At 72.0% G+C, this 54,399-nt stretch carries 60 protein-coding genes (2 of these 60 running past the window's edge); 25 read left to right on the top strand and 35 right to left on the bottom strand.

Annotated features, from left to right (window positions below):
* The 3 genes from ACTMTJ_RS02725 to ACTMTJ_RS02715 form a co-directional block, all read left to right on the top strand.
* Positions 1-990, top strand: partial view of an Hsp70 family protein gene (locus ACTMTJ_RS02725; RefSeq protein ID WP_441214389.1) — the 3' portion only. Its footprint begins 363 nt before the window's first position; the window shows 990 of its 1,353 coding nt (coding positions 364-1,353); its start codon lies beyond the left edge, outside the window; its stop codon occupies positions 988-990.
* A 154-nt stretch (positions 991-1,144) separates the two neighbouring features.
* Complete coding sequence (locus tag ACTMTJ_RS02720; RefSeq protein WP_441214495.1) at positions 1,145-1,960, top strand: NAD-dependent protein deacetylase; 816 nt, start codon at positions 1,145-1,147, stop codon at positions 1,958-1,960.
* A complete protein-coding gene (locus ACTMTJ_RS02715; RefSeq protein WP_441214388.1) occupies positions 1,950-2,864 on the top strand; it encodes an alpha/beta hydrolase family protein in 915 nt (304 codons plus the stop codon). Before ACTMTJ_RS02720 ends, ACTMTJ_RS02715 begins: the two co-directional genes overlap by 11 nt.
* Positions 2,865-2,991: 127 nt before the next feature.
* Here ACTMTJ_RS02715 and ACTMTJ_RS02710 read toward each other — a convergent pair whose 3' ends face one another.
* The 3 genes from ACTMTJ_RS02710 to ACTMTJ_RS02700 form a co-directional block, all read right to left on the bottom strand.
* Positions 2,992-3,945, bottom strand: a complete 954-nt coding sequence (locus tag ACTMTJ_RS02710) for a zinc-binding dehydrogenase (RefSeq protein ID WP_441214387.1) — start codon at positions 3,943-3,945, stop codon at positions 2,992-2,994.
* An 11-nt stretch (positions 3,946-3,956) separates the two neighbouring features.
* Complete coding sequence (locus tag ACTMTJ_RS02705) at positions 3,957-5,144, bottom strand: NAD(P)-dependent malic enzyme (RefSeq protein WP_441214386.1); 1,188 nt, start codon at positions 5,142-5,144, stop codon at positions 3,957-3,959.
* A gap of 110 nt (positions 5,145-5,254) precedes the next feature.
* The gene (locus ACTMTJ_RS02700) at positions 5,255-5,566 is read right to left on the bottom strand and encodes a S24/S26 family peptidase (RefSeq protein ID WP_441214385.1); all 312 of its coding nucleotides are present in this window, start codon (positions 5,564-5,566) and stop codon (positions 5,255-5,257) included.
* A gap of 84 nt (positions 5,567-5,650) precedes the next feature.
* On the opposite strand from ACTMTJ_RS02700, the gene sodN reads away from it, so the two are divergent.
* Genes sodN through ACTMTJ_RS02685 form a run of 3 tightly spaced genes read left to right on the top strand, consistent with a single transcriptional unit; the run spans position 5,651 to position 6,994 of the window.
* A complete protein-coding gene (sodN, locus tag ACTMTJ_RS02695; protein WP_441214384.1) occupies positions 5,651-6,055 on the top strand; it encodes a superoxide dismutase, Ni in 405 nt (134 codons plus the stop codon).
* Entirely contained in the window at positions 6,052-6,564 is a 513-nt protein-coding gene (locus ACTMTJ_RS02690) for an N-acetyltransferase family protein (RefSeq protein ID WP_441214383.1), read from the top strand. The genes sodN and ACTMTJ_RS02690 overlap by 4 nt, the downstream gene beginning before the upstream one ends.
* A 22-nt stretch (positions 6,565-6,586) precedes the next feature.
* Positions 6,587-6,994: an ATP-binding protein gene (locus ACTMTJ_RS02685; protein WP_441214382.1), complete on the top strand. Its 408-nt coding sequence runs from the start codon at positions 6,587-6,589 to the stop codon at positions 6,992-6,994.
* 57 nt (positions 6,995-7,051) lie between these two features.
* Here ACTMTJ_RS02685 and ACTMTJ_RS02680 read toward each other — a convergent pair whose 3' ends face one another.
* Both ACTMTJ_RS02680 and ACTMTJ_RS02675 read right to left on the bottom strand, forming a co-directional pair.
* A complete protein-coding gene (locus tag ACTMTJ_RS02680; RefSeq protein ID WP_441214381.1) occupies positions 7,052-7,756 on the bottom strand; it encodes a FadR/GntR family transcriptional regulator in 705 nt (234 codons plus the stop codon).
* 83 nt (positions 7,757-7,839) lie between these two features.
* Positions 7,840-8,268, bottom strand: coding sequence for a hypothetical protein (locus tag ACTMTJ_RS02675; RefSeq protein ID WP_441214380.1), 429 nt, complete (start codon positions 8,266-8,268; stop codon positions 7,840-7,842).
* Here ACTMTJ_RS02675 and ACTMTJ_RS02670 point away from each other — a divergent pair.
* Together ACTMTJ_RS02670 and ACTMTJ_RS02665 are read left to right on the top strand one after the other, a co-directional pair.
* Positions 8,267-9,190, top strand: coding sequence for a diacylglycerol/lipid kinase family protein (locus ACTMTJ_RS02670; RefSeq protein WP_441214379.1), 924 nt, complete (start codon positions 8,267-8,269; stop codon positions 9,188-9,190). The two genes, ACTMTJ_RS02675 and ACTMTJ_RS02670, sit on opposite strands and share 2 nt — an antisense overlap.
* Positions 9,191-9,602: 412 nt before the next feature.
* Positions 9,603-9,857, top strand: coding sequence for a WhiB family transcriptional regulator (locus ACTMTJ_RS02665; protein WP_173041450.1), 255 nt, complete (start codon positions 9,603-9,605; stop codon positions 9,855-9,857).
* Positions 9,858-10,177: 320 nt separating this feature from the next.
* On the opposite strand, the gene ACTMTJ_RS02660 is transcribed toward ACTMTJ_RS02665, so the two are convergent.
* The 4 genes from ACTMTJ_RS02660 to ACTMTJ_RS02645 are packed head-to-tail and all read right to left on the bottom strand — an operon-like array spanning position 10,178 to position 13,507.
* Entirely contained in the window at positions 10,178-10,942 is a 765-nt protein-coding gene (locus tag ACTMTJ_RS02660; protein ID WP_441214378.1) for a sirohydrochlorin chelatase, read from the bottom strand.
* Positions 10,924-11,661 (bottom strand): phosphoadenylyl-sulfate reductase, encoded by a 738-nt coding sequence (locus tag ACTMTJ_RS02655; protein WP_441214377.1) that lies wholly within the window; start codon positions 11,659-11,661, stop codon positions 10,924-10,926. Before ACTMTJ_RS02655 ends, ACTMTJ_RS02660 begins: the two co-directional genes overlap by 19 nt.
* Entirely contained in the window at positions 11,658-11,819 is a 162-nt protein-coding gene (locus ACTMTJ_RS02650) for a hypothetical protein (protein WP_441214376.1), read from the bottom strand. The genes ACTMTJ_RS02655 and ACTMTJ_RS02650 overlap by 4 nt, the downstream gene beginning before the upstream one ends.
* Positions 11,816-13,507 (bottom strand): nitrite/sulfite reductase, encoded by a 1,692-nt coding sequence (locus ACTMTJ_RS02645; RefSeq protein ID WP_441214375.1) that lies wholly within the window; start codon positions 13,505-13,507, stop codon positions 11,816-11,818. The genes ACTMTJ_RS02650 and ACTMTJ_RS02645 overlap by 4 nt, the downstream gene beginning before the upstream one ends.
* Before the next feature lie 428 nt (positions 13,508-13,935).
* On the opposite strand from ACTMTJ_RS02645, the gene ACTMTJ_RS02640 reads away from it, so the two are divergent.
* Positions 13,936-14,712, top strand: a complete 777-nt coding sequence (locus ACTMTJ_RS02640) for a hypothetical protein (RefSeq protein WP_441214374.1) — start codon at positions 13,936-13,938, stop codon at positions 14,710-14,712.
* Positions 14,713-14,716: 4 nt separating this feature from the next.
* Here the strand turns inward: ACTMTJ_RS02640 and ACTMTJ_RS02635 are convergent, their stop codons facing one another.
* The 3 genes from ACTMTJ_RS02635 to ACTMTJ_RS02625 all read right to left on the bottom strand — a co-directional run bounded on the left by ACTMTJ_RS02635 (position 14,717) and on the right by ACTMTJ_RS02625 (position 19,138).
* Positions 14,717-16,222, bottom strand: a complete 1,506-nt coding sequence (locus tag ACTMTJ_RS02635) for a histidine kinase N-terminal domain-containing protein (RefSeq protein WP_441214373.1) — start codon at positions 16,220-16,222, stop codon at positions 14,717-14,719.
* A 133-nt stretch (positions 16,223-16,355) separates the two neighbouring features.
* Positions 16,356-17,360 (bottom strand): SIS domain-containing protein, encoded by a 1,005-nt coding sequence (locus ACTMTJ_RS02630; RefSeq protein WP_441214494.1) that lies wholly within the window; start codon positions 17,358-17,360, stop codon positions 16,356-16,358.
* Positions 17,361-17,527: 167 nt separating this feature from the next.
* On the bottom strand, positions 17,528-19,138 hold the full coding sequence (locus ACTMTJ_RS02625) for an MDR family MFS transporter (RefSeq protein WP_441214372.1): 1,611 nt from the start codon (positions 19,136-19,138) through the stop codon (positions 17,528-17,530).
* A 91-nt stretch (positions 19,139-19,229) separates the two neighbouring features.
* Between ACTMTJ_RS02625 and ACTMTJ_RS02620 the strand changes: the two genes are divergently transcribed.
* A complete protein-coding gene (locus ACTMTJ_RS02620) occupies positions 19,230-19,811 on the top strand; it encodes a TetR/AcrR family transcriptional regulator (RefSeq protein WP_441214371.1) in 582 nt (193 codons plus the stop codon).
* A 23-nt stretch (positions 19,812-19,834) separates the two neighbouring features.
* Here the strand turns inward: ACTMTJ_RS02620 and ACTMTJ_RS02615 are convergent, their stop codons facing one another.
* Together ACTMTJ_RS02615 and ACTMTJ_RS02610 are read right to left on the bottom strand one after the other, a co-directional pair.
* Entirely contained in the window at positions 19,835-20,326 is a 492-nt protein-coding gene (locus tag ACTMTJ_RS02615; protein ID WP_441214370.1) for a GNAT family N-acetyltransferase, read from the bottom strand.
* Positions 20,323-20,538 carry a biotin/lipoyl-binding carrier protein gene (locus ACTMTJ_RS02610; RefSeq protein WP_441214369.1) on the bottom strand — a complete coding sequence of 72 codons (216 nt, stop codon included), beginning with the start codon at positions 20,536-20,538 and terminating at the stop codon, positions 20,323-20,325. The genes ACTMTJ_RS02615 and ACTMTJ_RS02610 overlap by 4 nt, the downstream gene beginning before the upstream one ends.
* Before the next feature lie 94 nt (positions 20,539-20,632).
* Here ACTMTJ_RS02610 and ACTMTJ_RS02605 point away from each other — a divergent pair, with 94 nt between their 5' ends.
* Entirely contained in the window at positions 20,633-20,707 is a 75-nt protein-coding gene (locus ACTMTJ_RS02605) for a 50S ribosomal protein bL37 (RefSeq protein WP_369814844.1), read from the top strand.
* Positions 20,708-20,715: 8 nt separating this feature from the next.
* Here ACTMTJ_RS02605 and ACTMTJ_RS02600 read toward each other — a convergent pair whose 3' ends face one another.
* From ACTMTJ_RS02600 to ACTMTJ_RS02575, 6 genes are all read right to left on the bottom strand, one after another.
* The gene (locus ACTMTJ_RS02600; RefSeq protein ID WP_441214368.1) at positions 20,716-22,134 is read right to left on the bottom strand and encodes a hypothetical protein; all 1,419 of its coding nucleotides are present in this window, start codon (positions 22,132-22,134) and stop codon (positions 20,716-20,718) included.
* Between the two features lie 30 nt (positions 22,135-22,164).
* A complete protein-coding gene (gene rsrA, locus ACTMTJ_RS02595) occupies positions 22,165-22,449 on the bottom strand; it encodes a mycothiol system anti-sigma-R factor (protein WP_441214367.1) in 285 nt (94 codons plus the stop codon).
* A 6-nt stretch (positions 22,450-22,455) separates the two neighbouring features.
* Entirely contained in the window at positions 22,456-23,244 is a 789-nt protein-coding gene (locus ACTMTJ_RS02590; protein ID WP_441214366.1) for a sigma-70 family RNA polymerase sigma factor, read from the bottom strand.
* An 89-nt stretch (positions 23,245-23,333) separates the two neighbouring features.
* A complete protein-coding gene (locus tag ACTMTJ_RS02585) occupies positions 23,334-23,948 on the bottom strand; it encodes an alpha/beta hydrolase family protein (protein ID WP_441214365.1) in 615 nt (204 codons plus the stop codon).
* Between the two features lie 37 nt (positions 23,949-23,985).
* On the bottom strand, positions 23,986-24,384 hold the full coding sequence (locus ACTMTJ_RS02580) for a WhiB family transcriptional regulator (protein WP_441214364.1): 399 nt from the start codon (positions 24,382-24,384) through the stop codon (positions 23,986-23,988).
* 270 nt (positions 24,385-24,654) lie between these two features.
* Complete coding sequence (locus tag ACTMTJ_RS02575) at positions 24,655-25,368, bottom strand: SOS response-associated peptidase (protein WP_441214363.1); 714 nt, start codon at positions 25,366-25,368, stop codon at positions 24,655-24,657.
* Positions 25,369-25,549: 181 nt separating this feature from the next.
* Between ACTMTJ_RS02575 and aroA the strand changes: the two genes are divergently transcribed.
* Entirely contained in the window at positions 25,550-26,839 is a 1,290-nt protein-coding gene (aroA, locus tag ACTMTJ_RS02570) for a 3-phosphoshikimate 1-carboxyvinyltransferase (RefSeq protein WP_441214362.1), read from the top strand.
* Positions 26,812-27,891, top strand: a complete 1,080-nt coding sequence (rsgA, locus tag ACTMTJ_RS02565) for a ribosome small subunit-dependent GTPase A (protein WP_441214361.1) — start codon at positions 26,812-26,814, stop codon at positions 27,889-27,891. Before aroA ends, rsgA begins: the two co-directional genes overlap by 28 nt.
* 351 nt (positions 27,892-28,242) lie before the next feature.
* Here the strand turns inward: rsgA and ACTMTJ_RS02560 are convergent, their stop codons facing one another.
* Positions 28,243-28,779 (bottom strand): DUF2087 domain-containing protein, encoded by a 537-nt coding sequence (locus ACTMTJ_RS02560; RefSeq protein ID WP_441214360.1) that lies wholly within the window; start codon positions 28,777-28,779, stop codon positions 28,243-28,245.
* A gap of 51 nt (positions 28,780-28,830) precedes the next feature.
* On the opposite strand from ACTMTJ_RS02560, the gene hisN reads away from it, so the two are divergent.
* From hisN to ACTMTJ_RS02545, 3 genes are all read left to right on the top strand, one after another.
* Positions 28,831-29,643, top strand: a complete 813-nt coding sequence (gene hisN / locus ACTMTJ_RS02555; RefSeq protein WP_441214359.1) for a histidinol-phosphatase — start codon at positions 28,831-28,833, stop codon at positions 29,641-29,643.
* A gap of 94 nt (positions 29,644-29,737) precedes the next feature.
* Positions 29,738-30,607, top strand: coding sequence for a hypothetical protein (locus ACTMTJ_RS02550; RefSeq protein WP_441214493.1), 870 nt, complete (start codon positions 29,738-29,740; stop codon positions 30,605-30,607).
* A 139-nt stretch (positions 30,608-30,746) separates the two neighbouring features.
* Complete coding sequence (locus tag ACTMTJ_RS02545; protein WP_441214358.1) at positions 30,747-31,139, top strand: ATP-binding protein; 393 nt, start codon at positions 30,747-30,749, stop codon at positions 31,137-31,139.
* Between the two features lie 3 nt (positions 31,140-31,142).
* Here the strand turns inward: ACTMTJ_RS02545 and ACTMTJ_RS02540 are convergent, their stop codons facing one another.
* From ACTMTJ_RS02540 to ACTMTJ_RS02520, 5 genes are all read right to left on the bottom strand, one after another.
* On the bottom strand, positions 31,143-32,447 hold the full coding sequence (locus ACTMTJ_RS02540) for a WD40/YVTN/BNR-like repeat-containing protein (RefSeq protein ID WP_441214357.1): 1,305 nt from the start codon (positions 32,445-32,447) through the stop codon (positions 31,143-31,145).
* Positions 32,440-32,961, bottom strand: a complete 522-nt coding sequence (locus tag ACTMTJ_RS02535; RefSeq protein ID WP_441214356.1) for an RNA polymerase sigma factor — start codon at positions 32,959-32,961, stop codon at positions 32,440-32,442. Before ACTMTJ_RS02535 ends, ACTMTJ_RS02540 begins: the two co-directional genes overlap by 8 nt.
* Positions 32,962-33,031: 70 nt before the next feature.
* On the bottom strand, positions 33,032-33,673 hold the full coding sequence (locus ACTMTJ_RS02530; protein ID WP_441214492.1) for a response regulator: 642 nt from the start codon (positions 33,671-33,673) through the stop codon (positions 33,032-33,034).
* Between the two features lie 11 nt (positions 33,674-33,684).
* Positions 33,685-34,809: a MacS family sensor histidine kinase gene (macS, locus tag ACTMTJ_RS02525; protein WP_441214355.1), complete on the bottom strand. Its 1,125-nt coding sequence runs from the start codon at positions 34,807-34,809 to the stop codon at positions 33,685-33,687.
* The gene (locus ACTMTJ_RS02520) at positions 34,802-35,971 is read right to left on the bottom strand and encodes a PP2C family protein-serine/threonine phosphatase (protein ID WP_441214354.1); all 1,170 of its coding nucleotides are present in this window, start codon (positions 35,969-35,971) and stop codon (positions 34,802-34,804) included. Before ACTMTJ_RS02520 ends, macS begins: the two co-directional genes overlap by 8 nt.
* Positions 35,972-36,009: 38 nt before the next feature.
* On the opposite strand from ACTMTJ_RS02520, the gene ACTMTJ_RS02515 reads away from it, so the two are divergent.
* Complete coding sequence (locus ACTMTJ_RS02515) at positions 36,010-36,435, top strand: ATP-binding protein (RefSeq protein ID WP_441214353.1); 426 nt, start codon at positions 36,010-36,012, stop codon at positions 36,433-36,435.
* A gap of 857 nt (positions 36,436-37,292) precedes the next feature.
* Here ACTMTJ_RS02515 and ACTMTJ_RS02510 read toward each other — a convergent pair.
* Positions 37,293-38,231, bottom strand: a complete 939-nt coding sequence (locus ACTMTJ_RS02510) for a ribose-phosphate diphosphokinase (protein ID WP_441214352.1) — start codon at positions 38,229-38,231, stop codon at positions 37,293-37,295.
* Positions 38,232-38,359: 128 nt separating this feature from the next.
* Here ACTMTJ_RS02510 and ACTMTJ_RS02505 point away from each other — a divergent pair, with 128 nt between their 5' ends.
* Positions 38,360-39,565: a ricin-type beta-trefoil lectin domain protein gene (locus ACTMTJ_RS02505; protein ID WP_441214351.1), complete on the top strand. Its 1,206-nt coding sequence runs from the start codon at positions 38,360-38,362 to the stop codon at positions 39,563-39,565.
* Between the two features lie 82 nt (positions 39,566-39,647).
* Here ACTMTJ_RS02505 and ACTMTJ_RS02500 read toward each other — a convergent pair whose 3' ends face one another.
* A complete protein-coding gene (locus tag ACTMTJ_RS02500) occupies positions 39,648-40,493 on the bottom strand; it encodes a phosphoribosylaminoimidazolesuccinocarboxamide synthase (RefSeq protein ID WP_441214491.1) in 846 nt (281 codons plus the stop codon).
* Between the two features lie 31 nt (positions 40,494-40,524).
* On the opposite strand from ACTMTJ_RS02500, the gene ACTMTJ_RS02495 reads away from it, so the two are divergent.
* Complete coding sequence (locus tag ACTMTJ_RS02495) at positions 40,525-41,292, top strand: polyprenol monophosphomannose synthase (RefSeq protein WP_441214350.1); 768 nt, start codon at positions 40,525-40,527, stop codon at positions 41,290-41,292.
* A 408-nt stretch (positions 41,293-41,700) separates the two neighbouring features.
* Here the strand turns inward: ACTMTJ_RS02495 and ACTMTJ_RS02490 are convergent, their stop codons facing one another.
* The 4 genes from ACTMTJ_RS02490 to ACTMTJ_RS02475 form a co-directional block, all read right to left on the bottom strand.
* Entirely contained in the window at positions 41,701-41,943 is a 243-nt protein-coding gene (locus tag ACTMTJ_RS02490) for a hypothetical protein (RefSeq protein ID WP_441214349.1), read from the bottom strand.
* 77 nt (positions 41,944-42,020) lie between these two features.
* Positions 42,021-45,278 (bottom strand): S8 family serine peptidase, encoded by a 3,258-nt coding sequence (locus ACTMTJ_RS02485; RefSeq protein WP_441214348.1) that lies wholly within the window; start codon positions 45,276-45,278, stop codon positions 42,021-42,023.
* Between the two features lie 136 nt (positions 45,279-45,414).
* The gene (locus tag ACTMTJ_RS02480; RefSeq protein WP_441214490.1) at positions 45,415-46,044 is read right to left on the bottom strand and encodes a pyridoxamine 5'-phosphate oxidase family protein; all 630 of its coding nucleotides are present in this window, start codon (positions 46,042-46,044) and stop codon (positions 45,415-45,417) included.
* Positions 46,045-46,049: 5 nt separating this feature from the next.
* Positions 46,050-46,388: a GNAT family N-acetyltransferase gene (locus ACTMTJ_RS02475; RefSeq protein WP_441214347.1), complete on the bottom strand. Its 339-nt coding sequence runs from the start codon at positions 46,386-46,388 to the stop codon at positions 46,050-46,052.
* 67 nt (positions 46,389-46,455) lie between these two features.
* Here ACTMTJ_RS02475 and ACTMTJ_RS02470 point away from each other — a divergent pair, with 67 nt between their 5' ends.
* Entirely contained in the window at positions 46,456-46,884 is a 429-nt protein-coding gene (locus ACTMTJ_RS02470; RefSeq protein WP_441214346.1) for a hypothetical protein, read from the top strand.
* Entirely contained in the window at positions 46,881-48,278 is a 1,398-nt protein-coding gene (mptB, locus tag ACTMTJ_RS02465; protein WP_441214345.1) for a polyprenol phosphomannose-dependent alpha 1,6 mannosyltransferase MptB, read from the top strand. The genes ACTMTJ_RS02470 and mptB overlap by 4 nt, the downstream gene beginning before the upstream one ends.
* Here mptB and ACTMTJ_RS02460 read toward each other — a convergent pair.
* Complete coding sequence (locus ACTMTJ_RS02460) at positions 48,275-49,459, bottom strand: sensor histidine kinase (protein ID WP_441214344.1); 1,185 nt, start codon at positions 49,457-49,459, stop codon at positions 48,275-48,277. The genes mptB and ACTMTJ_RS02460 overlap by 4 nt on opposite strands.
* A 13-nt stretch (positions 49,460-49,472) precedes the next feature.
* Positions 49,473-50,129, bottom strand: a complete 657-nt coding sequence (locus ACTMTJ_RS02455; protein ID WP_441214343.1) for a response regulator transcription factor — start codon at positions 50,127-50,129, stop codon at positions 49,473-49,475.
* Positions 50,130-50,267: 138 nt separating this feature from the next.
* On the opposite strand from ACTMTJ_RS02455, the gene ACTMTJ_RS02450 reads away from it, so the two are divergent.
* Genes ACTMTJ_RS02450 through ACTMTJ_RS02435 form a run of 4 tightly spaced genes read left to right on the top strand, consistent with a single transcriptional unit; the run spans position 50,268 to position 53,763 of the window.
* Positions 50,268-50,831: a hypothetical protein gene (locus tag ACTMTJ_RS02450; protein ID WP_441214342.1), complete on the top strand. Its 564-nt coding sequence runs from the start codon at positions 50,268-50,270 to the stop codon at positions 50,829-50,831.
* On the top strand, positions 50,828-51,904 hold the full coding sequence (locus ACTMTJ_RS02445; protein ID WP_441214341.1) for an efflux RND transporter periplasmic adaptor subunit: 1,077 nt from the start codon (positions 50,828-50,830) through the stop codon (positions 51,902-51,904). The genes ACTMTJ_RS02450 and ACTMTJ_RS02445 overlap by 4 nt, the downstream gene beginning before the upstream one ends.
* Positions 51,901-52,560, top strand: a complete 660-nt coding sequence (locus ACTMTJ_RS02440) for an ABC transporter ATP-binding protein (RefSeq protein WP_441214340.1) — start codon at positions 51,901-51,903, stop codon at positions 52,558-52,560. The genes ACTMTJ_RS02445 and ACTMTJ_RS02440 overlap by 4 nt, the downstream gene beginning before the upstream one ends.
* Positions 52,561-53,763: an ABC transporter permease gene (locus tag ACTMTJ_RS02435; protein WP_441214339.1), complete on the top strand. Its 1,203-nt coding sequence runs from the start codon at positions 52,561-52,563 to the stop codon at positions 53,761-53,763.
* 344 nt (positions 53,764-54,107) lie between these two features.
* Here ACTMTJ_RS02435 and ACTMTJ_RS02430 read toward each other — a convergent pair whose 3' ends face one another.
* Positions 54,108-54,399: the final stretch of an ATP-binding protein gene (locus ACTMTJ_RS02430; RefSeq protein WP_441214338.1), read on the bottom strand. 455 nt of this gene lie beyond the right edge of the window; the window shows 292 of its 747 coding nt (coding positions 456-747); the start codon falls outside the window, past its right edge; its stop codon occupies positions 54,108-54,110.

Raw genomic sequence — 54,399 nt, 5'->3', positions numbered from 1 at the left:
CCGGCCAACTGGGCGGCCAGCCGCAAGGGGGTGCTGGCCGAGGCCGCCGCACGCGCCGGCGTGCCGGCGGTCACGCTGATCGCCGAGCCGGTCGCGGCGGCGGGGTACTTCACCCGGGACCTCGGGCACACGGTGCCTTCCGGCGGCGCGCTGGTGGTGTACGACTTCGGCGGCGGCACGTTCGACACCACCGTGCTGCGGCGCGCCGGTGACGACTGGGAGATCCTCGCCACCGACGGCCTCACCGACCTGGGCGGCCTGGATCTCGACGCCGCGATCGTCGAGCACCTGTCGCGAACAGTCGGCGCGAGCGACCCCGACCGCTGGCGCCGCCTGGTGCGTCCGGCGGACGACCTGGCGCGGCGGCGGCACCTCATGTTCTGGGCCGACGCCCGATCCGCGAAGGAGCAGCTGTCGCGCAGCTCGTCGGCCGCCATCCACGTCCCGCTGTTCGACGTCGACACCCACCTGACGCGGGAAGAGTTCGAGCGGATGGCCCGGCCCTACGTCGAGCGGACCGTCGACCTGACCATGGCGGCGCTGCAACGGGCCGGGGTACGCCCGCACGAGGTGGGCGGGGTCTTCCCAGTCGGCGGGTCCAGCCGGATCCCGCTGGCCGGCACGCTGCTACACCAGCGGGTCGGTGTGTCACCCACGCTGGTCGAGGATCCGGAGCTGGTCGTCGCGCTGGGCAGCCTGCCCGCCGCGGCGCCGGTCCGCCCGGTGCCCCCCGTGTCCGCCCCGGCCGGGGGCGGTCCCGAGACACCACAGCCGATCCGGCCCACGTCACCGGCCGCCGCGCCCGCGCCGCCCAGCTTCTCCGCGTCACCGCCGTTGCCCGGCCACCCACCGCTGTTTCCGCCGACCCGGGCGGTGCCTGCTTCCTCCCCGCGGCGCCGAAGGCCGGTCGCCGCGACCGTGCTCATCCTCGCGCTCCTGGCCTGCGTCCTGCTGCTCGGGCAGGTGGTCGCCGAACAGTTCGGCCGTTGAAATGGCGGACAGCCAGCGCGCCGACATTTGACAACGAGCGGATAACCGCCGCGAACACGACCGAGATCCCGTTCACCCTCAGCGTGCCGGCCTCGCCGTCCGGCGGCTGAGGCACCATGGATGGGTGATCGACGGGACCGAGCGGCTGGCGGAGATGGTTGCGGAGGGTGGTGTCGCCGTCCTCACCGGGGCGGGCATCTCCACCGACTCCGGCATTCCGGACTACCGCGGGCCGGACGGCGTGCAGACGCGGCACGCGCCGATGACCTACCAGATGTTCACCCGCGACCCGGTCGCGCGCCGGCGCTACTGGGCGCGTAGCCACCTGGGCTGGCGGACGATCGCCCGCGCCGAGCCCAACTCCGGGCACCACGCGGTCGCCGACCTCCACGCGGGTGGGCTGCTCCGCGGCGTGATCACACAAAACGTCGACGGCCTGCACCAGTCCGGCGGGTGCGCCGAGGTGATCGAGCTGCACGGCAACCTCGACCGGGTGGTCTGCCTCGACTGCGGAGACGGCACCGCCCGAGACGACCTCGATCGCCGGCTGCGCCTGGTCAACCCGGAGTTTCACGCCCAGGTGATCGCCGTCAACCCGGACGGAGACGTCGACCTGCCGGACGGCGCGGTGGAGCGGTTTCGCCTGGTGGGCTGCCGGGCCTGCGGGCGCGGCACGCTCAAACCCGACGTGGTCTTCTTCGGCGAGACCGTGCCCCGGCCGCGGGTCGACGCGAGCTTCGCGCTGGTGGAGAGCGCCCGGCTGCTGCTGGTGCTCGGGTCGTCGTTGACCGTGATGTCCGGGCGGCGGTTCGTGCTGCGAGCGGCGAAGCTGGGCATCCCCGTGGCGATCGTCAACCGCGGGGCGACCCGCGGCGACCCGTACGCGGCGCTCACGCTCGACGCGCCGCTCGGCGCGGTGCTGCCCGACCTGGTGCGGCTGGTGGGCGCGGGAGGCGTCGTTGCGCGCTAGCGTCGCCGCCGCCTCCGTCCTGCTGCTCGCCGGCTGCTCGGTGTCCCTGCCCACGCCGGTCAGCACCACCGCGGCGCCCACGCCGAAGGCCACTTCCGCGCCCGCTCCCGAGCAGACCGGCCGGGCGCCCGCACAGACCTTCGACGTCGACACCCGCCAACTGCGGCTCAGCCGGGGCGCCGACCGACCGCTGCCGGTGACGATCTGGTACCCGGACGCCGGCGCCGGCCGCTTTCCGGTCATCCTCTTCAGCCACGGGCTGACCGGCCGCCCCGCCGACTACGCGCCGCTGCTGGAGCACTGGGCGTCGGCGGGGTTCGTGGTCGCCGCGCCCGCGTACCCGCACACGAGCCGCGGCGTGGCGCGCGTCGACGCCCTCGACGTGATCAACCAGCCGGCCGACGCCACGTACGTGCTCACCGAGGTCCTCAAGCTCGACCGGCGCTCCGGCGACGCCCTGCGCGGGCGCCTCGCTACCGACCGCCTCGCCGCGGCCGGCCACTCCGCGGGTGGCATCACCACCATTGGCCTCTTCAGCGTGGCCCGCGACGAGCGGCTCGACGCCGGCGTAGTGCTCTCCGGCAGCGGGCTCGGCATGGGGCTGGGCTTCACCGGCCCGCCGGCGCCGCTGCTGTTCGTGCACGGCCAGCGCGACTCGGTCGTCTCGTACGCCTCCGGCAAGGCCGCCTACGACAGCGTGCCGTGGCCCAAGGCGCTCCTCACCCTGCCCGACGGCGACCACGGCCAGTCGTTGCTGCGCGAGGGCAACCGGGCGTTCGACGTGGTGGCCGACTCGACGCTCGACTTCTGGCGCTGGTCGCTATACGGCGACGCGGACGCCAAGCGCCGCCTGCCCGAGGACGCGACGTCGGCCGGCCTCGGTCGCCTCGACGACCAGCTCTAGGTTGGGCTTGTCGCGCGGGCCTGGCAGCGGGGGTCGGGGGTTTCGGCGAGCCCTGGCGAGCCGCCGACCGCCGCGGTCTCCGGCGGGAGCGGCGGTCCGCCGCTGACGCGGACCCGGGAAACATCTTCTATCGGGTGTGGTCGACGACGACCTTGCCGAAGACGTCGCCGGAGTGCAGGCGGGCGAACGCACCCTCCACATCGGAGAACGGGAAGACGCCGTCGATCACCGGGCGGATGCCGCGCTCCTGGCAGAGGGCGAGCAGGCCGGCCAGCTCCTCCGGCGTGCCCATCGAGGTGCCGATGATCTCCAGCTGCATCGCGAAGAGGCGGCGGAGGTTGACCTTCGGCTCGTGACCGGAGGTCGCGCCGGAGACCACGATGCGGGCGCCCGGCGCGGCCGACTTGAGCGAGTGGTCGAACGTCGCCGCGCCTACCGTCTCGATCACCACGTCGACCCGCTCGGGCAGGCGGGCACCCGGCTCCAGCGCGGTCGCGCCGAGCTCGGCGATCCGCTCGCGCTTTTCGGCGTCGCGGCTCGTGGCGTACACCCGCTTGCCGAGCGCGGCGGCCAGTACCACTGCGGCGGTCGCCACGCCACCACCGGCGCCCTGCACGAGCACGGCCTCACCCTCGTCGACCCGCCCGCGGGTGGTGAGCATGCGGTACGCGGTGAGCCACGCGGTCGGCAGGCACGCGGCGTCCGCGAAGGACACGCCCGCCGGCTTGGGCACGAGGTTGGCGCGGGGGACGGCGACCCGCTCGGCGAGCGTGCCGGGATGGCGCTCGGAGAGGATCGAGTAGCCGCGCGGGTCGCCCGGGTCGGCAACCACCGGGTACACGACCACCTCGGCACCGGACGGGTCGACGCCGGCGGCGTCGCAGCCGAGGATCATCGGCAGCTGCTGGGCGGAGAGCCCGACGCCGCGCAATGACCAGAGGTCGTGGTGGTTGAGCGAGCTGGCCCTGACCTCGACCGTCACCCAATCCGGGCCGGGCGGCGCCGGCTCGGGCCGCTCGCCCACCTCCAGCGCGGCGAGCGGGTTGTCGTCGTCGAATCCAGAGGCGTACGCAGCGCGCATACGGCCAGACGTTACCGCCTGGCCACGCCGTCGCGGCGCGCCGCCTCGGTCACCGCGGCCGCTACCGCGGGCGCCACCCGCGGGTCGAGCGGCGAGGGCACGATCGCGTCGGCGCGGAGGGCGTCGGCAACCACGCCGGCGATCGCGTCCGCGGCGGCCACCTTCATGCCGTCGGTGACCGTCGTCGCCCGCGCGTCAAGGGCGCCGCGGAAGACGCCGGGGAACGCGAGCACGTTGTTGATCTGGTTGGGGAAGTCGCTGCGGCCGGTCGCGACCAGCGCCGCGTGCCGGGAGGCGACGTCGGGGTGCACCTCGGGCGTCGGGTTGGCGAGCGCGAAGACGATCGCCTCCGGCGCCATGCCGGCCACCGCCTCCTCCGGGATCTGGCCACCGGAGACGCCGATCAGCACGTCGGCACCGGCGAGCGCGTCGGCGATGCCACCGGACAGTCCGTTTCCGTTTGTCATGGCGGCCAGCTCCGCCTTCACCGGGGTGAGGTCGCTCCGTCCGCCGTGGATGATGCCGCGCGAGTCGACGACGACCACCTCGGCGGCGTCGACGCCACCGGCGATCAGCATCTTGGTGACCGCGACACCGGCCGCGCCCGCACCGCTCACGACCACCCGCAGGTCGTCCATCTTGCGGTCGAGCAACGTGATCGCGTTGCGCAGGGCGGCGAGCACGACGATCGCCGTGCCGTGCTGGTCGTCGTGGAAGACCGGGATCGGCAGCGCCTCGTCGAGCCGCCGCTCGATCTCGAAGCACCGGGGCGCGGAGATGTCCTCCAGGTTGATCCCGCCGAACGACGGCGCCAGCGCGGTGACCACGGAGATGATCTGGTCGACGTCTTGCGTGTCGAGGCAGATCGGCACCGCGTCGACGCCGCCGAACTGCTTGAACAGCACCGCCTTGCCCTCCATGACCGGCATCGCGGCCGCCGGCCCGATGTTGCCCAGGCCCAGCACGGCGGTCCCGTCGGTCACGACCGCCACCGTGTGGCCGGTCCAGGTGTAGTCGGCGGCCAGGTCCGGCTCCGCCGCGATCGCCTCGCACACCCGGGCCACTCCTGGGGTGTACGCCAGCGAGAGGTCTTCGCGGCTGGTCAGCGGCACGGTGGCGGTGACGGCCATCTTGCCGCCGTGATGGAGCTCGAAAACGGGATCGCTCGCGAACCTGCGATCCAAAGAGGACGAAGACATGCGGTGACTCCCCAACGTTGTTACCTCGCCCGCCCTGGGCGGCGAACGCTTCGGCCCGCCGGCTGTGCACGCGACGGTGAGTGCACGAGGGGCGGTGCGCGGTGCGGGGGTCACCCGGTCCGAAACTTGAGCATAAACCCCGGACGGGGCCAGTAGCGCAGCACCACCCGACCCAGTACGTCTGCTACCCCGTAAGCCCGGGAATCATCCGTGACCAGCTCGTTGTCTCCGTGTACCCACCAACCGCCGTCCTGTGCGCGGACCGCGCGTTTGACGACGAGCAGGTCGGGGCGGGTCCGGAACCTCGCCACCACGACGTCACCCGGCCGCACCGCGCGGCCGCCGCGGCGCACGATCAGCGCGTCGCCGTCGCGCAACGTCGGCACCATCGACGGGCCACGCACGAGAACGGCGAACGGCATGTGTGTTTCACCTCTCGCACATGGGGCAGTCGGACGAGGAGTAGGGTCTTTCCCGGATCATCGCAAACGTCATGGAGGGTCCTTATGCGACTTTCGCGCATCCTTGCTCCGCGCACGGTGGTAAGCGCCCACTGCGATCTGCCGTGTGGCGTCTACGATCCGGCGCAGGCACGGATCGAGGCCGAGTCGGTGAAAGCAATCGCCGAAAAGTACCAGGCGAACACCGACGCCGAATTCCGCACGCGGGCTCTGATCATCAAGGAGCAACGCGCCGAGCTGGTCAAGCACCACCTGTGGGTGCTGTGGACCGACTACTTCAAGCCGCCGCACTTCGAGAAGTACCCGCACCTGCACCAGCTCTTCAACGAGGCCACCAAGCTCGCGGGCGCCGCCGGCGCCAAGGGTTCGGCCGACCCGGCCAAGGCCGACGAGCTGCTGAGCAAGATCGAGGAGATCTCCAAGATCTTCTGGGAGACCAAGCAGGCGTGACGCCCGCTCCCTCCGAGGCCACGATACGGCCGGCACGCCGCGAGGACGTGCCGGCCGTCGTCGCCATGGTCCACGAGCTGGCCGAGTTCGAGCGGGCGCCCGAGCAGTGCCACCTCACCGAGCCCCAGCTCCACGCCGCCCTTTTCGCGGCCCAGCCGGCACTCTTCGGCCACGTCGCGGTCGATGCCGGCGGCGAGATCATCGGGTACGCGCTGTGGTTCCTCAACTTCTCCACCTGGGAAGGCGTGCACGGTATCCACCTGGAGGACCTCTACGTCCGCCCGGCGGCCCGCGGCACCGGGGCCGGCCGGCTACTGCTCACCACCCTCGCGCGGATCTGCGTAGACCGGGGGTACCAGCGCCTCGACTGGTGGGTGCTGCACTGGAACCCGGCCCGCGACTTCTACGGCGCGCTCGGCGCGGCGGCGATGGACGAGTGGATCCCGTACCGGCTCTCCGGGGAAGCGCTCCACAAACTGGCCATGCGGGAGCCCGCCGAACGGCCCTGAGCCGGTAGAGTCGCTGGGCGGGGTGAGTCAGCTGACAGTGCATGTGGAGCCGGTGATCGAAGACGACGTCGTGTTGCTCACCGTGCCGGCCGACGTCGGCTACCTGGGGGTGCTGCGCACGGCGACGGCCGGCCTGGCCGCGCGCCTGCACTTCGCGCTCGACGAGATCGAAGACCTGCGGATCGCGGTCGACGAGGCGTGCGCGATGCTCCTGGCGGTCGCCAGCCGTGGGGCCGAGCTCGAGTGCCGTTTCTCGGTCACCGACGACGCGCTGAGCGTGGAGGTGGCGGTCAACACCGTGCGGGGCGCGCGGCTGCCGGCCGAGTCCTCGTTCGCGTGGAAGGTGCTCACCGCGCTGACCACCGCCGCGTCCGCCACGGTGGAAGGCGACCGGGCCTCGATCCGCCTGCTGACCCGCCGGTCGCCGTAGCGATCCGCCGGGTCGCCCTAGCGGTTTGCCGGTCGCCGTGGCGGTTGGGCGGTGGCCCTAGCGGCTGGGGGCCAGCGCTCCCCGGATAAACGTGATGTGCTCGCGGGCGACCTTCGCCGCGCCGTCGGTGTCCCGCGCCTTGACGCAGCGCAGCAGCTCGCGGTGGTCGGCATCGACCTGGTGCCAGAAGCCGGCCGGTGCCGTCGCGGCCACCTCCCGCTCGTTCGACACCTGGTAGAGCGGCCGGCAGAGCAGCTCGAAGAGCGGGTTGCCGGTGGCGGCGACAAGCGCGGCGTGAAACGCCCGGTGGCCGGCCAGCATCGCCGGCACGTCGGCCACCTCCGGGTCGAAGAGCGCCGCCTCCAGGTGGGCCACGTGCTCCTCGCTGCGCCGCCGGGCCGCCTGCGCCGCGGCCGGCACCTCCAGCGACTCGCGTACCTCCAGCAGGTCACAGAGGCCGGCGGTAGACGTGCTGAGCAGCAGGTTGAGCCCGGTGGAGAGCGTGTCGGAGAGGTTTTCCGGGCTCGGGTGGGCGACGAAGCTGCCCCCGGTCACGCCCCGGGTGGTCACGATGAGGTGCTGGCTGGCAAGCAGGCGGAGGGCTTCGCGCACGGTGCTGCGGCTCACCCCGGAACGGGCGCACAGCTGCGGCTCGGTCGGCAGCCGCTCGCCCGGCTGGAGCCGCCCCGACGTGATCTCCGCACGGAGATCCTCCGCGAGCGTCTGGTACGCCGGCGGCCGCACTGCCCCCTCTATGCCCACTGAGCCTCCTGGTTCGCTCGGCGACTCACTTTAGGGGTGGGGAGGCGCAAACGGTGGCGAAGCCATCCGTTCGGGTGTCGTGTTCAGCCCAGACCGAGCGCTTTGGTACTCGATGGGGTGACCAGGAGCGTGCCCACCGCCACGGCGATCACGATGATCGGGACGCCGGCCCACGCGAGCCCGCCCTGGATCATGAAGTAGCCGATCGGCAGCAGCATCAGCTGGAGCACGATGGCCGGCCCGCGCGCGCCCGCGCGGCGGTTGCCGAGCGCCCGTGCCAGCAGGAAGAGCGCCGCGGCGCCGGCGGCCGCGAACAGGGTCACCATCAGGGCTACGACCATGTCGTTCGCCGTGCCGGTCAGGTCCTCGTACACCAGATAGGCGGCGACGAGCGCGACCGCGGCCGCCTCGCCGACCAGCAGCCACACCGCCCAGCGCAGCGTGCCGGGGAGCGCCGGGGAGTCCTGGATCACGCGCACACGATACTCGCCAGCGAGTACAGTGCCGCCCATGCGGGCGTTACTGGTCGTCAACCCCAAGGCGACCACCACGAGCGAGCGCGCGCGGGACGTGCTGGTGCGGGCGCTCCGCAGCGAGTTCGACCTGACGGTGGCGCTCACGCGGCGGCGCGGCCATGCCACCACGCTCGCCCAGGAGGCGGCCGCCGGCGGCGTCGACGTGCTCTTCACGCTCGGCGGCGACGGCACGGTCAACGAGGCGGTCAACGGCCTGATGGCCGGCGCGCCGGCGGAGACCCGCCCCGCGCTGGCGGTGGTGCCCGGTGGCTCGACGAACGTGTTCGCCCGCGCGCTCGGGCTCCCCAAGGGCTGGGCCGAGGGCGCGAGCGTGATCCTGGAGGCGCTGCACGCCGGCCGGGTGCGGACGATCGGGCTGGGTCGCGCCGACGACCGATACTTCACGTTCTGCGCGGGGCTGGGGCTGGACGCCTCGGTGGTGCGGCGGGTCGAGCAGGCTCGGCTGCGCGGGCGCACCTCCACTCCCGCCCTTTATATGCGATCCGCGGTCACCCAATACTTCACGGCTATGGACCGGCGGCATCCGGCGATCACATTGGAGCAGCCGGGCGAGACGGCCGAGGGCGAGCTATCGACCGTCATCATCCAAAACACCGCGCCCTGGACGTTCCTCGGCGACCGGGCGATCAACCCCAACCCCGACTCGTCCTTCGACCTCGGTCTCGACGTGCTCGCCCTGCGCCGACTGCGCGTGCCTAGCACAACACGGACCGTGACTCAGCTCCTGTCCCGGCATCGCGAGCCGCACGGGTCGCAGGTGGTGCGGCTGCACGACGTCGCGGAGTTTTCCCTGGTCTCGGACCGTCCGCAGGCGTTCCAGCTGGATGGCGACTATCTCGGCGAGCGGGAAAAAGTCCGCTTCACGAGCGTTCCCAGCGCACTGCGCGTAATCTGCTGAGGGGCACCACGCGCGTCGCGGCGGGCACATCCACCCCAGGGAGTACGCCGGAAATGTCGGCAATGCGGCGCGGACTGTACTACATTGACTGGTGACTGTCGCACACCGGGTGCTGACCCAGGGTCAAAATCCGGACAAAGGGGTTGTGGGCTTGCTCACCCGCTCAGATTTTTTCCGAGCGTCCCCCTTGACATCGCGGGAGTTCGTGAAAGTATTCACAAGCGAAACGAGTTACCGGGAAGTTGCGCGGGCATGCCCGCCGTGTGGCAAGTTCACGCAGCCAGACCGGTCCCAAAGCCTGCTAACGCGCTGCCGATCGGATGAGTGCGCAAAGTCGCGATCGACACCGCGGACGCAAATAGAGTTCCACCGCATTAATTGCCACCGATCCAGAACGAGGAGTGTTGCCGCCATGGACTGGCGCCACCATGCTGTCTGCCGCGACGAGGACCCGGAGCTGTTCTTCCCGATTGGGACGTCCGGCCCGGCACTCCTGCAAGTCGAGCAGGCGAAGGCCGTCTGCCGGCGCTGCTCCGTGACCGACGAGTGCCTCCAGTGGGCCCTCGACTCCGGTCAGGACGCCGGCGTCTGGGGCGGGATGAGCGAAGAGGAGCGGCGCGCCGTCAAGCGTCGCGGCGGCCTGCGGGTCCGCGCTCACTCCGCCTGACAAAAACACAGCACCACACACAGCATCAAACGCCCCGGGCTCCAGGCCATCCGGGGCGTTTTGCTGTCCCCGGGATCACCTTTTCCTCGCGCGCCGTACGTTTCGCGCCGCACGCGGCCGGCCCTCGACGCCGCAGTCCCCCCGGCACCCGCCCAGGACGCCCCCCGGTCGCCCCGGACCGTGCCCTGAGACGCTCCGGGCCGGCCACGCTGTGCGCGGGACGCCCCCGACCATCCCGCGCGCGAGAAAGACGCCCAGAGGCGCGGTCAGGGCGTCCCTCTGGGGATTAGGAGCCCACCGGTCGCGCCCTGATACAGGGCTCAGGCGGCAGCCGCGACGCCGGCGGGCAGATCCGCCGCGTCGGCCCGCGCGAGCACCAGCCGAGCGAGCTCGAACGCGCCCTCCAAGGGCTGCGCCGCCGCCACCGCACCGGCGTCGAGAGCGGACGTGACGACGGTGTCGTAGAGCAGCCCCGGCGCCAGGAAGTAGGCCGCCACGCCGATCCGCTCGGCACCGGCCGCGCGCAGCTCCGCCACCGCTTCGGCGCCGGTGGGGGACGCGGCCGAGGCGTACGCGACCGTCGCCGGCACGCCCAGCGACTCGCCGAGCGCGCTCGCGGCCCGCACCACGGTCTGCCGCGCGGCGGCGTCGCGGGTGCCGGCCGCGGCCAGCACCACGGCGTCGAAGCCGGAGCCCGCGGCGGCGAGCCGGCGCCGCAACCCGGCCAGCAGCGAGTCGTCGACCGGGTCACCGGCGGACGGGCCCAGCACGTCGGCCACCGCGACCGGGACGCGCAGGCCGGCGGCGCGGGCGGCGCGCAGCACCTCGGGCACGTCGACCCGCCCGTGGAACGCCGCGGTGAGCAGCAGCGGTACCAGCGTCACCCGGTGGTGGCCGGCCGCCTCGAGCCCGCTCAGCACCTGCCCCGGGCGGGGCAGCGTGTGGTCGAGGTACGAGGCGCGCACGTCGACACCCGGGCGGGCCGCCGCGACCGCGCGGACGAGGGCACGGGTCGCCCGCGCCGCCCGCGGATCGCGGCTGCCGTGCACCACCAGGAGGATCGGCGTCACGTGTGCAGGCCGCACTCGGTCTTTTCGAACATCGCCCACCGGCCGGCCCGCGGGTCTTCGCCGGCCTTGGTGCGCCGGGTGCACGGCCAGCAGCCGATCGAGGTGAACCCCTTCTTGAAGAGCTCGTTGACCGGCACGTTCCACCGGGAGATGTAGGCCTCGACATCGGCCTGGCTCCACGCCGCGATGGGGTTGACCTTGACCTTGCCGCGCTTGGCGTCGAACGCCACCACCGGCGTGTTGGCCCGGGTGGGTGACTCGTCGCGGCGCAGCCCGGCGGCCCACGCGTCGTAGTCGGCGAGCGCCCGCTCCAGCGGCTCGACCTTGCGGAGGAAGCAGCAGTCGTCGGGGCTCTTGTTGAACAGGCGCGGCCCGTACTCACCGTCTTGCTGGCCGACGGTCAGCCGCGGACGGATCGAGCGCACGTTGACCGGCATCGTGGCGGCCACGGTGTCGCGCACCTTGAGCGTCTCGGGGAAGTGCAGGCCGGTGTCGAGGAAGATCACGTCGACGCCGGGCGCCACCCGGGACACCACGTGGGCCAGCACCGCGTCGGCCATCGAGCTCGTCACGCAGAACCGGTCGCCGAACGTCTCGGCCGCCCACCGGGCGATCTCCTCGGCCGGCGCGCCTTCGAGCGCGACCGCGGCGTCCTCCGCGAGGGAACGCAGCTCGGCCGAGCGGTCGCGGGCCGGGCTGAGAAGGCCCAAGCCCACCGCGTTTACCGGGCTCACCGTGCCACCGCCTTTCGCACCAATCCGATGAACTTGACGGAGAAGGCGCGCGCACAGCCGCGGCACTCCCACGTGCCGTGCCCCTCCTCGGACGGGCGCAGGTCTTCTTCTCCGCAGTACGGGCAGTAAAGGGGTGCGGCGCGAGACTCAGAACTCATCGGAGTGCCTCCTCTTCGACCCTCATGACCCAGCTGGCGAACGCCTCGCCGTCGGTGCGGCTGTCCAGGTAGCGACGGGCCAGGCGTTCCACGTACTCGGGGAGCTCGTCCGCGGTGGTCTTGAGACCGCGGAGCTTGCGCCCGAACCCGGCCTTCTGGCCCTCGGCCATGCCGAGACCACCGCCGAGGTGGACCTGGTAGCCCTCCACCTGCTGCCCGTCCGGACCCATCACGATCTGGCCCTTGAGGCCGATGTCGGCGGTCTGGGTGCGAGCGCAGGCGTTGGGGCAGCCATTGATGTGGATGGAGATGTCGACGTCCATCTCGCCCAGGCGCTCTTCGAGGCGGGCGACGAGCTCCTCGCCGCGCCGCTTGGTCTCGACGATCGCCAGCTTGCAGAACTCGATGCCGGTGCATGCCATCGTGCCGCGCCGCCAGGTCGACGGCTGGGCCTCGAGACCGATCGCCCGCAACGCGGCCACCAGCGAGTCGACCCGACCTTGCGCGACGTCGAGCACTAGCAGCTTCTGGTACGGCGTGAGCCGCACCCGCCCGCTCCCGTGCGCCTCGACGGTGTCGGCGAGCTGGGCGAGCTGGGTGCCGGACGTGCGACCCACCACCGGCGCGGCGCCGACGTAGAAGCGGCCGTCGGCCTGCCGGTGCACGCCGATGTGGTCGATCGGCTTTTCGGGGAGCTGCGGCGCCGGCCCGTCGAGCAGCGTGCGGCCGAGGTACTCCTTCTCCAGCACCTCGCGGAACCGCTCCACGCCCCAGTCGGCGACCAGGAACTTGAGCCGGGCGCGGTGGCGCAGCCGGCGGTAGCCGTAGTCGCGGAAGATGCTCACCACGCCGGCCCACACCTCCGGCACCTCGTCGATCGGCACCCACACGCCGAGGCGCTGGGCGAGCATCGGGTTGGTCGAGAGGCCGCCGCCGACCCACAGGTCGAAGCCCGGACCGTACTCCGGGTGGTCAACGCCGAGGAAGGAGATGTCGTTTACCTCGTAGGGCATGTCGGCCAGCCACGAGATCGACGACTTGAACTTGCGCGGGAGGTTGGAAAACTCCTTGGCGCCCACGAAGCGTTCCACGATCGCGTCGATCGCGGGAGTGGCGTCGAGCTTTTCGTCGGCCGAGATGCCCGCGACCGGGCTGCCCAGCACCACCCGCGGGCAGTCGCCGCACGCCTCGGTGGTCTGTAGCCCCACCGCCTCCAGGCGGCGCCAGATCTCCGGCATGTCTTCGACCCGGATCCAGTGGAGCTGGATGTTTTGCCGGTCGGTGATGTCGGCGGTGTCGCGCGCGAACTCCTGGGAGATCGTGGCGATCGTGCGCAGCTGGTCGAGGTCGAGCGCACCGCCGTCGACGCGCACGCGCAACATGAAGTACTCGTCGTCGAGCTCGTGCGGCTCGAGGATGGCGGTGCGGCCGCCGTCGATCCCGGGCTTGCGCTGCGTGTAGAGCCCCCACCAGCGAAAGCGCCCGCGCAGGTCCTGCGGGTCGATCGAGCCGAAGCCGCGGTGCGCGTAGATGTTTTCGATCCGGGCGCGGACGTTGAGCGGGTTGTCGTCCTTCTTGGTCCGCTCGTTGGGGTTGAGCGGCTCGCGGTGACCCAGCGCCCACTGCCCTTCGCCGCGCGCCTTGCGCGGGCGTGCGGCCGGCCGGCCTTCCGAGCTTGTGACCGCCATCCTGGGCGTCCTCCGTGTGCGTTTCGTTAGGAAGGACGCGCGAGGCTACGGCGCTGATCTTGAGGGCCGGCGCTCTCTACGCGCCCGGGAACAGATCAGATCGGGCGACGTCAGTGAGCCCGACACATGGCGCTGCGCACGCGGCCGTAGTCAACGTGGCGCCGGGAGGTCAATCCCAGCGACACGGCACGGCGCTCAGCAACGGTCACGAGGGTTAGCTTCTCACAGCCACCCCGGCCCGCCAACCAGCGGCCCAGATGGCGGGAGTGTGCTTTGTAACACCTAAGCAACAAGCAGCCGCCAGCATCGAATGCACAAGAGTCCATGCGCCGGCCCGTTGTAGCATCCGCGCGCATTCGACCATCTCACGGGGAGATACCGTGCTATTTACGACAAAAGCTGCCAAACTCGTCATTGCCTCGCTGGCGGTGATCGCGCTCGGCGCGTGCGGCTCCACCCCCACCACGCCTGACGCGCCGCAGCAGCAGAACGTCCTCGCCCTGCTCGTCAGTGACGCGAAGGGTTCGCTTCAGAAGGTGGTGGACAGCGCCACCAAGGCCGAGTCCGTAAAGCTGAGGATGGACGGCGAGGCCGACGGCAAGGCCTTCAGCGGCCAGGGGGTGCTGCGATACGGCAAGGACCCCAAGGCCGAGATCACCATGCAGATCGCGGGAAAGTCCACGACGATCCGGATGATCGGCCCGATCTTCTACATCGCCATCCCCGAGGCCGAGCGGGCGGAGATGCAGGGCAAGAGCTGGATGAAGATGGACCTGACGGCGGCCGCCGGAGGGTCGGGTTCGGAGTTCACGAAGCAGTTCGACGAGATGGACCCGGTGCGGCAGGTCAAGACCCTGCTCGCCGCCGACACGGTAACCGTGGTCGGTGAGGAGACGATCGACGGTGTGAAGACCGTCCACTACACCGTCACCAACCCGGTCGCCGCGTACCTCGGCCAGCTCGACCCCGCGAAGAAGGCGGCCGCCGAGAAGGAGATCGCCAAGGCTGGCGTCAAGGACGTCAAGACCGACGTCTGGGTGGACGAGAAGTACCAGCCGCGCCGCATGCACGTGGTGATGGGCACGGTCAGCGACACGACGGTCGACTACGTCGAGTACGGCACGTCGGCGACCGTCGAGGCGCCGCCGGCGGCTGAGGTGATCGACTTCGATGAGATGCTCGAAGGTCTGAAGACCGGAGGCTGATGCCTCAGCGCTTGGTCAGGGGGAGCACGAGCACCGCCTCGGTGCCTCCCTCTGACCGGGCGCGCAGCTCGATCGTGCCGTTGAGCTCGCCGGTGACCAGCGCGCGCACGATCTGGAGGCCCAGCCGCCCGCCCTGCTCGGCGTCGAACTCCTCCGGCAGCCCCGTGCCGTTGTCGACGACGGTGACGTGCAGCTCCTTGCGGTGGCGGTGGGCGGAGACCACCACCTCGCCGACCGCGCCCACGCCGTCGATCTCCGGGAAGCCGTGCTCGACCGCGTTGATCAGCAGCTCGTTGAGCACCATCACCAGCGAGGTGGCCATCTCGGCGGGCAGCACGCCGAACGTGCCCATGCGGCGCATCGAGACCTTCGACTCGGTCGTGCCCACCTCGGCGGCGGCCGCGGCCACCCGGTCGACGATGCCGTCGAACTCCACCGCTTCGTCGCTCGACATCGACAGCGTCTCGTGTACCAGCGCGATCGAGGCCACCCGGCGCACCGATTCCTCCAGCGCCGCCTTGGCGGAAGGCGTCTCGACCCGGCGGGCCTGGAGGCGCAGCAGGGCGGCGACGGTCTGGAGGTTGTTCTTCACGCGGTGGTGGATCTCGCGAATCGTGGCGTCCTTGGTCACCAGGGCCCGGTCGCGGCGGCGCACCTCGGTGACGTCGCGCACCAGCACCAGCGCACCGATCGGCACGCCGGCCGGCATGAGCGGGAGCGCGCGGGTCAGCACCGTGGCACCCCGCGCCTCGATCTCTTTACGCGACGGCGCCTCGCCACCGAGCGCGGCGAGCATGCGGGCGGAGGCGTCGGTGCCCTCCAGCGGGTCGTCGGCCAGGCGCGCGGCGAGCGCGGCGAGGTCTTCGCCGACGAGATGGGAGGCGAAGCCCAGCCGGCGGAAGGCGGACTGTGCGTTGGGGCTCGCGTAGGTCACCTTGCCGCTCGCGTCCAACCGGATCAGCCCGTCACCCACCCGCGGCGCGGAGGTCGTCTCGATGCGGTGGCTGATCGGCGGAAACGTGCCGTCGGCCATCATCTGCGCGAGGTCGTCGGCGGTCGTCAGATAGTTGAGCTCGAGCTGGCTGGGCGTGCGCGCGGTCGAGAGGTTGGTGTCGCGCCCCACGACCCCGATCACGCCGCCCGGCTCCCCCTCGGCGTCGCGCAGCCGCACCGGGATCGCCTCGTGGCGGGCGGGCGTGTCCCCATACCAAACCGGGTCGCCCTCGCGCCAGATCCGCCCCTGCCGGTACGCGATCGTCAGGTGCGCCACCTCCGGACCGCCGACCGTGCGTCCCACCTGGTCGTCCTGGTAGGCCGTGGGGGCGGTGGTCGGCCGCACCTGCGCCACGCACAGAAACGACTCGTGCCCGTTGACCGGCACCCACAGCAGCAGGTCGGCGAAGGAGAGGTCGGAGAGCAGCTGCCAGTCGCCGGCGAGCCGGTGCAGGTGGTCGATGTCAGCCTCGCTCAGCGAGGTGTGCTCTTCGACCAGATCGCGCAGCGTAGACACATCAGCACTCTAGAGCTTTCCGGCTGGGGGTGGCATCCACGAGCGCGGCCACGAAATCCCGATCCGAAAGACCGAGATCCGAGCTACCGCGACGCAGGAATCCAGAGCCAGGCCACCTCAACTCCGAAACGCTCTAGAGCGTGGAGGTCACCTTCTTGAGGCCGCGCGGTGCGTCCGGGTCTTCACCGCGGGCGAGCGCGAGGGCCAGCGCCAGCCGCTGGAGGGGCAGGATGTCGAGCAGCGGGGCGAGCCGCTCGTCGACGTCGGGCACCGCGAGCTCGCCGTTGGCGCCCACGGTGAGCACGTCGGCCTTGCGCTCGCGCAGCCGGGCCAGCACGTCGCCCATCGCGGTGCCGCCCGGCCCGGAGCCCACGACGGCCAGCACCGGCACGTCGGGATCGGTCATCGCCAGCGGCCCGTGCAGCAGGTCGGCGCCGGAGAAGGCGAGCGCCGGCAGGTATGACGTCTCCATCAGCTTGAGGGCCGCCTCGCGGGCGGTCGCATACGCGTACCCCCGGCCGGTCGTGACGAGGCGCGCCGCGAACCTGTAGCGGCCCGCGACGGTCTCCGGCGTGGGGTCGGCCAATACGCGCGCCGCGAGGTCGGGCAGGGCCGCCAGATCCGCGGGTGGCCGGCCGCCGCCCGCGCGCACGCTCTCCACCAGCAGGAGCAGGGCCAAAAGCTCGGCGGTGTACGTCTTCGTGGCCGCCACCGCGCGCTCGTGCCCCGCCGCCACGTCGACGGAGAGCTCGGCGGCCGCGGCGAGCGGCGAGTCGGGGTTGTTGGTGATCGCAAGCGTGAGGGCGCCGGACTCGCGGGCCACCCGCACCACCTCGGTCAGGTCGGGCGAGCCGCCGCTCTGGCTGACGCCGATGACCAGCGCCTGCGACAGGTCGGGCCGGGCGCCGTAGACGGTCACCGCGCTCGGCGACGCCAGCCCCGCGGGGAGGCCGAGGCGGATCTCCGCCAGGTAGGCCCCGTAGAGCGCCGCGTGGTCGGAGGTGCCGCGTGCGGTGAGCACGATGTGGCGCGGCCGGCGCTCGGCGATGACCGCGGCGGCGCGGGCGATGGGCTCGGCGTGGGCCGGCTCCAGCAGGCGCGCGTAGACCTCCGGCTGCTCCGCGATGTCAGCGGCCATGCCCGCTCCCGCTGTGCTCACCATGACCTCCTGGATGCCCAATCCGGGCGTGCGCAAAGCTGCTCGTTCGGTGCTCATTCTTGCACGGTTGGAGGCTCAAACACAACGCATCGCGCAATGGACGAAGGGCGCCCACCATCCGGTGGGCGCCCTTCTCGGGGAGGGCTCTACGGCACCGCGGGCGCGTCGGCCAGGGCGCGCTCGGCCTTCTCCTCGGGCGTGGCCGCGGGCGCCTCGGGGGCGCCGCGCAGCGGGATCTCCTTCACGAACCAGGCCAGCACCGGCACCAGCACCGCGACCGCCACGGCCCACCAGAACACGCCGGCGATCGAGTCGGCGAGGCTCGTCAGCAGGCCGTTGCGGGCCGCCGCCGGCAGGCCGGCGAGCACGGCCGGGTCGAAGCTGCCCGCACCGCCTCCACCGTCGCTGAACTGCGCGGCGGCCTGTGCCCCCAGCTTGTCGGTGAGCTCGTGCTGGAAGCGGGTGGCGAAGACCGCGCCGAAGAGTGACACGCCGAACGAGCCACCGATCGAGCGGAAGAACGTCGCGGCACCGCTGGCGGCGCCCAGGTCGCGCTGCTCGACGCTGTTCTGCGCGATCAGCATCGTCGTCTGCATCAGGAAGCCCATGCCGGCGCCGAGCACCACCAGGTAGGCACCGAGCTCGACCCGGCTGGTCTGCGCGTCCAGCATCGTCAGCAGCAGCATGCCGATGGCCATGAGCACGCCGCCGACGATCGGGTAGACGCGGTAACGGCCGGTGCGGGTGATCGTGCGGCCGCTCAGGATCGAGACGGTCAGCATGCCGAACATCAGCGGGAGCAGGAGCAGGCCGCTGCCGGTGGCGGAAGCCCCCTGCACGTACTGCTGGAAGATCGGCAGGAAGTTGATCGCGCCGAACATCGCGAAGCCGAGCAGGAAACCGACCGCCGAGATGAGCGCGAAGTTGCGGTTTTTGAACAGGCCCAGCGAGATGATCGGCTCGGCCGCGCGCCGCTCGACGAGAGCGAACAGCGCCAGTGCCACCGCCGCCAGCCCGACCAGGCCGAAGATCTGCGGCGAGTCCCACTCGTACTCGTTGCCACCCCACGTGGTGATCAGCACGAGCGCGGTGATGCCCACGGACAGCAGGCCGGCACCCACCCAGTCGATCTTGTGCTCGGTCCGGTACTTCGGCAGATGCATCTGGGTGATCAGTACGAGCAGCGCGAGACCGCCCAGCGGCAGGTTGATGTAGAACGCCCACCGCCACGACAGGTTGTCCGCGATGAACCCGCCGAGCAGCGGCCCGGCCACCATCGCGATCGCCATGACGCCGGCCATCATGCCCTGGTAGCGACCCCGCTCACGGGGTGGCACAAGGTCGCCGATGATCGCCATCACACCGACGATCAGGCCGCCCGCGCCCAGACCCTGCACGGCCCGGAAGCCGATCAGCTCGAACATCCCGTCTTCGGGCCCGCCGAGCATGCTCGATCCGGCCATGCCGGAGAGCGCGGAGCCGATCAGGAAGATCACGATCGACGTGAGGAAGACCGTCTTCCGCCCGTACAGGTCGCCGAGCTTGCCCCAGATCGGGGTGGAGACGGTGGTGCCCAGCACGTACGCCGTGACCACCCAGGTGAAGTGGTCGAGCCCGTCGAACTCGCGCACGATGATCGGCAGCGACGTGCTGACGATCATGTTGTCGAGCATCGCGAGCATCATCGCGATCATGAGACCGACCAACACGACTCGGATCTTGGGCTGAGTGACTGAAGGTTGATCTGTGACGGTCATGTCACCCTCCCCCTGGTAGATTCCTTACTTGCCGTACGGTAAGCTGCCAACTAACCGGTCGTCAAGTAAGTTCGCTGGGTAAGGTGATGAAGTGAGCGAGAGCACAGGCGATACGCGGTCGCGCATCCAGGCCGTGGCGCTGGAGCTGTTCACCGAGGAGGGATACGAGAAGACCTCGCTCCGGGAGATCGCCGAGCGCCTCGGTGTCACGAAGGCGGCGCTCTACTACCACTTCAAGAGCAAAGACGAGATCGCCAACAGCTTCATCGAGGACCGCATGGAGGCGATGAATCGGCTGATCGAGTGGGCCGAGACGCAGCCGCCGACCGTCGAGTCACGCCAGGCGATCATCCAGCGGTACACGGAGGAGCTCTTCGGCGGCAACCAGCACCGGGTCATGCGCTTCTTCGAGCAGAACCAGACCGCGATGAAGCAGTTTTCGGCCGGCAAGGACATGCGGGCGCGGATGATGCAGCTCGTCGACCTGCTGGTGCGGCCGGAGACCTCGCACGAGGCGCAGGTGCGGGCCGCGCTGTCGCTCTTCTCCGTGCACAGCACGTGGTTCGCGATCCGCGACCCCGAGGTCACCGAGGAGGAGCGCAAGGCGATCGGTCTGAAGATCGCCAACGAGCTGCTCGACAGTATCGGTGCGGAGGCACCCGCGAGCGCCTAGTGCGATGGCCTTCGGCCGCCGCACTAGAGCGCGAGTCGCAGGCCCAGCAGCTGGACGCCCGGCATCGGCGACCAGTCGAGCTCCGGCTCGCGCACGAAGCCCAGCCGCGCGTACAGCCGCTGGGCCGGAGCGGCGAAGTCACGCGTGCAGATCACCACGGCCGCGCAGCCGAGCTCGCCGGCCCGGCGCACGCAGGCCCTGGCCAGCGCCTCACCCACGCCGCGCCCCTGCGCGACCGGGTCGACCGCCAGCATCCGGAACTCGGCCTCGCCGGGGCCGGACAGCTCCGCGTAGGGCGAGCCGGGCAGCACGAACGTCACCGCGCCCAGCACCACCTCGTCGGCGTCGACAGCCACGTAGACCTCGCCGGCATCGACCCGGGAGGCCACGTCGGCGAGCGTCGCCGCGTACGGGATCTCGCCCTTGAGCTGCCCGTCCGCCTCGTACGCCGCGATGCTGACCCGCGCGATCGCCTCGTGGTCGTCGGCGCGGGCCGCGCGCACCCGCACCGTCATTCGATCACCGCGATGAGGTCGCCCTCCTGGACGACGTCACCCTCGTTGACCGCGAGCGTCTGCACTGTGCCGTCGCTCTCCGCGAGCACCGGGATCTCCATCTTCATGGACTCCAGGATGACCAGGGTGTCGCCCTCGGCAACCGCGTCACCGGCGGACGCGACGACCTTCCAGACGTTCGCCACCATCTCGGCGCGGATCTCCTCGGCCATCGTCGGCCCTCCCTCGTGAGCGGAGTGTGGGTGCGTCGGTATCAAATCATGCCCAGCTAGGATCTGCGTGTTCCTAGACGTCCTGGAGGCCCGCATGGCTAAGAAGTCACGCAAGAAGAAGGCACGCAAGAAGAGCGCGGCCAACCACGGCAAGCGCCCCAACTCCTGAGCTCGGGCCTACGGCGCCCCTGAGGTCGTCTTCTCGGCGGCTTCGGGGGCGCTTCGCTCTTGTGGCGCGGGGGCACGGGCCCGGTCGCGCCAGGTGACCACCAGCACGTCGACCGCGGCCACCACCGCGACGAGCACGGCCAGGCGCAGGCCGATCGCTTCCTGGATGCCGAAGCGCCAGTACTCCCCCGCGCCGAACCAGATGCCGGCCAGCAGGCTCACGCCCGAGCCGACCGCGACCACCGTGGCGGCGAGCGCGAGGTCGGGCCGCCGCCGCGCGACGAAGACGACGGCCGCGGCCGAGAGCACCAGCGCGGCGCCGAGCGCCTTCAGCACCCAGCTCCGCGGCGGGAAGACCAGCTTTTCCACCGCCATCGGCACCACGCGCTCGGTCTTCGCGTAGTCGGAGCCGGCCACCGAGAGGCGCACCACCTCGCGCATCTGCCGCGCGAACACGCCCGGCTCGGCCAGCGCGTACCGCTGCCACACGTCGGCCGCGTTGCGCTCGCCCCAAGCCTTGAACTCGGGGCACTGCTCGTACGCCGCGGCGAACTTGGCGGTCTCCCACGCCGGCCCGGCGGCGATCTCTTCCATCCCCGGACACGACGGCATGCCGAACTCCCGCTGGAAGATCGCCTTGACCTCGGGGTTGGGCAGCACGTGCAGCCGCAGCCGGAAGAGCATCAGCCCCTCTTCGTGCCGCACCTCGGGCGTAGCGCTCCAGCCGGCGTAGGTGCGGTCGACGACCGGTGTGATCGCCGTGCACCAGATCGTCGCGAGCACCAGCACCGCGCCCGCGACGAGGGCGTGCCGGCGCTTCGGCGGCCGCCGCCACGCCACCACGGCCAGCGCGAGGATCAGGAAGACCACGAAGACCCGGATGTCGGTCCGGGTGAACGTCCACCAGACCGCCACCGCGGTCGCCCCCACCAGATACCAGACCACACTGGTACGGGCCCAGAGCAGCAGCAGCGCCAGCGTGAGGACGCCGAGCGAGATGGACAGCGACTCGGACAGCATCGCGAAGTCCCAGTTGGCCACCTGGGGCAGCAGCCCGACCACGAGCACGGCGGCAACCGCCACGACGCGGGCCACGAGCGTGCGCAGGCAGGCCCAGAGCGCCCAGGCCAGCAGCGCCCACGCCACCGTGCCCACGGTCCACTGGGCGACCGCGCGGGCCTGGTCGTTCGGGAAGATCGCGTAGAAGACCGGCACGCCCCACAGGCGCGGGGCGTGTCCGGTCAGCGAGACGAGCGAGCCCCGGTCGAAGGCGGGGTCACCACGGTGCGCGTACGAGAACGTGTCGAACGAGGTGAAGACGTCGCCCCGCACGCAGATGAACACCCGGGCGGCGACGAACACCGCCAGCAGGCCGGTCAGCACCGCCTCGGGCAGTCGCACCGAGCGGCGCAACCGGTCTGTGAGCACGGGAGGACTCCAGTGGAACGAGGATCCGAATCAGTCGGGCAGATACTCCCGGGAGTCGGCCTCGAACACAAGCTCACTGAGCCGGACGCGCAGGCGGTCGCGTAGCTCGGTGGGTGCCCGCTCGTCGCCGCAGCAGCGCGCGACCAGGGCCTTCACCTCCTGCTCGATGCCGTACTCCCGGAGGCACGGCGAGCACTCGTCGAGGTGGGTGCGGATCAGGTCGCGCCGCTCGTCGGAGCACTCCAGGTCGAGGTAGAGGTAGACCTCGGCGAGCACGTCACGACAGTCGGTTTCGTGTGGTTCACCGCAACTCACGGTCTGTCACACCTCCTGGCCAGCTGCTGCGGTGTCGGGCGACGGGCTGCGGTTGAAGCCCCGCTCGGCAGCGTAGCGCTCCAGCAGCTTGCGCAGGTTACGCCGGCCACGGTGCAGCCGGGACATCACGGTGCCGATGGGAGTGCCCATGATGTCGGCGATCTCCTTGTAGGAGAAGCCCTCGACGTCGGCGAGGTAGACCGCGAGCCGGAACTCCTCCGGCAGCTGCTGTAGAGCGTCCTTGACGTCGCTGTCCGGCAGGCGCTCGAGCGCCTCGGTCTCCGCCGACTTCAGCCCGCTCGACGTGTGAGACTCCGCCTCGGCGAGCTGCCAGTCGGTGATCTCCTCGGTCGGCGCCTGGATCGGCTGGCGCTGCCGCCGCCGGTACGAGTTGATGTACGTGTTGGTGAGAATGCGGTAGAGCCAGGCCTTGAGGTTGGTGCCCTCTTCGAACTGGTGGAAGGCGGCGAACGCCTTCAGGAAGGTCTCCTGCACCAGGTCTTCGGCGTCGGCTGGGTTGCGCGTCATGCGCAGTCCCGCGGCATACAACTGGTCGACGAACGGCAACGCGTCGCGCTCGAAGCGCGCCCGCCGCTCGTCGGTCCTCTCCGGTCGGGTCAACCGAACGTCCCCCCTCGACTGTCCCGCCGAGGATACGCGGAACGCCTGGTCGGCGCCTGAGGAAGGCTCGCCTGTCACCGGGTTTGCCGCGAGCCACTCGGGCCCGCCCAGGAGCTGACGCACGCGCTCGACCTCGGGGTTCACCCGATCAGAGGGTCGCGTACTGGTTTGCACCGATTCTGCCCCTTCCGCAGTTTGTGCTTCCGGGTGCTAGAACACGCCCCCGCCGGGGTGCATTCCCCTCCGTCGCAGGCCAGAGGAGGTCAGCGGGCGAGTCCTCGCTCACGGAGCCACCCGACCGCGATGCCCGCCGTACCCTTCGGGTCGCGGCGCAGGTCGTGTCCCTCACCCGGGCGTACCTCGATCAGGGTGTCCGGGCCGCCGGCGGGGATGCCGAACGGGTCACGGTCGCCGTTGAGCACGAGGGTGGGCACACCGGCGGGCAGCTCGTCCTGGCGGGAGCGCTCCGGCCGGCCCGGCGGGTGGAGCGGAAACGCCAGGCAGACGATCGCGACGGCGCCGAGGTCGGCGGCGGTGCGGCAGGCGACCCGGGCCCCGCTGGACCGGCCACCCACCACCAGCCGTGCCTTCGGATGGTCGGCGAGCAGCTCGCGCACGACGGCTGTCCACGCCTCGTCGAGCTGGTGCGCGGGCGCCGGCGCCCGGCGGCCGGCCACCCGGTAGGGCTGGGTGACGCGGGCGACGGTCACCCCCGCGGCGCACGCGGCATCACGCAGCGCCACGAGGTCAGGTGCGTTGACCCCACCTCCGGCACCGTGGCCGAGCACGAGCAGGCTCTTACGGCGACCGGACGCGGGCGTCAGGTCGACAAGGGCCGGCCCGCGGGGCGTGACGATCTCACGGCTGGTGTCAGACACCCGCCCATCGTCGCCCACCGGACGCACCCGGGCCGGCTCAGTGCGTGTCTACCGGCACCAAGGTCAGGAGCTGGTCGCGGACCGGTGGGCCCGCGCTCTCCAACGCCTCGGTGTCCGGCTGCACCTGGCCACGCCAGGCGACGAGCATCGCCCGCCGCTCGCGGGGCGTCGTGGCGCCCCAGACGCCGTGGCAGTCGCCGACCTCCAGCGCCCAGGCCAGGCAGGCACCCTGCACGTCGCATGTGCGGCACAGGGCCACCGCGGCGTCCGCCGGCTCACTGGGAGCCGGGAAGAACGTCTCGGGGTCAACGCTCTGGCACACGCCTCTCGTGCGCCACGCATCGTCCAGCTGACGCTCACTCACTGCCCGAAGCAGCCGCGGGTCGCGCCGTGCAGCGGCAACCTCGTGCGGGCGTGGCATCCGCGCCCGTGTCATCCACCCACCTCCCCCGTGGGACCGGCGAAGTAATGGCGTTGCCGTCCGCCCAGTGCGAATCGACACCTCTGCCGGCGTTGTGTTCTATCGCATTCGCGGCTTGCAATTCAAGGGGTTGCATAGATCCTGGCCGAAAGGCCAATCGACTATTCACCGCCAATGGCAGTATTCGATACACAGCGTGATGGGAGCGCTCCCGTGCGCGATCGCTCGGTTCTTTTCTGCTCACACTGCGTCAGAAGAGCGGTAACCAATCAGAAACACGGACGATCAAAATAGCGTCAACTCAACCGGTTCTTCGGGCGGCCCGCCGAGTGTGCCGCCGGGTGCCCTGGCGACCAGATGCGGGCCGTCGTTACGGACGTCGCCGACATCCGGGCCAACCGGGCGGATCTCCAAGCCGGCCAGAAACTCGTCGCTCGGCGCGGTCAGCAACTCCTCGGCCTCGCCACCGCCGGCCAGCCAGTCGGCCCAGCGCTGCCACGGCAGCAGCAACGGCATCCGGTCGTGCACGAGCGCCAGGTCGCCGATCGCGGCCGTGGTCACCACCGTGAACGTCAGGCCCTCCTGCCACGGCGACCACAGACCGGCCATGGCGAGCACACCGCCGCCCGCGGGAGTCATGAAGTAGGCCTGCTTGCGCCCGTCCGGCCGGCGGAGCCACTCGTACCAGCCGTCGGCCGGCACGAGGCAGCGGCGCTTGGCGAACGGCGACGCGTACGCGCTGGACGTGGCGACGGTCTCCGACCGCGCGTTGATCATGCGAGCCGCGCCCTTGGCGTCCTTGGCCCACGTCGGCACCAGGCCCCACCGCGCCGCGGCCAGCACCCGCTCCCCGCGCGACTTGGACATCCGCACGATCGGCACCGGGTCGGTCGGTGCGACGTTGTAGTCGGCCACCAGCGCTCCGCCGGTGTCGTCATACGCCTCGAAGAGCGCGCTGAGATCCGCCGCGCTGCGGGTGGTCGCGTACCGGCCGCACATGGCCTTTACGCTATCGCGCCTCCGGGGTGGCGACCGCCAGCCCGAGGAGCGCCGCGACGAGGACGGCGGGAGCTGGCCGCCGAAGGCGCCCAGCGAGCGCAGCGGCACAGCCCGTCTCGATACTCGGGAGGAGCCGGATCGGCGATCACCGGTTGCCGGCGGCGGACGGCAGACTGTACGGGTGACCGTGACCCGCGCCCCCGTCCCGTGGACCGCGCCGACCGCGAAGGATCCGGTCGCCACCACGGTGCGGCTGCCCGGCTCCAAGTCGATGACCGCGCGGGCCCTCGTGCTCAGCGCGATCGCCGACGGGCCCTCGACGCTCCGCCGCCCGCTCCGCGCCCGCGACACCGAGCTCATGGCCGCCGGTCTGCGCGCCATGGGCTCCCAGGTGTCCACTCTGGACGACGATCGCTGGGTGGTGCGCCCGCACCCCCTGGCCGGCCCGGCGCACGTCGACGTCGGCCTGGCCGGCACGGTCATGCGCTTCGTGCCGCCGGTCGCGGGGCTGGCCGCCGGCACCGTCACGTTCGACGGCGACCCGCGCGCCCGGCAGCGGCCGGTCGACCAGCTGGTGGGCGCGCTCCGCTCGGTGGGCGTCCGGATCGACGCCTCCGACACCGGCAACCTGCCGCTGGCCGTCCACGGCACCGGGCGGGTCGCCGGCGGCGAGGTGGAGATCGACGCCTCGGCCTCCAGCCAGCTCGTCTCCGGGCTGCTCCTGGCCGGTGCCGCGTTCGAGCGCGGCATCGTGGTGCGCCACGTGGGTCCGCCGGTCCCCTCCGCCCCGCACCTGCGGATGACCGCGCAGATGCTGCGGGCGGCCGGCGCCGCGGTCGACGACACCACCCCGGACGTCTGGGCGGTGCAGCCGGGCAAGCTCGCCGGGCGCGCCTGGGTGATCGAGCCCGACCTTTCCGGCGCCGCGCCGTTCTTCGCGGCCGCCCTCGTCACTGGCGGCGAGGTGACGCTGCTCGGCTGGCCGCGCACGAGCTCCCAGCCGGTCGACCGGCTCCGCGCCCTGCTGCACGAGATGGGCGGCGAGGTCTCCCTCGGCACCGAGGGCCTGACGGTGCGCGGCACCGGCGCCGTGCACGGGCTCGACGCCGACCTGTCCGACGTCAGCGAGCTGACCCCGGTGCTGGCCGCGCTGGCCGCGGTCGCCGACTCGCCTTCCCGACTCACCGGCGTGGCCCACATCCGCGGGCACGAGACCGACCGGATCGCCGCGCTGGCCCGCGAGCTGGAGGCGCTCGGCGCGGACGTCACGGAGAGCCACGACGGGCTGGAGATCCGCCCCCGCCCGCTGCGCGGCGCGCTGTTCCAGACGTACCACGACCACCGGCTCGCCCACGCCGCCGCGGTCATCGGGCTGGCCGTCCCCGGTGTCGAAGTCGACGACGTGGCATGCACGTCGAAGACCATGCCGGAGTTTCCGGCGCTATGGTCGGCAATGGTCGACGGGCACTAGGAGCGGTAGGAGGAGCGCTGACGGGAAAGCGGCGGGAGTACGACGAGGACGACGTACGGGTCCGCCCGTCCCGGTTCTCGCGTCCGCGTACCCGCACCCGCCCCAAGCACTCCGAGGCGGTCGAGGGGTTCGTGGTCGCGGTCGACCGGGGGCGGTACACCTGCCACGTCGGCGACGCGAGCGTCACCGCCATGCGAGCCCGCGAGCTGGGCCGCAAGTCGGTCGTCGTGGGCGACTGGGTGGCCCTGGTCGGTGACATCTCGGGAGCGCCGGGCGCGCTCGCCCGCATCGTGCGGATCGCCGAGCGCACCTCGGTGCTGCGGCGCACCGCCGACGACGACGAGACCACCACCGAGGGCCGGCTCGAGCGGGTCGTGGTCGCCAACGCCGACCAGCTCGTGATCGTCAGCTCGCTCACCGACCCGCCGCCGCGCACCGGCTTCATCGACCGGTGCCTCGTCGCCGCGTACGACGCCGACATCGACCCCCTGCTCTGCCTGACCAAGGCCGACCTGGCCGGCCCGGACGCCGTGCTCGGCTACTACGCCGAGCTCGACCTCCCACACGTGCTGTGCCGGCCGGACGCCGACCTCGACGACCTGCGCGCCACGCTCACCGGACGCCTTTCGGTGCTCGTGGGCCACTCGGGCGTGGGCAAGTCGACGCTCGTCAACCGTCTCGTCCCCAACGCCGACCGGGCGGTCGGCGTGGTCAGCGCGGTGGGCAAGGGACGGCACACGTCGACGAGCGCCGTCGCGCTCCGGCTCCCCGCCGACAAGCCCAGCTGGATCATCGACACCCCGGGGGTACGCAGCTTCGGCCTCGCCCACGTCTCCGCGGAGAGCCTGCTGCACGGCTTTCCCGACCTCGTCGAGGCGACCGTCGACTGCCAGCCCGGCTGCGAGCACACCGCCGACTCCCCGGGCTGCGCGCTGGACGCCTGGGTGGCGGCCGGACGCGCCGACGAACGCCGGCTCCGCTCCTACCGCCGCCTGCTGGCATCCCGATCCGGCGAGCCCGACCCCGAAGCCTCGGCCACCGAACCGCTCTAGGAAGTAGGGCAAAGGCAGATTTGCCCGGGTCCGCGTCAGTTGCGGACCGTTGCTCCCGCCGGAGACCGCTGCGGCCGGCGGCTCGCAGCGCTCGCCGAGATCCCCGGCCTCCGCTGCCACCTCCCCGTCACAAGCCCAACCGCCCCACTGCCCGCTGCCCGTTGCCCCCAAGAGGGCAGCCCTGTCACCGCCTGGACGGGTATACGGGAGCCTCCTCAGAATTCATCCCCAAGAGGGCTGGCCTCTTGGGTGCGGGCCGGGGGACCAACAGCGGACGGGTGAGGCCGCGGGAGCAGCGGTCTGGACCACCGCGGACATCGCGGTAGCTCGAAGCTTGGGTTTGATCTTGATTTAGACCTCGACGTAGCCGCCGCTGCGCCAGTAGATGCCGTCCTCTCGCGACATCAGCCCCTCGTCGATGAGGTAGCGGCGCAGCGAGGCGTGGTCGTCGTGCCAGGCGCGCAGGATGGCGTCGACCTCGCGCTCGGGATAGCGGACGCCCGGCTCGAACGAGGCGGCGACGTGCTCCAGGATGATCCGCCGCTTGCCCCGCGCGGCCGGCATGCGTGCGATCCGGCCGTCGCGCACGAAGACTCGCAGCACCGCCGCCTTGGCGCGGTCGGGGTCGAGGTCCTGCTCGGCGGCGGGCGGCGGCGCGTGCTCCCGCACCGCCTCCTTGAACGCGTCGGCCTCGGCCACGATGCGCCCGTCGACGCTGGCAACCAGGCCGCCCGACTCCAGCCGGCGGAGCGCGACAACCACCTGGCGGGCGGGCAGGCCGGTGCTCGCCGCCACCTCGGAGGGGGTGGCCGCGCCCAGCACCACGGCGGCGAAGGCGGCCAGCCGGTCGGGCTCGGCGAGCAGTCCGCACACCGCATCCGGTCTCATAACGGGGACGCTATCGCGTGCGGAGCGTCCGGATCAGCTACCTTTCCCGCCATGGCCCGGTACGCCGACGACCTCTCCCTCGCCCACGTGCTCGCGGATACGGCGGACTCCATCTCGTCCGCCCGGTTTCGGGCGCTCGACCTGCACGTGGAGTCAAAGCCGGATCTGACGCCGGTCTCCGACGCCGACACGGCGGTGGAGCGTGCCCTGCGCGCCACGCTCGCACGCACCCGGCCGCGGGACGCGGTGCTCGGCGAGGAGTTCGGCGCGACCGAGGCGGCGGCGGGTCCGGGCACCCGGCAGTGGGTGATCGACCCGATCGACGGCACGAAGAACTTCATCCGGGGCGTGCCCGTGTGGGCGACGCTCATCGCGCTCATGGAGGGCGACCAGCCGGTGGTTGGTCTTGTCTCCGCGCCGGCGTTGGGGCGCCGGTGGTGGGCGGCGGTGGGGCACGGGGCGTACGCGGGGCGGCACACCGCCGCCGCCACGCCGATCAAGGTGTCGGGGGTGAGCCGGCTCACCGACGCCAGCTTCTGCTACTCCGACCTGATGGGGTGGGAGGAGAACGGCCGTCTCGGCGCGATGCTCGGCATTATGCGCCAAACATGGCGTAACAGGGCATACGGCGACTTTTACGGATACATGCTGCTTGCCGAGGGCGCCCTCGACGCGATGGTCGAGCCGGAGCTCTCGCTGTGGGACGTGGCCGCCCTGGTGCCGATCGTGACCGAGGCCGGCGGCACGTTCACCGACCTCGACGGGCGGTCCGGCCCGGGGGGCGGCAGCGCGGTGGCCACCAACGGCAAGCTACACAGCGACCTGCTCGAACGACTCTCCGCCTCGGGCATCGAGATGCTCTGACGAGTGGTCGGCGCGAGCCGCACAGGCGGGGGCTGGACAATCCCGCTAGAGTCGCCGGGTGGCATCCACTGGCGGCTGGTGTTTCCTGGCAGCGATGATCTTGGCGTACGGCGTCGCCAACATGCTCCAGTCGATGGCCGCCACCCGCACCACGGTCCACCACACGTTCGACCCGGGCCTGCTGCTCCGCCTGGCCAGCCACCGGACCTACCTCATCGGCCTGTCCTGCCAGGCCCTCGGCTTCCTGCTCGCCTTCCTGGCCCGCCGCGACCTGCCGCTCTTCCTGGTGCAGGCGAGCGTGGCGGCCGGCCTCGGCGTGACCGCCGTGCTGGGCGTGCTGATCCTCAAGTGGCGGCTCCCCGGCGCCGAGGTGGCGCTGCTGGTGCTCCTCTTCGCCGGCATCGGCGCGCTGGTGCTGGCCGCCCAGCCCGCCCCCTCCCGGCAGATCGGGCCGCTCGGCCTGGGCGCGCTGGTGATCGCGCTCGTGGTGATCGGCGCGCTGGGCTTCTTCGCGGTGCGCCTGCACGGTGCGCCCGGGTCCGTCGCGCTCGGGTCGCTGGCCGGCCTCGCCTTCTCGGGCGCGGCGGTGGCCGCCCGGCCGCTCGCGGCGGTGCACTCGTTCGAGGCGCTGCTGATCCACCCCCTGCTGTACCTGCTGCTCGCCCACTCGGTCGTCGGCCAGCTCCTGCTCGGCCTGGCGATGCAGCGCGGCTCCACCACGGCCGCCGTCGCCGCCATGGACGCCGCCGGCGCGGTGCCGGCCGCGATCATCGGCCTGCTCTTCCTCGGCGACCGCATCTGGCCCGGCCGCGAGTGGCTCGCGATGATCGGCTTCCTGGTCACGCTGGCCGCGGTGATCGGCCTGACCCGCTACGCCGAGCCACAGCACCACCACCAGGTCGCCGCCGCCCCGCGCCGCCGCCCGGTCCGCCTCCACCACCCGGTGCCCGCCGCTCGCCGCTAGCGTGGGCCCGCCGCCAGGGTGCCCGCCGCTCGCCGCTCGGGTCCGCCCGTCGCCAGGGTGCCCGCCGCTCGCCGATCGGCAGTGACGAAGTCGCATGGCTTCCCCCGATCCGGGGTAGCTGAGGAGCAGGTAATCCCTCATGAAGAACGCGACTGGACAGACCCCCGACCGCTGGCTGAGCCTCGAGCTCGAGCCGCGGGTCGAGGCGGCCCGGCTGGCTCGTCAGCTTGTCGCCACCGCCTGCGCCCGGTGGCGCCGGGACGAACTCACCGAGTCGGCGCACATCGCGGTGACCGAACTGGTCAACAACGCGGTGGTCCACGCCGGCACGCCGATCACCGTCGAGGTGACCCTGCACGGGGACGAGCTGCACATCGCGGTGCACGACCGTTCGACCCAGCCACCGCAACCACGGGTGGCCGCGCCCACCTCCTACGGTGGGCGCGGCCTGGCGTTGCTGGACTCGCTGTCGGCCCGGTGGGGCTGGCGGCCGAAGCAGGACGGCAAGGTCGTCTGGGCGGTCCTGAGCTGAGGATCAGTCTCCAGCCACGGCCCGCCAGCTCCGGCCGTCGGCTGAGGTGTAGAGCACGCCCGCGCTCCGGAAGAGGAACAGCCGGGCCGCGACCGCCCGTGGCTCCTCGCCCGGCGCGGGCCGGAGGCCGAGGTCGATCCGGGTGTATTTCCGGCCGTCCGGGCTGCCGAGGAACTGGTAGCCCTTGCCGTCGGTCGCCGCCAGCACGTGCGTGCCGTCGGCGATGACCACCGAATGCGCTCCCAGCAGGGGTGCGGGCATCGACAGGTCGCCGGCACGGTTCCAGTGCGCCCCGCCGTCGGTGGTGCGGTAGATCCCCGGCCTGACCCACCTGCCCGGGCCGCCGTCCGGTGCCACGGCCCCGTTGGTCGGCATCGTCGCGTACGCGAGTTGCCCGTCGGAGGTCGCCATCTGTGGCGGGCTGATTCCGACCATCGCGCTCTCACCCCCATGGCGCTGTACCGCCGGGTTCTCCGCGCTGAACACGGTCGTCTTCCAGGTACGCCCGCCATCCCGGCTGACCGAGATCGCCGGCTTGTCGGTCGCCGGATCGGCGCCGGTCACCCACAGGCCCGCCTCCCGCGGCACGTCGACCACATCCCGGTAGCGCAAAGGCGGCTGGTTGGCGAGTGGCGCGATCTGCCCGGACGCGGGATCCACGGCGAACACCGGAAGCTGGCTGGCTTCGCTCGTGAACGGGCCGACGCCGGGGTTCATGCTGTCGAGCACCCGCATGTTCTTGGCCGCGGCCGAAACCGGCTTCGCGGAGGTCCGCGGGACCCGCCAGGTCCGGCCGCCGTCCACGGTGATCCTGGTCTCGTAGGTTCGCGCACCGGCGGCCGGGTCACCGGCCCCTGGCTCGCCGCCGACCGGGGCGCCGGACGAGTTGGTCGAGCTCGTCCAGCTCAACAGCGCCACCTTCGGGCTGAGCACCCGCAGGAGCGGCGAGTCGTCGGTGTTTTCGAGCCGCGAACGCTCCGTCCAGCTCTGCCCGCCGTCGGTCGACCCGATCAGCTCCGGCGGGCAGCTGTCGCACTCCCTGCGGATCGCGTACAGGTGGTTCGCGTCGGCGGCGTCGGCCGCCAGGATCCGGCCGCCCGAGCCCGCCGGCTCCCACGTCTGGTCCGCCGGGCGGAGCACCGCCGCTCCGGCGACGCCGGCGGCCACCAGGACCACCGCGGCGAGCACGCCGCCAGCCCGCCGCCGGGCCCGGAGCCGTCCGGCGCGGCGGCGTACCGACGCGAACTCCGGCGGGTGGGCCGCCTCTTCGGCCGCCCCGGCGAGAGTGCGATACCTCTGGTCAATCACGTGCCGACTCCTTCGCGGGTTGGGCGCGCGGCTCGTCGCCGAGCTCGCGCGCCAGCGCGGCCCGTCCCCGGGCCAGCCAGGACTTGACCGTGTTGGGCGACGCGCCGAGGGTCGCCGCCACCTCGTCGACCGGCAGGTCCACCAGGTGGTACAGGACGAGCGCGGCCCGCACGCGGTGCGGCAGCGTGCGAAGGGCGGCGAGCAGGTCGAGCCCGTCCGGGACGTGCTCGGGCACCGTCTCCGGCGGGGTCCAGACCCGGCCGGCCCGGAAGAGGCGGTCGAAGACCCACCGCCGCCGGTACCGGTTGCGCGCCACATTGATCGCGACGGTCCGCAGCCAGGCCTCCTGGTCGGTGACCTCCCGGAAGGCCCGCGGCCGGGCGACCGCGCGGGCGAAAGCCTCCTGCACCACGTCTTCCGCCTCGGCCAGGTCTCCGGTCACCCCGTAGAGCTGCCCGACGAGCCGGCGGTACGACGCCTCGTAAACCGCGCGTACCGCATCGTCCGCGTCCATCCACGCTCCCTTCACGGCTACCAGGAGGACCAGCGCCGTGGCCGTGCGGTTGCGCGCCCGCGGAAATAGCTCAGTCGGGCGAGTCGAGGCCCCGCTCGATGGCGTACCGGGTCAGCTCCACCCTGTTGTGCAGCTGGAGCTTGCCGAGCGTGTTCTGCACGTGGTTTTGCACCGTGCGGTGGGAGAGGGTGAGCCGGGCCGCGATCTGCTTGTACGACAGGCCCTTCGCCACCAGGCGCAGCACCTCGGTCTCCCGGTCGGTGAGCCGCGGGGCGGTGTCGTCTTCGGCCGGCCCACCGCCCTTGGCCAGCCGGCGGTACTCGCCCAGCACCAGCCCGGCCAGCCCGGGTGTGAAGACCGTGTCACCGGCGGCCGTGCGGCGCACCGCCTCGAGAAACTCCTCGGGGCTCGCCGACTTGACCAGGTAGCCGGTCGCGCCCGCCTTCACCGCGTCGAGCACGCTCTGCTCCTCGCCGCTGGCCGAGAGCATGAGGACGCGCACGCCGGGGAGCGCGGCGAGCAGCCCGCGGATCACCTCGACGCCGGAGATGTCGGGCAGCTGGAGGTCGAGCACGACAACGTCGGGCCGGGCCGCGGGCGCGATCCGCACGGCCTGGCCGCCTTCGCCGGTCGTCGCCACCACGTCGTATCCGGCCTCGGCCAGGTCACGGGCCACGCCCTGCCTCCACATCGGATGGTCGTCGACCACCATGACCCGAGTGCTCACGGAGCCACCCTAAGGCGAAGCTCCACCTCGGTGCCCTCCCCAGGCGCCGAGATGATCTCCACACTGCCGCCCAGCTCGGCGATCCGGCCCTGGATCGACTGCGCCACGCCGAGCCGCCCCTGCCGGGCCGCTTCGGCGAGCCGGCCGGCCGGGATGCCGGGCCCGTCGTCGCGTACCGACACGGTGACCGTGCCGGCCTCCTCCTCCAGCAGCACCCACGCGCGGGCGCCGCCGCCGTGCCGCGCCACGTTGTCGAGGGCCGCGCCGACCGCCGCACCGACCTCGTGCGCGACGGACGCCGGCAGCCGCACCGGCGTGGCGGGCGCGGCGATCGAAACGGCCGGCGAGGCGAAACCGTCGAGGACCGTGCGGAGGTCGACCTCCGGCCCGAGGCGCTGCCGCGGGGTGCGGCCGCTCACCAGCGCCCGCAGCGCCGCCTCCTGCTCGCCGGCGAGCCGGGCCAGCTCGGCCGCCTCGCCGTCCAGGTGCGCGCCGCGCCGCTGGACCAGCGCGAGCACCTGGAGCACGGAGTCGTGGATGCCGCGGGCCAGCCGCTCCCGCTCGCGCGTGGCGGCCTCCAGCTCGACCGCCCGCTGGAGCCGCTGCTCGGACTCGACGGCGAGGCGCGCGACGTGCCCCACGGCCACGCCGGCGAGCAGCATGAGCATCAGCCCGGTGGCCGAGGCGGAGGTCAGCTTCGCCCGTACCGTGACGTCGGCCGCGCCGACGACCAGGGCCGCGATCGCGCCCCGGCGCCGGCCACCGGAGACCGCCCACGCCAGCACCGGGCAGGCCTGCCAGGCGACGGCGAGCGACGGTACGCCGTTGTCGATCGCGGTGCGGCCGACCACCCACGGCGAGGCGAGCAGCAGCACGAGCGTGATCGCCAGGTCGGTGCCGAGCAGCGGCCAGCCCTGCCACGCCGGCCGGGCGTACAGGTAGGTGGCGGCCACCGACCAGCCGGCGAGCACGGCCAGCGCCGGGATCACGCCGAGCGGGTGGGCGTAGTCGGTGACGTTGAACACGGCCATCGCCACCACGTACGCCATCGAGGCGAACCGGAACACCGCGATGGCCCGCCACAGCGGCACCTGGAACGTACCGGCGGGCTCCTCAGCCATCGACGACCGCGCGCAAGGCGAGTACGCACGTGTCGTCGTCCGGGCTGGCCGGCTGGAGTCGGGCCAGCAACGCGTGCAGCGGGAGCCCGGCCGCGCCGTCGACCGCCCGCAGCACCGGGCCGAGCCAGTCGCTGTCGAACGTGCGCCGCTCGATCAGCCCGTCCGTGTAGATCAGCATGGTGTCGCCGGGCGCGAGCCGGGTTTCCGCCGTCTCGTACGCCGAGCCGCGCTGGCCGCCGAGGAGCATGCCCTCCGGCCGGTCGAGCGGTGCGGCGCCGGCGGAGGTGAGCAGCACCGGCGGCGGGTGGCCGGCCTGCGCCCAGGTCACGGAGGAGGTCTCCGGCTCGAAGCGGGCCACCGCGACCGTCGCGGTCGGGCCGGACGGGTCGTCGCAGACCATCTGGTTGAGGTGCCCGAGGAGCTGGGCGGGGTCGTCGGTGGTGACCGCGAGCGCGGGAAGCGCGTGCCGCAACCGGGCCATCGTGGCGGCCGCCGGCATGCCGTGCCCGGCGACGTCGCCGACCGCGAGCAGGGTGCGGTCGCCGGCCAGGTGCACGAGGTCGAACCAGTCGCCACCTACCCGGGCCACCTCTTCGGCCGGCTGGTAGCGCACGGCCGCCCGCAGCCCCGGGCGGCGCACCACGCCCGCCGGCACGGGCAGGATCACCTGCTGGAGCGCGGCCACGACCCGGTGCTCGGTCTGGAGGCTGGCCTGGAGCTCGGCCGACTCGGCCTCGATGTCGGCGAGGCGGGCCCGGTCGCGCTCGGCCGCCTCGAAGACGCTGACGTCCTGGATGATGCCGTAGACCAGGCGGGCCCGCCCGTCCCGGCCGCGCTCGGCCTCGAAGATCGCCCGAATGTGGCGCACCCCACTCGGCACGGTGATCCGAAACGTGACGTCGATCGGCCGCGCGTCGTCGATCAGGGCCTGCGCCGCCTTGTCGACCCGCCCGAGGTCCTCGGGAACCACGTACTCCCGGGCCTGCGCGAGGGTGGCGGGGCCGGCCGCCCGATCCCGCTCGTAGATCTCGAAGAGGTGGTCGGACCAATGGACCGTATCGGTGGTCAGATCCCACTCCGCCCAGCCGAGGTTGGCCAGCCTCTCGGTGCGCGCGAGGCGGTCGAGGACCTCGGCCGTACTCTTCGCGGTGCTTTTTGGCACCCCTTGACCATCCCATACCCCATTCGCGACCGGCGACAGTGTCGCCCCTTCGGTACGGTTGGCCCATCGACACGGTCCCGCTCCTCACCGAGACGTTCGAGCGCAGCCAGGTCACCCGGCTGCGTCATGCCGTCGCGTCGTGCGTGGGCAGGGCGGGCATGGTCGGCCAGCGGCTGGACGACTTCGTGCTCGCGGTCAACGAGCTGCTCACCAACGCGGTGCGCCACGGCGGCGGCAAGGGCCGGCTGCGGCTCTGGCGCCGCGGCGACGAGGTGGTCTGCGAGGTCTCGGATCACGGCGAGGGCTTCGACGAGACCCGGCTGTCCGGCGACGCCAAGCCGGCGGCCGACACGCCGGGCGGCTGGGGCCTGTGGCTCGCCGGCAAGCTCAGCGACCGCATGGAGGTCGACACCGGCCCCAGCGGCACCACGGTGCGGATCAGCGCCGCGCTGCCCGCCGCGTGAGGTCCGCCGCCTGAGGCCCGCCTCCGTGACCCGCCGCCTGAGGTCCGCCTCCGTGACCCTCGAAGCCCAGTTCCGAAGATTTGAGCTACCGCGATGTCCGCCGTGGTCCAGGCCGTTGCTCCCGCGGCCTCACCCGTTCGCTGTCGGTTGCGGTGACCCCTTTCAAGCCTCCGGACCACCGCTTCGATGATCGTTAGCCCAAAACCCGCGCTCGTCCCGGCGTGTCGTGTGGTTTTCGGGCTAACGATCATGGCTCTTCCCGGAGGCCGCGACCAAACGCGAGGGGGTAAGCCGCGGCAGCAGCGGACCAGACCATGGTCAACTTACGGTGAGTGGCATCGGGTCCAGACCGCTGCTCCCGCAGCCTCACCCGTCCGCCGCTGGTCACACTCACCCCGCCCGCGCCCGCCCGCCCGAACGCGCCGCCCCCGGGCCCGCACGCCCGCGCCGCACGCCCGCTCCCGCTCCCGCTCCCGCACGCCCACTCCCGCACGCGTCCCCACGCCCGCGCCGCACCCCGGGCCGGCACGCCCGCGCCCGCACGCTCACCCCGGCCGTGCGGGCCCGGCCAGGACGGGGCTGCGCGCGGATCCCCTTTGCTCTGCTCCCCCATAGGGGGCACCCACACCCAAGGGCCCATTGACCCGCCCACCGCCTCCTATAAGGGAGCAGAGCAAAGGACTCCACGAACACCTCACCTACCCCCCGGGCCACCGGGGCGGAGACGGCCGTCGACCTGGATGCACAGCGCGACAGCAAAAGGGTGTGCGCGACCAACGGCGGACGGGCGAGGCCGCGGGAGCAACGGTCTGGACCACGGCGGACATCGCGGTAGCCCAAATCCATTTTTGAAGCGTCTAGCCGAACAGGGCGCTCACCGATTCTCCATTGTGGATCCGGCGCATCGCCTCGGCCAGCGCCGGCGCCACGGAGAGCACGCGCAGCTTCGGCACGCGCTTGTCGGCGGGGATGGGCACGGTGTTGGTGCAGACGATCTCCAGCACGCTCTCCTGCTCGCTGAGCCGGTTCAGCGCGCCGCTGGAGAAGAGGCCGTGGGTGCAGGCGAGGCGGATCGAGCGGACCTTGAGGTCGCGCAGGTGGTCGATCAGCTCGATCATCGTGCTGCCCTTGGCGATCTCGTCGTCGAGGACGATCACGTCGCGGTCGACCACGTCGCCGATGACCGCGCTGATCTGCACGCGGTCGTCGGGGTAGCGCTGCTTGGCGCCGGCCGCCACCGGCGTGCCGATCATGCGGGCGAAGTGCGAGGCCTCCTTGGCGTTGCCCAGGTCGGGCGAGACCACCACGGCGTCGGCCAGGTCGTACTGCCGGAAGTGGGCGGCGAGCTCGCGCAGCGCGTGCAGGTGGTCGACCGGCATGCCGAAGAAGCCGTGCACCTGCGGCGAGTGGAGCGTCAAGGCCAGGACCCGGTCGGCGCCGGCGGTCTTCAGCAGGTCGGCGACGAGGCGGGCGCCGATCGAGATGCGCGGCGCGTCCTTCTTGTCCGAGCGGGCGTACGCGTAGTGCGGCATCACCACGGTGATCCGCCCGGCCGACGCGCCGCGCGCGGCGTCGAGCATCAGCAGCAGCTCGACCAGGTGCTCCTGTACGGGCGGCACGAGCGGCTGGATCAGGAACACGTCGCGTTCCCGGCAGTTGGCGTCGAGCTGTACCTCGAGGCAGTCGTTGGCGAAGCGGGACACCCGCACGGGGTGTAGTGGCACGTCCAGATGGGCGCAGATCTCCTCGGCCAACTCGGGGTGGGCACTTCCGCTGAACACCGCGATGTCACGCACGCCCCGGATCCTAAGTGGTAGCCCGGTAGCGCCCGGTATCGCCTCTAACGTGCTCCGAGAAAACGCTCTCTTGACAGCGTGTTCATCGATCTGCAAGGTTTGTTAACTACATCGAGGAGCGTGATGCTATGCGGAGAGCCCTGTTGGTCCTGGCGCTCGTGGCGGCCGGCCTCGTCGTGCCGGCGACGAGCAGCCCGGCGATCGCCGCGCCCGGGGCCCTGACCTGGTCCGACGAGTTCAACGGCGCGGCCGGCAGCGCGCCGGACGGCAGCAAGTGGCGCTACGACATCGGCGGCAGCGGCTGGGGCAACAACGAGCAGCAGTACTACACGAACAGCACCCGCAACGCGGCGCTGGACGGCGCCGGCAACCTCGTCATCACCGCCCGCCGGGAAAACCCGTCCAACTTCCAGTGCCACTACGGCACCTGCCAGTACACGTCCGCGCGGCTGCTCACCTCCGGCACGTTCCAGCAGACGTACGGCCGCTTCGAGGCACGCATGAAGCTCCCGTTCGGGCAGGGCATCTGGCCCGCGTTCTGGATGCTCGGCACGCCGGTCAACTGGCCCGCCAGCGGCGAGATCGACATCATGGAAAACATCGGCCGCGAGCCCAACACCACGCACGGCACCGTGCACGGGCCGGGCTACTCGGGCGCCGGCGGCATCGGCGCCGGCTACAACAACGGTCGTTTCGCGGACGCGTTCCACACGTTCACCGTCGACTGGGCGCCCGACTCGATCACCTGGTACGTGGACGGAAACCAGTTCTTCCGCATCACGCCGGCCTCGCTCAACGGCAACCAGTGGGTCTTCAACCACCCGTTCTTCCTGATCCTCAACCTCGCGGTCGGCGGGCACTGGCCCGGCTACCCGGACGGCAGCACGACCTTCCCGCAGACGCTGACGGTCGACTACGTACGGGCCTACGCGTGGGACACCGGCGGCGGGGGTGGCGGCGGCACGATCGTCGGCTACGGCGACAAGTGCGTCGACGTGGCCGGCGCGAACTCCGCCAACGGCACCGCGGTGCAGCTCTGGACCTGCAACGGCACCGCCGCGCAGAGCTGGACCAACGGCGCCAACTCCTCGCTCCGCGCGCTGGGCAAGTGCATGGACGTGACCGCCGCCGGCACCGCGGACGGCACGCCGGTGCAGTTGTACGACTGCAACGGCACGGGCGCCCAGCAGTGGCGGGTCGAGGCGGACGGCGACATCGTCAACGTCAGCTCCAACAAGTGCCTCGACGCGAGCGGGGTCAGTTCGGCCGACGGCACCCGGCTACACATCTGGACCTGCACCGGCGGCGCCAACCAGAAGTGGCGCCGCCCCTGAGAGATCGCTCTCAGGACTCCGGCCCTCGCCCCGGCGGGGGCCGGAGCGCGCGGGGGACGACGCGGGCGGGGCGCCCGCGTCGCTACCAGGCGAGCCCGGTCAGCCGCTCGTAGACGTCGATGTATCGCGCCCGGGTGGCCGCCACCACGTCGGCTGGCACCTCGGGGGCGGGCGACCGCTTGTCCCACCCGGTGCCCGTGGCCCAGTCGCGCACGAACTGCTTGTCGAACGAGAACTGTGCCCTGCCAGGCTGCCACGAGTCGGCCGCCCAGAACCGGGACGAATCCGGCGTCAGCACCTCGTCGCCGAGCACGAGCGAACCGTCAGGCGCCCAGCCCAGCTCCAGCTTGGTGTCGGCGATCACGATCCCGCGGTCGGCGGCGATCTCGGCTCCGCGCCGGTACACCGCGAGCGTGATCCGCCGCAGCTCTTCGGCGGTCTCCGCACCCACCTCGGCCGCCACGTCGTCGTACGTGATGAACTCGTCGTGCTCCCCGACCGGCGCCTTCGTGGTCGGCGTGAAGATCGGCTCCGGCAGGCGGTCGGCCTCGACGAGCCCGGCCGGCAGCGGCACCCCGGAGACCGAGCCCGACTTCTCGTACTCCTTGAGCCCCAGGCCGGTGAGGTAGCCCCGCGCGATGCACTCGACCGGCACCATCCGCAGCCGGCGGCACCGGATCGCCCGCCCGGCGAACTCCGGCGGCACGTCGGTAGCCGAAATCACGTGATGCGGCACGATGTCGGCGAACTGCTCGAACCACCACAACGAGAGCCGCGTGAGCACCGCGCCCTTGTCCGGAATCGGGGTCGGCAGCACGACGTCGTAGACGGACACGCGGTCGGAAGCGACCAGGATCAGGTCGTCACCGTCCGCGTAAACGTCCCGGACCTTGCCGGAGTGCAGCAGCTCCACTTGGTGCTCCTCGATCCGCCCCTCGGTAGAGCGCTACCCTAACGCGGTGACAAATGCTGTCGAGTTGCCCGCCCCGTGGCGCGACGCGAAATTGACGGTCGTCGTTCCCACGTACAACGAGGTGGACAACCTGCCCCGACTTGCCGAGCGGCTCCTCGCGCTGCCCCTCCCCGGGCTGCACGTGCTGATCGCCGACGACAACTCCCCCGACGGCACCGGCGAGGTCGCCGACAAGCTCGCGGCGGAAAACCCCGGGCGGGTGACCGTGGTGCACCGGGCGGGCAAGGAGGGTCTCGGCCGGGCGTACGTCGACGGCATAGGCCGGGCGCTCGACGCCGGCGCGGAGTACGTGGCGCAGATGGACGCCGACCTGTCGCACCCCCCGGAGGCGGTCCCCGGCCTGCTCGGCACGCTCATGGCCACCCGGGCCGGCGTGGTGATCGGCTCCCGCTACGTGCCGGGTGGGCAGCTCGACGAAAACTGGCCCTTCTACCGCCGCGCGCTCAGCGGCTGGGCCAACTTCTACGTGCACACCCTGCTCAACGTGCGGATCCGCGACCTCACCGCGGGCTTCAAGGTGTGGCGGGCCGACGTGCTGCGCGACATCGGCCTCGACCGCGTCCAGTCAAACGGCTACAGCTTCCAGGTGGAGATGCACTACCTGGCCACCCAGCTCGGACACACGATCATCGAGGTGCCGATCCGGTTCGAGGAGCGCACCAGCGGCGCCTCCAAGATGACCACCCGCACGAAGGTCGAAAGCGCCGTCATGCCGTTTCGCCTCCGCTGGAAGCACCGCGCCAAGGGCGAGTAGGACAAGATCCAACGCTGATTTGCCCGGGTCCGCGGCAGCTGTAGACCGCCGCTCCCGCCGGAGACCGCGGAGGTCGGCGGGGAGCTGACGCTCGCCGAAATCCCCGACCTCCGCTGCCGGGTCCGCGAGACAAGCCCCGCCGGTCCTCCCCAAGAGGGCAACCCTGTCACCGTCTGGACGGGTATACGGGAGCCCTGCTCAGAATTCATCCCCAAGAGGGCTGCCCTCTTGGGGCCGGGTTCGGGGCCGGGCCGGGCTGGGGCCCGGGTTCGGGCCGGGCTGGGGCCCGGGTTCGGGCCGGGCTCGGGCCCGGGTTCGGGTCGGGTTGGGCCGGGCTCGGGCCGGGTTGAGCCCGGTTCGGGTCGGGTTGAGCCCGGGTCGGGTCGGTTCGGGTCGGGTTGGGCTGGGTCAGTGGCCCTTGTTGCGGCGGCCTCGGGTCAGGGCCAGCAGGCCGAGCACCAGGATCGCCACCACGACCAGGCAGCAGAGGCCGGCGAAGAGGCCGAAGCCGCCCAAGCGCGGCCGGCGCCGGGCCGCCTCCAGGACGACCTCGTTGTCGGCGGCCCACGCCGCGGCCGGCACGAGCACCGCCGCCATCATGCCGATGAGCACGGCCGTCGCGCGCGCCCACCATCGAGTCAAAAACGACATAGGACCATGGTCCCCCGTCAAGGCAACTCGGGGCGCCCTCATGACGAGGACGCCCCGAGTCGGGTACAGCGGTCGAGCTAGCTGACCGAGCCGATCGACACGCCTGCGCGGCCGACCACGGCGCCCTCGTCGGTCACGATGAGGGCCTCGCCGAGGAGCGTGCGACCACCGGCCGGCACCGAGTTGACGGTGACCGTGCCGTTGATCGTCGTCGACGCGCCGTTGGCCAGCGGCACGACCGTCGCCGGCACCGAGATGTTGCCCAGCGACGCCGCGAAGAATGTGTCGCGGTAGTCGTAGGCCGTCGTGCCCGCCGGCACGGCGAACCCGTCGATCTCGATCGTGTACGTGCCAGCCTGCGGGTTCGGGATCGACACCGACTCCTCGGAGTCGCCGTCGGCGTCGAAGTCGACCTGCGTGCCGTCACGGAACACGTACAGGTCGAGGTCGGCACCGGGGTCGCTCGGGTTGCCGATCCGCACGTCCAGCCTTGTCGCGCCGACCGGCACCACCAGCTCGAACGTCTGCACCTCGCCGTCGGCGATGGTCGGACGCTGCACCGAGAGGCTGCCGAGCGGGCCGCCCTGCGCGGACACGTTGATCGGGCCGAACTCGTTGGTCACCTTCCAGCTGACCGGGTTGGGCTGGCCAGCCGCCACGCTCGGCAGCTCGACGACCGGCGGCTCCACCTTGACGCCCTGCACCCGCGCGGTGATCTGGTACGGGTTGTTGAGCGCCGGCGACGTACGCCGCGACTCGACCTCGATCTCCCACACGCCCGGCACCGGGTTCTCGTACGACCGTTCCTGCGGCTTGCAGACGGCCGCGTCGGAGAAGTTCGTGTAGCAGAACGGGCTGCTGTTGTCCTCCTGCCGCACGCCGTGCGGGTTGAACGTGATGAAGCGGGTCTGCGAACCGGTCGCGATGCCGGAGAGGTTGACCTGGAGCGCGTCCGCACCCTCGGGCACGGTGACGAAGTAGGTCTGGAACGAGTTCCGGTCCACCTCGCCCGCCGCGCTGAACGAGTAGTTCGGCTTCTTCACCTCGTTGGACACGACGACCGTGTTGAGCACCTCGTAGTCCACGACGGACGTCGCGGGGTCGTCGACCCGCAGGATCGCGCCGTGCGCGCCCACCGACGGCTTCGCGTTGACGGTGATGCTGACGGTCTTGTTCAGCGGCAGCACGACGTTGCGCGGTGCCGAGAACGTACCGTCGTTGCCGAGCCAGCTCAGCTCGTGCCGGATGTTCCTGTTCGGGCCGCTCGTACGGGTCAGCTTGACCGTGTACGACTTGTTCACGCCGGCCCTCTGCCCGCCGTCACCCGCGGCGCACCGGTTGTAGATGCCGGTGCCCTGGCCGGGCGGGGTCAGGAAGCCGGACAGCTCGGTGCAGACCGGCGCCGACGAGGTGTACGTGCGGGTCTCCACTGGGCCGCGCAGCAGCTGCCACGCGCCCGGCACGTTGACCATGCCGGTGCCCTGGCCGTACGCCGGCACGCCGTCGATCCACTTCGCCGAGCTGTAGAGCGCCCGACGCAGGCCGGCCGGGGTGACGCCCCGGTCGGTGGCCTTGGCCGCGGACAGCAGCAGCGCCACCGCGCCCGCCGTCTGCGGCGAGGACATCGAGGTGCCGTTCGCCATCAGGAGGCCCGGCGGCAGCTGGTAGCCCGCCTCGGCCACCGGCCCGCCCGGCTGCCACATGGGGCCGGTCGAGATCGCCGCGCCCGGCGCGGTGATGTTCGGCTTGTACCCGCCGTCCTCACGGGGACCGCGCGAGGAGAAGTTGAACAGCGCGTTCTTCTTCCGCACGACCGCGCCGTAGTTGGCCAGCCAGGTTTCCTTGCTGATGCTGGCCGCCACGGCGATCACGTCGGAGGCCACCCCGGGGTCGCCGACCGAGTTGACGCCCGGGCCGTCGTTGCCGGCCGAGATGACCAGCTGGATGCCGTAGTCGTTGATCAGGCGGTTGTAGAGCTGGGCGCGGGCGTTGCCGCCGTCGTTGAAGGCCGGCAGGCCGCCGATCGACATGTTGACCACGTCGACGCCGCGGTTGATGACCAGGTCGGCCATGCCGTCGACGAGCGCCGCGGCGGTGCAGCCACCGGTCCAGTTGCAGGCCCGGCCGGAAACGATCTTCGCGCCGGGTGCGGCGCCGTCGAAGTTCGCGTTGCCGAGCATGTCGTTCGCCGCGGTGATGCCGGCGACGTGCGAGCCGTGCGAGCTCTCCACCAGGCCGATGTTGACGAAGTCGGCGACGCCCGGCAGGCCAGCCGGGGTGGTGTCGACGTCCTCGCGGAACTCGACCGTGAACGGCATCTGCTCGCGCACCGCGGTGGCCGGGTTGTCCGTACCGAAGTGGCCGACGTCGAACTTCTCCTTGTACGGCCGCATGACGGCGTCGTCGGTGAAGTTCAGGTTCTGGTTGGTGTCCACACGGATGTCGTGGCTCACCGGGTCGTACAGCACGCCGAAGAGGTCGGCCTGGTCACCGTCGCGGTTCACGTCTCCGTTGGGGTCGCCACCGATCGTGCTCCGCTCGTTGAACCGGTTGATCCTGTAGGAGCCCTCCGGCGCGGTCCAGGTGGCGCCCGCGAACGTGAAGGACGGCCCGGTCACCGTGGTGAGCATGGCCCGCCAGGTGCCGTCCGGGTCGAAGATGGGGTCGGTCGCGGTGAACCAGTCGACGATCTTCCGCTCACCCGTGCTGGTGGTCTGGAGGGCGGGGTTGTCGAGGTCGACACCGGAGTCGAGGACGCCGATCGTCACGCCGCGGCCGTCCCACGTCGGGTGCTGCTGCTTGAACTTGACGGCGCCGGTCTCGTGCGTCGGCATGAAGGGGTTCGCGGCCGGGGTGTCGGGGCCGGGGCCGGCGACCGCCTGCGCCGTGGCGCCCTTCGCGGCGGTCTTGTCCTCCAGGGTCGGGTCCGGCAGCGGGATCGACTCGTTGAGGTCGACGGCGGCGACGCCGGGCAGCTTCGCGGCCTTCTCCACCAGCCCGGTGGGCACGCGGGCGCGGACGTAGCCGATCGAGTCGTACCGCTTGGCGACGTTGCCGCCCAGCTTGGTGAGCTCGGTCGCGACCTCCTCGGCGTCGCCCTTGTCGGTCGCGACGATGAGCATGACGTGCTGCTCACCCTTCGCCTTGGCCTGGGCGAGCAGGTCGGCGTCGTGCGAGTCAAGGGTGTCCGCTGGCGCGGTCTTGAGGCTTTCGGATGGGTCCGTCGGGTCGGCGCTGGCGGGCGAGGGAAGACCCGCGAGCGTCATACCTACCGCTACGCCCGACGCGAGCAGCAAGGCAGCGCTACGCCGCCCCCACTTGGGGAGTTTTCTCACGTACCGTTCCTCCGGAGACAGGAGCCCTGTTGTGCAGGGCGCGACAGGCGAGATCCTTCGCTTCCTGACAATGGGTGTCACTGCCCCCAGGCCGGTTGTGACCTTCTCGTGATGTTACTCAGTACAAATTAGACACTCACGCTTCGTAAAGGCCCTTCGCGTACTCGGGGCCGTAGTGCTTTTCCAGCACCTCGATCGAGTCGTTCGGGCGCTCGACGCACTGCACGATCCGTGCCCGAGAGGGCAACGAGTTCGGATCCCACGTCTCCGGCTGCCACAGCTTCGAGCGCATGAACGCCTTCGCGCAGTGGAAGAAGACCTGCTCGATCTCGACCACGAGCGCGAGCCGCGGCCGGTGCCCCTTGACCACCATCTCGTCGAAGAACGGCGCGTCCCGCACCAGCCGGGCCCGCCCGTTGACGCGCAGTGTGTCGCCGCGTCCGGGGATCAGGAAGACGAGCCCGACGTGCGGGTTGCTCAGCACGTTGCGGAAGCCGTCGGCACGGCGGTTGCCCGGCCGGTCCGGGATCGCGATGGTGGTGTCGTCGAGCACAAGCGTGAACCCGGGCGGGTCGCCCTTGGGCGAGACGTCGCAGTTACCCTCCGCGTCCGCGGTGGCGATCAGGCAGAAGGGCGACGCCGCCAGCCACTGCCGGTGCGTGTCCTCCAGCGCGGACCGCACCTTGTCGACCACGGCCGCCTTCGGTGCGCCGCCGACGAGCTCGGTGAGTTCCTCGTCGGTGGTGACCTCCACGAGCCCGCTCAACACCGTCACTTTTCGCCCTCCCCGTTGTGCGCGGGCAGCTCGAAGCGGGCCCGCTGATCGACCGGCACCAGATCCAGGTACTCCTGGTGCCGGGAGATGTAGCGCCGCACAAACGGACAGAACGGCAGCACCGCCACTCCTTCCGACCGGGCCGCGTCGAGCGCGCCGCGCACGAGCACCGAGCCGAGGCCGCGCCCCTCGAACCGCTCGTCGATCTCGGTGTGGGTGAAGGAGATCGAGGACCCGTTTCGCCGGTACGCCACGAAGCCCGCCGCCTGGCCGTCCAGCAACACCTCGAACCGGCTCGCCGGCCGGTCCTCCACCACCATTGTCGAGTCGGTCATGAGCTGATTGTCCCTCACGTCGTTCGGCCTTCAGCCTCCCGTCACCTGCGGGCGGAAGGCTGACCCCGTGGGTAGGGTCGGCGTCTCGGTGCGTGTCCTGGCCACGGTCGCCGGGCTGGCGCTGCTGTTCGCCGGCACCTTCTGGGGCTCCGACGACGGCTTCCCGTTCGCGCCGTTCCGCATGTACGCCGGTGTCAACCCGCCGGACGACGACGCGCCCGACCCGCGCGTCGAGGGCACGCTCGCGACCGGTGCGGCGACACCGCTCGGGCAGATCGAGACCGGGATCCGCCGCGCCGAGGTGGAGGCCAAGCAGGATCGGTACGTCGCCGAGCCGGCCCTGCTGGCGGAGATCGCCGAGGCGTACGCGCGGCGGCACCCGGGCGCGCCTCCGGTGGTCGAGGTGCGACTCGTCATGCGGTGGCACGAGATCCGGGACAGCCGCCCGACCGGCCACCATCGGGACGAGGTGCTCGCGGTATGGCGGGCGGCGTGACCCGCTGGCTCGGGCTCGCCGCCGCCGTGCTCGTCGCCGCCGGCTCGTACGCGGCGGGCGCGCTCCCCGGCGGCGACCCCGGCCCGGAGCTGCGCCGGCTCGGCCTCGGCGCCACCCCCGTGCCGTTCCAGATCGGGCTCGCCGCGTGCCTGGTGGGCATGGTCGGGCTCGTCGCGGCCTGGTGGCGGCTCGGCGCGATGGTACGGGCCGGAGAGGTGGGCGCCCGCGGGCTGGCGGTCACCGGCGCGCTGTGGGCGCTGCCCCTGCTCGTGGCCGCGCCGCTGGGCAGCCGCGACGTCTACTCGTACGCCTGCCAGGGCTGGCTGTACGCGAGCGGCGCCGACCCGTACACGCTGAGCCCGGCCGGCGGTGGGTGCCCCTGGGTGGCGGCCGTGGCGCCGGTGTGGCGGGACGAGACAGCGCCGTACGGCCCGGTCGCGATCGCCCTCGCGGCCGGCGCCGCCTGGCTCGGCGGCGGCCTGCTCGCGACGGTCGGCGCGCTGCGGCTCGTCGCGGCCGGCGGGATGGTGCTCGCCGCCGTCGCCCTGCCGCGGCTCGCCCGCACCTGCGGGGTCGAGCCGGTCCGCGCCGCCTGGCTCGGCGTGTGCACACCGCTGGTGGCCGTACACGCGATCGCCGGCGCACACTACGACGCCCTCCTCGCCGGCCTCGTGGTGGCGGGCTTGGCCGCCGCCGCGACCGGAAAGCCCACGAGCGCCGGCCTCGCGCTGGGACTGGCGGTCGCGGTCAAGGTGACCGCGGTGGTGGCGCTGCCGTTCGCGGTGCTGCTCTTGGCCCGCCCGGTACGCCGGTGGCTGGTCGCCGGCGTGGCCGCCGCGGCCTTCGCCGCCGCGTCACTGCTGGGCGGGCTCGGCTGGGTCGGCGCCCTCGGCGGCGCCACCGACCAGACACAGTGGACATCCGTGCCGACCGGCGTCGGGATGAGCGTCGGGTACCTGCTGCGCGGGTTCGGCGCCGGCGAGGGCGCGGACGACGCGGTGCTCGCGGCGCGCCTGGCCGGCCTCGGGCTCCTGGCGCTGGCGCTCGCCGCACTTGTGGTCGGCGCGTGGCGGCGGCGCACCGACACGCGTGCCGTCGTGCTGCACTGCGGTGCCGCACTCGCCGCGCTCGCGCTCCTGTCGCCGATCTTCTATCCCTGGTACGCCCTCACCGCGCTGGCCGTACTCGCCGCGGCGGCGCGGGCACCGGTGCGTCGCTGGCTCGCGGTCGCCACCGGCGCGCTCACGTTCCTGACGCTGCCGAACGGGCTGGGGGTGGCCGCACTGACCAAGCTGCCCGGCGCGTTCCTCGTCCTGGCGCTGGTGATCGCGGTCGCCTGGGCCTGGCTCCGCCCGCAGGTCGCTCGTGCGGCGCTGAAGGCGACGTCTTCCTAGGTTTCGCCCGGCCCTGGCGCGCCGGGAAGGGTGACCGTCACCACCAGGCCACCGCCCTCGCGCGGCCGCGCGGTGGCGTCGCCGCCGTGCGCCCGGGCAACGGCCCGCACGATCGACAGGCCCAGCCCGGCGCCGGGCGCGGTCGGCCCGATCCGGTCGCCGTCGAGGCGGTGAAACGGCTCGAAGAGGCGGGACACCTCGTACGACGCCACGACCGGCCCGGTGTTGCTGACGACGAGCACCACTGAGCCGTCCGGGTGCGTGTCGCTGGTGATGCCGACCCAGCCGTCCGCCGGCACGTTGTACCGGAGGCCGTTCTCCACGAGGTTTTGCACGAGGCGCTCCAGCAGCACCGGGTTGCCGGCTGTGGGGGCCGAGCCGGGCTCGGTGAGGATCGTGACCGGGCCCTGCTTCGCCTGTTCGGCCACGTGCTCGACGACGTCCGCCAGGTCCACATAGGAGCGCTCGGTCACCTCGCGCTCGGAGCGGGCCAGCACGAGCAGCCCGTCCAGCAGGCGCTCGTGGCGGCCGTTGATCTCCAGCAGTGTCTCGCCCAGCTGGCGCAGCTCCGGCGAGGCGGCCCGGCGGTGTACGGCCACCTCCAGCAGCGCCCGGTTGAGCGTGAGCGGGGTACGCAGCTCGTGCGAGGCGTTGGCGACGAACCGCCGCTGGCCGTCGAAGGACCGGTCGAGCCGTTCCAGCATCACGTCGAACGTGTCCGCCAGCTTCTTCACCTCGTCGTGCGGGCCGTCCAGGGCGATCCGCTCGTGCAGGCCGCTGCCGGCGGCGGGGGCGTCGGCGATCCGGGCGGCCGTCTCGGTCATCCGGTGCAGCGGCTGGAGCAGCCGGCCGGCGATGAGCCAGCCGAGCGCGGTCGCCGCGACACCGGCCATGAGAAGGGCGATCCCGCCCTGGGTGAGCAGGGCGTTGAGCGCGTCGTCCCAGGTGTCCCCGACGATCTTCGCTTCGAACGTCCCGCCGGGCCCGGGCGGGAGAGCCGTGGGCGGTGGTGCCTCCGCCGAGCCCTGGAAGTTGGTGATCCGCTCACCACGGGGCATCCGCTGGGCGATGAGCGCGTAGGTGACGCCGAGCAGCAGCACGCCGGCGACCAGGAAGAGCCCGCCGTAGACGAGCGTGAGGCGTGCCCGGATGGTCAGCCGGGACCAGCGTGGGCGCTTCATGGGCTGAGCCTTTTCATGGGACGCGGTACCCCACTCCCGGGTCGGTGAACACGATCGGCGGGTCGCCGAGCTTGCGGCGCAGCTTGAGGATCGTCATCCGCACCGCGTGGGTGAACGGGTCGGCGTGCTCGTCCCACGCCTTCTCCAGCAGCTGCTCGGCGGAGACCGCGGCACCCTCGGCCCGCAGCAGCTCGGCCAGCACCGCGAACTCCTTCCGCGACAGCGGCACGTACCGCCCGTTCCGGTACACCTCGCGGCGGTGCAGGTCGAGGCGGATGCCGGCGCGCTGGAGCACCGGCGGCGCGGCCGGCCGGGAGCGGCGGCCGAGCGCCACGACGCGGGCGGCGAGCTCCGGAAAGGCGAACGGCTTGGGCAGGTAGTCGTCGGCGCCGAGGCTCAGCCCGGCCACCCGGTCGTCGATCTCGGCGGAGGCGGTGAGCATCAGCACCCGCACCGGGGACTCGCCGGCCACCACCGCCCGGCACACGTCGTCGCCGTGCACGACCGGCAGGTCGCGATCGAGCACCACCACGTCGTACTCGTTGACGTCGATCCGCTCGAGCGCGGCGCCGCCGTCGTGCACCACGTCGACCGCGTGGGCGTCGCCGCGCAGCCACTCGGCCACCGCGTCGGCCAGCAGCGGCTCGTCCTCGACCACCAGGATGCGCATACCCCCCATGGTGACCCACGGTGATGTCACCCCGGCGTCATCGGTTTCGGAAACGCCCCCGTGATCCCGCTCCCGTTCTACTCGGCCGTGGCGGTCGGATGAGCCGGCCGCCGCCATCCATCCAGGGAGAAAAGGACGATGCGGATCAGGACATCGCTCGTACTCGGGCTGCTGCTGGCCCTGAGCGCGGCCGGCTGTGGCGGCGGAGGCGACGGCGGCGACAAGGTGGCCACCGCGGGCGGCAAGACACCGGAGGCCAGCGCCAGCGCCTCGCCGGGTGGCCCGGACGACCGGGACGCCATCTTCGCCTACTCGAAGTGCATGCGGGAGAACGGACTGCCCGATTTTCCCGATCCCGAGGTCGGCGACAACGGTGAGTTCCGGATGGGGCTGCCGGAAGGCGTCGACAAGGCGAAGGTCGACGCGGCCCAGAAGGTGTGCAAGAAGCACCTGCCCAACGGTGGCGAGCCACCCAAGGCGGACCCGGAGCGGCAGGAGCAGCTGCGCAAGTACGCGAAGTGCATGCGCGAAAACGGCGTGCCCAAGTTTCCGGACCCGAAGGACGGTGGCCTCCAGATCGACGGCAACGAGGTGGGCGACCCGGAGAGCCCGACGTTCAAGGCGGCCGAGGAGAAGTGCCGCTCGATCATGCCCGAGCCGCCTGGTGGCGGTAAGAGAAGCGTGGATCGGAAAGAAGGATGAGAAGCCGCAGGCGGCGTAAGGGCCGCATGGCGCTGGCGACCGGCGCGGTGGTGGTCGTGACCGGCGCGGTGGCGGCGACGGGGTTCGGGCTGGGGCTGCCGGGCGGGGAGGCGCCGAGCGAGGCGAGCAGCGACCTGCCGCCGGCCACCACCAAGGTGACCCGCGAGACGCTCGTGGACACGCAGACCGAGAGCGGGGAACTGGGCTACGGCACCGCGATCTCGGCGGCAGCGCGCTCGGGCGGGACGGTGACGGGCCTGCCGGCGACGGGGTCGACGGTCAAACGGGGGCAGGCCCTCTACCGGCTGGACAACACGCCGGTCGTGCTGCTGTACGGCGCGCTGCCGGCGTACCGGACGCTCGCGGTGGGCACGGAGGGCGCGGACGTCACCCAGTTCGAGAAGAACCTGCGGACCCTGGGGTACGACGGCTTCACGGTCGACGACGAGTACTCCAGCTCCACGGCCGAGGCGGTCGAGCAGTGGCAGGAGGACATGGGCCTGCCGGAGACCGGGACGGTGGAGCTGGGCCGGGTGGTCTTCGCGTCCGGCGCGGTGCGGATCGACGGCAACGAGGCCGACGTGGGCGAGGCGGTGCAGCCGGGCACGGCCGTCCTCTCCTACACGGGTACCGCCCGGGTGGTCACCGTCGAGCTGGAGGTCTCCGACCAGCGGCTGGCCCGCAAGGGCGCGGCCGTCACGGTGACGGTGCCGGACGGCAAGACGGCCCGCGGCAAGATCACGAAGACCGAGCTGGTGATCAAGCCGGCCGAGGAGCAGCAGCCCGCCTCGACCGCGGTGGAGGTGACGGTCGCCGTCGACGACGCGAAGGCGGTGGCCGGCCTCGACTCGGCGACCGTGGACGTCGGCTTCACCGCCTCCCAACGCGAGAACGTGCTCACCGTCCCGGTGGCCGCGCTGCTCGCGCTCGCCGAGGGCGGCTACGGCGTTCAGGTGGTGGACGGCGCCGCCACCCGGATCGTCGCGGTGGAGACGGGCCTGTTCGCCACCGGCCGGGTGGAGGTGTCCGGCGACGGCCTCGCCGAGGGCATGACCGTCGGGATGCCGTCATGAGCGCTCTCGTGGAGCTGGACTCGGTCACGAAGGCGTACCCCGGCGGCGTGGTCGCGGTCCGCGGCGTGTCGCTGGCGGTCGGGTACGGCGAGGTGGCCGCCATCGTCGGCCCTTCCGGCTCGGGCAAGTCGACGATGCTGCACCTGATCGGCACGCTGGACCGACCCTCGTCGGGCACCGTGCGGATCGACGGGCACGACGTGGCGGCGCTCTCCGACCGCCAGCTCTCCGCGCTGCGGGCGCGCCGGATCGGCTTCGTCTTCCAGCAATTCCACCTCGCAGGTGGACAGTCCGCATTGGACAACGTCGCCGACGGCCTGCTCTACGCGGGCGTACCCCTGAAGGAGCGCAAGCGGCGCGCGGAGGCCGCACTGGACCGGGTGGGGCTGGCGCACCGCCTGGACCACATGCCGCACGAGCTCTCCGGTGGCGAGCGGCAGCGGGTGGCGATCGCGCGAGCGGTGGCCGGCGAGCCCGCACTGCTGCTCGCCGACGAGCCGACCGGCAACCTCGACTCCGCCTCCGGATCCGGTGTGATGGCCCTGCTGCGCGAGCTGCACGCCTCGGGTACCACCGTGTTGGTCATCACCCACGACCGGGACATCGCGGCCGGGCTGCCTCGCCAGGTGTCCATGTTGGACGGGGCGGTGGTCTGAATGGCGACGGCGCTCTCCCCCGCCCGGCTCCGCCCCCGCGACGTGCTGCGGGTCGGTGGGGCCGGGCTGCGGACCCGGCCGCTGCGGGCGTTCCTGTCGGCACTCGGCATCGCGATCGGCATCGCGGCGATGACCGCTGTCGTCGGCATCTCGTCCTCCAGCCGGGCCGAGCTCGACCGCGAGCTGGCCGCGCTCGGCACCAACCTGCTGACCGTCGGACCCGGCCGGACGATCTTCGGCGAGGACGCGCAACTGCCCACCGAGTCGGTGGCGATGGTCTCCCGGATCGGCCCGGTCAACGAGGTGGCCGCGACCGGCAAGGTGCCGGACACCAACGTCTACCGCAACGACCGGATACCGGAGGCGGAGACCGGCGGCATGACCGTGCAGGCGGCCCACCTCGACCTGCTCGGCACGGTCGGCGCCACACTCGCCGGCGGCACCTGGCTCAACGCGGCCACCTCCCGCTACCCGGCCGCGGTGCTGGGCGCGGCGGCGGCCCGCCGGCTGGGCGTCGGTGCGGCGGGCGCGGACATCCAGGTGTACGTGGGCGGCGTCTGGTTCACGGTCGTCGGCATTCTCGACGAGGTGCCACTCGCGCCCGAGCTCGACTCGGCCACGCTGGTCGGCTGGGCGGCGGCGGAGACCTACCTGGACTTCGACGGCTACCCGACGACCGTCTACACCCGCTCGGACGACGCGGCCGTCGAGGCCGTGCGGGCCGTGCTGGCCGCCACCGCCAACCCGGAGGCCCCGAACGAGGTCGAGGTCTCCCGCCCGTCCGACGCGCTGGAGGCGAGGCGAGCGACCGACCGGGCGTTCACCGGCCTGCTGCTCGGCCTCGGTGCGGTGGCCTTGCTTGTCGGCGGCGTGGGCGTGGCCAACACGATGGTCATCTCGGTACTCGAACGCCGCGCCGAGATCGGCCTACGCCGCTCGCTCGGCGCCACCCGAGGCCAGATCCGCGTCCAGTTCCTCGCCGAGTCGCTGCTGCTGTCGGCGCTCGGCGGCGCGGGTGGGGTCGTGCTCGGCACAGCCGTCACCACGGTGTACGCCAGCACCCGCGCGTGGCCATCCGTGGTGCCGGCCTGGGCCATGGCCGGCGGGGTGGGCGCCACCCTCCTGATCGGCGCGATCGCCGGCCTCTATCCCGCGATCCGCGCCGCCCGCCTAGCCCCCACGGAGGCCCTGGCCACCCCCTGACGGGCTTTCCCCGCAGCCGGGACCGCGGAGGTCGGACTTTCCGGCCTCCGCGGTCTCGAGGCCATTTCACATATTGAGCTACCGCGACGTCCGTCGTGGTCCGGACCGTTGCTCCCGCGGACCCGGCAGTGGGCGGCCGGGGGTTTCGGCTCGGTCTACGAGCCGCCGGCCGGGAACGGTGCCCGCGGGAAAGCACCCCAAGAAAACGCTCCGCCGCGCTCCACGTTTCCCCGGGGACCCCGCGCACACGGTCTACAGCTGACGCGGACCTGGGAAAAATCTGTCTCGGATTTGGCCGTGCGTTGTGGCCAGGCTCGCCAACCCCGACCGCGACGGCGAGCGTTCTAGAGCCGCTGCGGGGCTACGTCGAGGACGGCCCAGACGACCTTGCCGCCCTGGGTGGGGAGGCTGCCCCAGTGGCGGGAGACCGCTTCGATCAGGGCGAGCCCGCGCCCCGAGAGGGCGGTGGGCGAGACGTCGCGACGCAGCACCGGCTCGGCGCCGCTGCCGTCGCGGACGGCGATGTGCAGGTAGCGGTCGCGCACCGCCATGCGGATCGTCATCATCGTGTGCGCGTGCGCGACCACGTTGTTGACGAGCTCGGTCGCCACCGTGCAGGCGGGCCCGACCAGGTGG

It is taken from the genome of Phytohabitans sp. LJ34 (assembly GCF_052068095.1).
GTDB lineage: Bacteria > Actinomycetota > Actinomycetes > Mycobacteriales > Micromonosporaceae > Phytohabitans.
This window is presented reverse-complemented; position numbering and strand designations above follow the sequence as displayed.

Coding starts and splice junctions, on each gene's coding strand:
- ACTMTJ_RS02580 (WP_441214364.1), bottom strand. CDS start 24,384: ATGACACGGGCGCGGATGCCACGCCCGCACGAGGTTGCCGCTGCACGG.
- ACTMTJ_RS02665 (WP_173041450.1), top strand. CDS start 9,603: ATGGACTGGCGCCACCATGCTGTCTGCCGCGACGAGGACCCGGAGCTG.
- ACTMTJ_RS02490 (WP_441214349.1), bottom strand. CDS start 41,943: ATGTCGTTTTTGACTCGATGGTGGGCGCGCGCGACGGCCGTGCTCATC.
- sodN (WP_441214384.1), top strand. CDS start 5,651: ATGCGACTTTCGCGCATCCTTGCTCCGCGCACGGTGGTAAGCGCCCAC.
- ACTMTJ_RS02505 (WP_441214351.1), top strand. CDS start 38,360: ATGCGGAGAGCCCTGTTGGTCCTGGCGCTCGTGGCGGCCGGCCTCGTC.
- ACTMTJ_RS02705 (WP_441214386.1), bottom strand. CDS start 5,144: ATGTCTTCGTCCTCTTTGGATCGCAGGTTCGCGAGCGATCCCGTTTTC.
- ACTMTJ_RS02670 (WP_441214379.1), top strand. CDS start 8,267: ATGCGGGCGTTACTGGTCGTCAACCCCAAGGCGACCACCACGAGCGAG.
- hisN (WP_441214359.1), top strand. CDS start 28,831: ATGGCCCGGTACGCCGACGACCTCTCCCTCGCCCACGTGCTCGCGGAT.
- ACTMTJ_RS02675 (WP_441214380.1), bottom strand. CDS start 8,268: ATGGGCGGCACTGTACTCGCTGGCGAGTATCGTGTGCGCGTGATCCAG.
- ACTMTJ_RS02575 (WP_441214363.1), bottom strand. CDS start 25,368: ATGTGCGGCCGGTACGCGACCACCCGCAGCGCGGCGGATCTCAGCGCG.
- ACTMTJ_RS02450 (WP_441214342.1), top strand. CDS start 50,268: ATGCGGATCAGGACATCGCTCGTACTCGGGCTGCTGCTGGCCCTGAGC.
- macS (WP_441214355.1), bottom strand. CDS start 34,809: ATGGCTGAGGAGCCCGCCGGTACGTTCCAGGTGCCGCTGTGGCGGGCC.
- ACTMTJ_RS02650 (WP_441214376.1), bottom strand. CDS start 11,819: ATGAGTTCTGAGTCTCGCGCCGCACCCCTTTACTGCCCGTACTGCGGA.
- rsgA (WP_441214361.1), top strand. CDS start 26,812: ATGGTCGGCAATGGTCGACGGGCACTAGGAGCGGTAGGAGGAGCGCTG.
- ACTMTJ_RS02545 (WP_441214358.1), top strand. CDS start 30,747: ATGAAGAACGCGACTGGACAGACCCCCGACCGCTGGCTGAGCCTCGAG.
- ACTMTJ_RS02455 (WP_441214343.1), bottom strand. CDS start 50,129: ATGCGCATCCTGGTGGTCGAGGACGAGCCGCTGCTGGCCGACGCGGTG.
- ACTMTJ_RS02610 (WP_441214369.1), bottom strand. CDS start 20,538: ATGGCCGAGGAGATCCGCGCCGAGATGGTGGCGAACGTCTGGAAGGTC.
- ACTMTJ_RS02475 (WP_441214347.1), bottom strand. CDS start 46,388: ATGACCGACTCGACAATGGTGGTGGAGGACCGGCCGGCGAGCCGGTTC.
- ACTMTJ_RS02700 (WP_441214385.1), bottom strand. CDS start 5,566: ATGCCGTTCGCCGTTCTCGTGCGTGGCCCGTCGATGGTGCCGACGTTG.
- ACTMTJ_RS02630 (WP_441214494.1), bottom strand. CDS start 17,360: ATGGCCGCTGACATCGCGGAGCAGCCGGAGGTCTACGCGCGCCTGCTG.
- ACTMTJ_RS02550 (WP_441214493.1), top strand. CDS start 29,738: ATGATCTTGGCGTACGGCGTCGCCAACATGCTCCAGTCGATGGCCGCC.
- ACTMTJ_RS02615 (WP_441214370.1), bottom strand. CDS start 20,326: ATGACGGTGCGGGTGCGCGCGGCCCGCGCCGACGACCACGAGGCGATC.
- ACTMTJ_RS02710 (WP_441214387.1), bottom strand. CDS start 3,945: ATGCGCGCTGCGTACGCCTCTGGATTCGACGACGACAACCCGCTCGCC.
- ACTMTJ_RS02460 (WP_441214344.1), bottom strand. CDS start 49,459: ATGAAGCGCCCACGCTGGTCCCGGCTGACCATCCGGGCACGCCTCACG.
- ACTMTJ_RS02560 (WP_441214360.1), bottom strand. CDS start 28,779: ATGAGACCGGATGCGGTGTGCGGACTGCTCGCCGAGCCCGACCGGCTG.
- ACTMTJ_RS02530 (WP_441214492.1), bottom strand. CDS start 33,673: ATGGTGGTCGACGACCATCCGATGTGGAGGCAGGGCGTGGCCCGTGAC.
- ACTMTJ_RS02440 (WP_441214340.1), top strand. CDS start 51,901: ATGAGCGCTCTCGTGGAGCTGGACTCGGTCACGAAGGCGTACCCCGGC.
- ACTMTJ_RS02445 (WP_441214341.1), top strand. CDS start 50,828: ATGAGAAGCCGCAGGCGGCGTAAGGGCCGCATGGCGCTGGCGACCGGC.
- ACTMTJ_RS02625 (WP_441214372.1), bottom strand. CDS start 19,138: ATGACCGTCACAGATCAACCTTCAGTCACTCAGCCCAAGATCCGAGTC.
- ACTMTJ_RS02435 (WP_441214339.1), top strand. CDS start 52,561: ATGGCGACGGCGCTCTCCCCCGCCCGGCTCCGCCCCCGCGACGTGCTG.
- ACTMTJ_RS02645 (WP_441214375.1), bottom strand. CDS start 13,507: ATGGCGGTCACAAGCTCGGAAGGCCGGCCGGCCGCACGCCCGCGCAAG.
- ACTMTJ_RS02535 (WP_441214356.1), bottom strand. CDS start 32,961: ATGGACGCGGACGATGCGGTACGCGCGGTTTACGAGGCGTCGTACCGC.
- ACTMTJ_RS02720 (WP_441214495.1), top strand. CDS start 1,145: ATGGTTGCGGAGGGTGGTGTCGCCGTCCTCACCGGGGCGGGCATCTCC.